This window comes from Microbacterium sp. 2MCAF23 (assembly GCF_052115565.1).
Taxonomy (GTDB): Bacteria; Actinomycetota; Actinomycetes; order Actinomycetales; family Microbacteriaceae; genus Microbacterium.
Genome location: NZ_JBFRGY010000018.1, coordinates 1 through 56524, shown reverse-complemented (window position 1 = coordinate 56524; position 56524 = coordinate 1). Strand labels below are relative to the sequence as shown.

General features: G+C 68.6%; 55 protein-coding genes, 3 tRNA genes and 1 pseudogene (1 of these 59 cut by a window edge). 25 read left to right on the top strand and 34 right to left on the bottom strand.

The genetic code is table 11. The features are described from left to right. The 3 genes in view from AB4078_RS18050 to AB4078_RS18040 are tightly spaced (at most 56 nt apart) and all read right to left on the bottom strand, a layout consistent with a single transcriptional unit that may run on beyond the window. On the bottom strand, positions 1-1606 hold the 5' portion of the coding sequence (locus tag AB4078_RS18050; RefSeq protein WP_441978268.1) for a glycoside hydrolase family 3 N-terminal domain-containing protein. Its footprint begins 605 nt before the window's first position; the window shows 1606 of its 2211 coding nt (coding positions 1-1606); it begins with the start codon at positions 1604-1606; the stop codon falls past the left edge of the window. Between the two features lie 56 nt (positions 1607-1662). Further along, positions 1663-4143: a glycoside hydrolase family 2 TIM barrel-domain containing protein gene (locus tag AB4078_RS18045; RefSeq protein ID WP_441978267.1), complete on the bottom strand. Its 2481-nt coding sequence runs from the start codon at positions 4141-4143 to the stop codon at positions 1663-1665. A 44-nt stretch (positions 4144-4187) separates the two neighbouring features. Further along, the gene (locus tag AB4078_RS18040) at positions 4188-5540 is read right to left on the bottom strand and encodes an MFS transporter (RefSeq protein ID WP_441978266.1); all 1353 of its coding nucleotides are present in this window, start codon (positions 5538-5540) and stop codon (positions 4188-4190) included. A 161-nt stretch (positions 5541-5701) separates the two neighbouring features. Here AB4078_RS18040 and AB4078_RS18035 point away from each other — a divergent pair, with 161 nt between their 5' ends. Further along, a complete protein-coding gene (locus tag AB4078_RS18035; protein WP_441978265.1) occupies positions 5702-6652 on the top strand; it encodes a LacI family DNA-binding transcriptional regulator in 951 nt (316 codons plus the stop codon). Between the two features lie 1159 nt (positions 6653-7811). On the opposite strand, the gene AB4078_RS18030 is transcribed toward AB4078_RS18035, so the two are convergent. From AB4078_RS18030 to AB4078_RS18015, 4 genes are all read right to left on the bottom strand, one after another. Further along, entirely contained in the window at positions 7812-7991 is a 180-nt protein-coding gene (locus AB4078_RS18030) for a helix-turn-helix transcriptional regulator (protein ID WP_441978272.1), read from the bottom strand. Positions 7992-8214: 223 nt separating this feature from the next. Continuing rightward, positions 8215-8288, bottom strand: a tRNA-Ile gene (locus AB4078_RS18025). A gap of 47 nt (positions 8289-8335) precedes the next feature. After that, on the bottom strand, positions 8336-8866 hold the full coding sequence (locus AB4078_RS18020) for a gamma carbonic anhydrase family protein (protein WP_441978264.1): 531 nt from the start codon (positions 8864-8866) through the stop codon (positions 8336-8338). Between the two features lie 40 nt (positions 8867-8906). After that, on the bottom strand, positions 8907-11030 hold the full coding sequence (locus tag AB4078_RS18015) for an acyltransferase family protein (RefSeq protein ID WP_441978263.1): 2124 nt from the start codon (positions 11028-11030) through the stop codon (positions 8907-8909). Between the two features lie 204 nt (positions 11031-11234). Between AB4078_RS18015 and AB4078_RS18010 the strand changes: the two genes are divergently transcribed. Further along, positions 11235-11720: a Dps family protein gene (locus tag AB4078_RS18010; protein WP_440731933.1), complete on the top strand. Its 486-nt coding sequence runs from the start codon at positions 11235-11237 to the stop codon at positions 11718-11720. 36 nt (positions 11721-11756) lie between these two features. Here the strand turns inward: AB4078_RS18010 and AB4078_RS18005 are convergent, their stop codons facing one another. From AB4078_RS18005 to AB4078_RS17975, 7 genes are all read right to left on the bottom strand, one after another. Next, complete coding sequence (locus AB4078_RS18005; protein ID WP_441978262.1) at positions 11757-12428, bottom strand: response regulator; 672 nt, start codon at positions 12426-12428, stop codon at positions 11757-11759. A gap of 76 nt (positions 12429-12504) precedes the next feature. Further along, positions 12505-13869 carry a sensor histidine kinase gene (locus AB4078_RS18000; protein WP_441978261.1) on the bottom strand — a complete coding sequence of 455 codons (1365 nt, stop codon included), beginning with the start codon at positions 13867-13869 and terminating at the stop codon, positions 12505-12507. A 109-nt stretch (positions 13870-13978) separates the two neighbouring features. Further along, the gene (locus tag AB4078_RS17995; RefSeq protein WP_441978260.1) at positions 13979-15487 is read right to left on the bottom strand and encodes an amidohydrolase; all 1509 of its coding nucleotides are present in this window, start codon (positions 15485-15487) and stop codon (positions 13979-13981) included. After that, positions 15484-16137, bottom strand: coding sequence for an FMN-binding negative transcriptional regulator (locus AB4078_RS17990; protein ID WP_441978259.1), 654 nt, complete (start codon positions 16135-16137; stop codon positions 15484-15486). The genes AB4078_RS17995 and AB4078_RS17990 overlap by 4 nt, the downstream gene beginning before the upstream one ends. A gap of 52 nt (positions 16138-16189) precedes the next feature. Continuing rightward, on the bottom strand, positions 16190-17209 hold the full coding sequence (locus AB4078_RS17985; RefSeq protein WP_441978258.1) for an Fpg/Nei family DNA glycosylase: 1020 nt from the start codon (positions 17207-17209) through the stop codon (positions 16190-16192). Next, the gene (locus AB4078_RS17980) at positions 17209-17694 is read right to left on the bottom strand and encodes a ribose-5-phosphate isomerase (protein ID WP_440731939.1); all 486 of its coding nucleotides are present in this window, start codon (positions 17692-17694) and stop codon (positions 17209-17211) included. Before AB4078_RS17980 ends, AB4078_RS17985 begins: the two co-directional genes overlap by 1 nt. Positions 17695-17756: 62 nt before the next feature. Next, positions 17757-18932 (bottom strand): ferrochelatase, encoded by a 1176-nt coding sequence (locus AB4078_RS17975; protein WP_441978257.1) that lies wholly within the window; start codon positions 18930-18932, stop codon positions 17757-17759. Positions 18933-19127: 195 nt separating this feature from the next. On the opposite strand from AB4078_RS17975, the gene pepN reads away from it, so the two are divergent. The 4 genes from pepN to AB4078_RS17955 all read left to right on the top strand — a co-directional run bounded on the left by pepN (position 19128) and on the right by AB4078_RS17955 (position 25239). Further along, positions 19128-21734 carry an aminopeptidase N gene (gene pepN / locus AB4078_RS17970; protein ID WP_441978256.1) on the top strand — a complete coding sequence of 869 codons (2607 nt, stop codon included), beginning with the start codon at positions 19128-19130 and terminating at the stop codon, positions 21732-21734. Between the two features lie 139 nt (positions 21735-21873). Then, complete coding sequence (locus AB4078_RS17965; RefSeq protein ID WP_441978255.1) at positions 21874-23094, top strand: mechanosensitive ion channel domain-containing protein; 1221 nt, start codon at positions 21874-21876, stop codon at positions 23092-23094. Next, positions 23091-23528 carry a globin gene (locus AB4078_RS17960; RefSeq protein ID WP_441978254.1) on the top strand — a complete coding sequence of 146 codons (438 nt, stop codon included), beginning with the start codon at positions 23091-23093 and terminating at the stop codon, positions 23526-23528. The genes AB4078_RS17965 and AB4078_RS17960 overlap by 4 nt, the downstream gene beginning before the upstream one ends. 40 nt (positions 23529-23568) lie before the next feature. Then, positions 23569-25239: an FAD-binding dehydrogenase gene (locus tag AB4078_RS17955; RefSeq protein WP_441978253.1), complete on the top strand. Its 1671-nt coding sequence runs from the start codon at positions 23569-23571 to the stop codon at positions 25237-25239. 41 nt (positions 25240-25280) lie between these two features. Here the strand turns inward: AB4078_RS17955 and AB4078_RS17950 are convergent, their stop codons facing one another. After that, a complete protein-coding gene (locus AB4078_RS17950; protein WP_441978252.1) occupies positions 25281-25751 on the bottom strand; it encodes a hypothetical protein in 471 nt (156 codons plus the stop codon). Between the two features lie 47 nt (positions 25752-25798). Next, positions 25799-26590 (bottom strand): hypothetical protein, encoded by a 792-nt coding sequence (locus AB4078_RS17945; RefSeq protein WP_441978251.1) that lies wholly within the window; start codon positions 26588-26590, stop codon positions 25799-25801. 218 nt (positions 26591-26808) lie between these two features. On the opposite strand from AB4078_RS17945, the gene AB4078_RS17940 reads away from it, so the two are divergent. Beyond that, positions 26809-26988, top strand: a complete 180-nt coding sequence (locus AB4078_RS17940) for a helix-turn-helix transcriptional regulator (RefSeq protein ID WP_441978250.1) — start codon at positions 26809-26811, stop codon at positions 26986-26988. Positions 26989-27143: 155 nt separating this feature from the next. On the opposite strand, the gene AB4078_RS17935 is transcribed toward AB4078_RS17940, so the two are convergent. After that, positions 27144-27809, bottom strand: a complete 666-nt coding sequence (locus AB4078_RS17935) for a hypothetical protein (protein WP_441978249.1) — start codon at positions 27807-27809, stop codon at positions 27144-27146. 64 nt (positions 27810-27873) lie between these two features. Here AB4078_RS17935 and AB4078_RS17930 point away from each other — a divergent pair, with 64 nt between their 5' ends. Next, positions 27874-28758 carry an acyl-CoA thioesterase gene (locus AB4078_RS17930; protein ID WP_441978248.1) on the top strand — a complete coding sequence of 295 codons (885 nt, stop codon included), beginning with the start codon at positions 27874-27876 and terminating at the stop codon, positions 28756-28758. A 45-nt stretch (positions 28759-28803) separates the two neighbouring features. On the opposite strand, the gene AB4078_RS17925 is transcribed toward AB4078_RS17930, so the two are convergent. The 5 genes from AB4078_RS17925 to AB4078_RS17905 all read right to left on the bottom strand — a co-directional run bounded on the left by AB4078_RS17925 (position 28804) and on the right by AB4078_RS17905 (position 32993). After that, entirely contained in the window at positions 28804-29304 is a 501-nt protein-coding gene (locus AB4078_RS17925) for an acyl-CoA thioesterase (protein ID WP_441978271.1), read from the bottom strand. A 37-nt stretch (positions 29305-29341) separates the two neighbouring features. Beyond that, positions 29342-31021 carry an energy-dependent translational throttle protein EttA gene (gene ettA, locus AB4078_RS17920; RefSeq protein ID WP_440731948.1) on the bottom strand — a complete coding sequence of 560 codons (1680 nt, stop codon included), beginning with the start codon at positions 31019-31021 and terminating at the stop codon, positions 29342-29344. A 124-nt stretch (positions 31022-31145) separates the two neighbouring features. Next, on the bottom strand, positions 31146-31625 hold the full coding sequence (locus tag AB4078_RS17915) for a DUF6993 domain-containing protein (RefSeq protein ID WP_441978247.1): 480 nt from the start codon (positions 31623-31625) through the stop codon (positions 31146-31148). Between the two features lie 100 nt (positions 31626-31725). Beyond that, a complete protein-coding gene (locus tag AB4078_RS17910; protein ID WP_441978246.1) occupies positions 31726-32214 on the bottom strand; it encodes a single-stranded DNA-binding protein in 489 nt (162 codons plus the stop codon). Between the two features lie 152 nt (positions 32215-32366). Further along, a complete protein-coding gene (locus AB4078_RS17905) occupies positions 32367-32993 on the bottom strand; it encodes a LysE family translocator (RefSeq protein ID WP_440731951.1) in 627 nt (208 codons plus the stop codon). A gap of 95 nt (positions 32994-33088) precedes the next feature. Between AB4078_RS17905 and AB4078_RS17900 the strand changes: the two genes are divergently transcribed. After that, entirely contained in the window at positions 33089-33352 is a 264-nt protein-coding gene (locus tag AB4078_RS17900) for a hypothetical protein (RefSeq protein WP_441978245.1), read from the top strand. A gap of 145 nt (positions 33353-33497) precedes the next feature. Then, entirely contained in the window at positions 33498-34193 is a 696-nt protein-coding gene (locus tag AB4078_RS17895; RefSeq protein WP_441978244.1) for a phosphatase PAP2 family protein, read from the top strand. 14 nt (positions 34194-34207) lie between these two features. On the opposite strand, the gene AB4078_RS17890 is transcribed toward AB4078_RS17895, so the two are convergent. Beyond that, a tRNA-Arg gene (locus tag AB4078_RS17890) sits at positions 34208-34280 on the bottom strand. Between the two features lie 45 nt (positions 34281-34325). Here AB4078_RS17890 and orn point away from each other — a divergent pair. The 6 genes and pseudogenes from orn to AB4078_RS17860 all read left to right on the top strand — a co-directional run bounded on the left by orn (position 34326) and on the right by AB4078_RS17860 (position 36792). Beyond that, the gene (gene orn / locus AB4078_RS17885) at positions 34326-34952 is read left to right on the top strand and encodes an oligoribonuclease (protein WP_440731955.1); all 627 of its coding nucleotides are present in this window, start codon (positions 34326-34328) and stop codon (positions 34950-34952) included. A gap of 36 nt (positions 34953-34988) precedes the next feature. Next, positions 34989-35064: transfer RNA gene (locus AB4078_RS17880), tRNA-His, on the top strand. 92 nt (positions 35065-35156) lie between these two features. Further along, positions 35157-35558 (top strand): annotated as a pseudogene (locus tag AB4078_RS17875) (GNAT family N-acetyltransferase); the annotation flags it as partial. Between the two features lie 111 nt (positions 35559-35669). Further along, positions 35670-36017 (top strand): metallopeptidase family protein, encoded by a 348-nt coding sequence (locus AB4078_RS17870; RefSeq protein ID WP_441978270.1) that lies wholly within the window; start codon positions 35670-35672, stop codon positions 36015-36017. Beyond that, complete coding sequence (gene clpS / locus AB4078_RS17865; protein ID WP_441978243.1) at positions 36014-36310, top strand: ATP-dependent Clp protease adapter ClpS; 297 nt, start codon at positions 36014-36016, stop codon at positions 36308-36310. The genes AB4078_RS17870 and clpS overlap by 4 nt, the downstream gene beginning before the upstream one ends. Before the next feature lie 5 nt (positions 36311-36315). Continuing rightward, on the top strand, positions 36316-36792 hold the full coding sequence (locus tag AB4078_RS17860) for a DUF2017 family protein (protein WP_441978242.1): 477 nt from the start codon (positions 36316-36318) through the stop codon (positions 36790-36792). Between the two features lie 4 nt (positions 36793-36796). On the opposite strand, the gene AB4078_RS17855 is transcribed toward AB4078_RS17860, so the two are convergent. From AB4078_RS17855 to dinB, 3 genes are all read right to left on the bottom strand, one after another. After that, positions 36797-37378 (bottom strand): hypothetical protein, encoded by a 582-nt coding sequence (locus tag AB4078_RS17855; protein ID WP_440731958.1) that lies wholly within the window; start codon positions 37376-37378, stop codon positions 36797-36799. Continuing rightward, positions 37362-37694 carry a hypothetical protein gene (locus AB4078_RS17850; protein ID WP_440731959.1) on the bottom strand — a complete coding sequence of 111 codons (333 nt, stop codon included), beginning with the start codon at positions 37692-37694 and terminating at the stop codon, positions 37362-37364. The genes AB4078_RS17855 and AB4078_RS17850 overlap by 17 nt, the downstream gene beginning before the upstream one ends. Positions 37695-37773: 79 nt before the next feature. Beyond that, entirely contained in the window at positions 37774-39027 is a 1254-nt protein-coding gene (gene dinB, locus AB4078_RS17845; protein ID WP_440731960.1) for a DNA polymerase IV, read from the bottom strand. Positions 39028-39153: 126 nt separating this feature from the next. On the opposite strand from dinB, the gene AB4078_RS17840 reads away from it, so the two are divergent. Further along, positions 39154-39528, top strand: coding sequence for an SPW repeat protein (locus AB4078_RS17840; RefSeq protein ID WP_440731961.1), 375 nt, complete (start codon positions 39154-39156; stop codon positions 39526-39528). Positions 39529-39595: 67 nt separating this feature from the next. After that, on the top strand, positions 39596-40216 hold the full coding sequence (locus AB4078_RS17835; protein WP_440731962.1) for a TetR/AcrR family transcriptional regulator: 621 nt from the start codon (positions 39596-39598) through the stop codon (positions 40214-40216). Between the two features lie 36 nt (positions 40217-40252). Here the strand turns inward: AB4078_RS17835 and gatB are convergent, their stop codons facing one another. The 5 genes from gatB to AB4078_RS17810 all read right to left on the bottom strand — a co-directional run bounded on the left by gatB (position 40253) and on the right by AB4078_RS17810 (position 45259). After that, on the bottom strand, positions 40253-41767 hold the full coding sequence (gatB, locus tag AB4078_RS17830) for an Asp-tRNA(Asn)/Glu-tRNA(Gln) amidotransferase subunit GatB (RefSeq protein ID WP_440731963.1): 1515 nt from the start codon (positions 41765-41767) through the stop codon (positions 40253-40255). Next, the gene (gene gatA / locus AB4078_RS17825) at positions 41767-43302 is read right to left on the bottom strand and encodes an Asp-tRNA(Asn)/Glu-tRNA(Gln) amidotransferase subunit GatA (RefSeq protein WP_441978241.1); all 1536 of its coding nucleotides are present in this window, start codon (positions 43300-43302) and stop codon (positions 41767-41769) included. The genes gatB and gatA overlap by 1 nt, the downstream gene beginning before the upstream one ends. Beyond that, on the bottom strand, positions 43299-43598 hold the full coding sequence (gene gatC, locus AB4078_RS17820; protein ID WP_440731965.1) for an Asp-tRNA(Asn)/Glu-tRNA(Gln) amidotransferase subunit GatC: 300 nt from the start codon (positions 43596-43598) through the stop codon (positions 43299-43301). Before gatC ends, gatA begins: the two co-directional genes overlap by 4 nt. Before the next feature lie 66 nt (positions 43599-43664). Further along, positions 43665-44453: a cache domain-containing protein gene (locus AB4078_RS17815; RefSeq protein ID WP_441978240.1), complete on the bottom strand. Its 789-nt coding sequence runs from the start codon at positions 44451-44453 to the stop codon at positions 43665-43667. A gap of 29 nt (positions 44454-44482) precedes the next feature. Further along, positions 44483-45259: a FadR/GntR family transcriptional regulator gene (locus AB4078_RS17810; RefSeq protein ID WP_440731967.1), complete on the bottom strand. Its 777-nt coding sequence runs from the start codon at positions 45257-45259 to the stop codon at positions 44483-44485. Between the two features lie 120 nt (positions 45260-45379). Here AB4078_RS17810 and AB4078_RS17805 point away from each other — a divergent pair, with 120 nt between their 5' ends. The 6 genes from AB4078_RS17805 to AB4078_RS17780 all read left to right on the top strand — a co-directional run bounded on the left by AB4078_RS17805 (position 45380) and on the right by AB4078_RS17780 (position 52052). Beyond that, positions 45380-46462, top strand: coding sequence for an ABC transporter ATP-binding protein (locus tag AB4078_RS17805; RefSeq protein WP_441978239.1), 1083 nt, complete (start codon positions 45380-45382; stop codon positions 46460-46462). 46 nt (positions 46463-46508) lie between these two features. Next, positions 46509-47684 (top strand): ABC transporter substrate-binding protein, encoded by a 1176-nt coding sequence (locus AB4078_RS17800; RefSeq protein ID WP_441978238.1) that lies wholly within the window; start codon positions 46509-46511, stop codon positions 47682-47684. 62 nt (positions 47685-47746) lie between these two features. After that, entirely contained in the window at positions 47747-48673 is a 927-nt protein-coding gene (locus AB4078_RS17795; protein ID WP_440731970.1) for an ABC transporter permease, read from the top strand. Between the two features lie 8 nt (positions 48674-48681). Then, entirely contained in the window at positions 48682-49482 is an 801-nt protein-coding gene (locus AB4078_RS17790) for an ABC transporter permease (RefSeq protein ID WP_441978237.1), read from the top strand. 75 nt (positions 49483-49557) lie between these two features. Further along, entirely contained in the window at positions 49558-51258 is a 1701-nt protein-coding gene (locus tag AB4078_RS17785; protein WP_441978236.1) for a long-chain-fatty-acid--CoA ligase, read from the top strand. Continuing rightward, positions 51255-52052, top strand: a complete 798-nt coding sequence (locus AB4078_RS17780; RefSeq protein WP_441978235.1) for a glycosyltransferase — start codon at positions 51255-51257, stop codon at positions 52050-52052. Before AB4078_RS17785 ends, AB4078_RS17780 begins: the two co-directional genes overlap by 4 nt. On the opposite strand, the gene AB4078_RS17775 is transcribed toward AB4078_RS17780, so the two are convergent. Further along, on the bottom strand, positions 52031-52924 hold the full coding sequence (locus AB4078_RS17775) for an alpha/beta fold hydrolase (RefSeq protein WP_441978234.1): 894 nt from the start codon (positions 52922-52924) through the stop codon (positions 52031-52033). The two genes, AB4078_RS17780 and AB4078_RS17775, sit on opposite strands and share 22 nt — an antisense overlap. Positions 52925-53015: 91 nt before the next feature. Here AB4078_RS17775 and AB4078_RS17770 point away from each other — a divergent pair, with 91 nt between their 5' ends. Next, a complete protein-coding gene (locus AB4078_RS17770; protein WP_441978233.1) occupies positions 53016-54944 on the top strand; it encodes a DEAD/DEAH box helicase in 1929 nt (642 codons plus the stop codon). Between the two features lie 211 nt (positions 54945-55155). Here AB4078_RS17770 and AB4078_RS17765 read toward each other — a convergent pair whose 3' ends face one another. Together AB4078_RS17765 and AB4078_RS17760 are read right to left on the bottom strand one after the other, a co-directional pair. Then, the gene (locus AB4078_RS17765) at positions 55156-55905 is read right to left on the bottom strand and encodes an ABC transporter permease (RefSeq protein WP_441978232.1); all 750 of its coding nucleotides are present in this window, start codon (positions 55903-55905) and stop codon (positions 55156-55158) included. Positions 55906-55948: 43 nt separating this feature from the next. Beyond that, positions 55949-56524, bottom strand: a 576-nt coding sequence (locus tag AB4078_RS17760) for an HNH endonuclease signature motif containing protein (RefSeq protein ID WP_441978231.1), incomplete at its 5' end; no start/stop codon positions are given.

The following is a 56524-nucleotide window of genomic DNA, read 5'->3' as shown; positions in this document are numbered from 1 at the left end:
CCGCCCACTGCAGATCCACGGGCCGACCAGAGATGACGACGACGACGACGGGCGTACCGGTCGCGGCGATGCGCCGCAGTTGTTCCAACTGTCGCCCGGGGAGATCGAGGGTGGAGCTGGACGCTTTCTCGCCCGACTGGTTCTGCCGCTGACCCACGACGACGACGGCGACATCCGCAGCCGCTGCCGTTTCGACGGCACGAGTGATCTCTGCCTCATCATCCCAGTCGTTGGGGGTAGCCGTGATCGTTGGATCGGCACGGTCGAACTGCGAGGGGAACAGCCGCTCCCGGATGCCGGCGCCGGGCGCGTACGTGATCTCGGTATCCGGTAGGCGGTTTCTCAGCCCCTCCAGCACGGTGACGGTTTCAGCGGTGTCGTGGTCGAACACCCAGGCGCCGAGCAGATCACGCTTACTGTCGGCGAGTTGGCCGATCACCGCGATCGACTCCAGCTGATCCGGTGTGAGCGGCAGAAGGCCGCCTGAGTTCTTGAGGAGCACGATGGATCGTTCCGCCGCCGTCTGAGCGGTGGCACGGTGGTTCGCATCGTCGAGGACAGTAGTTGTCGCCGGCTCATCGGCGTAGGGATTCTCGAACAGTCCGAGGCGGAACTTCGCTCGCAGCACTCGTCGGACGGCCTCATCCAGAGCGCTCTCCGCGAGAGTCCCGTCGGCGACTGCTTGGGGAAGGTGCGCGAACGCGGCCTCGGACGTGGCCATCTCCATGTCGAGGCCTGCGGTCACCGCACGAGCCGCAGCATCGGATGGGTCCTTGGCCAGGTGCTGCGTCTCAAGCGACTTCACGGCGTTCGCATCGGAGACCACGAATCCGTCGAAGCCGAGCGCGTCGCGCAGGACATCGGTGAGCAGCCATCGGTTCGCAGCGGCAGGGACGCCGTTGAGATCCATGTACGCGCTCATCACGTTCGCGGCGCCCGCTTCGATCGCCGCACGGAACGGCGGGAAGTATACGTTCCAGAGTTCGGAGTCCGACACCTCAGCGTCTTCGTAGTCGCGGCCGCCTCGTGCGGCGCCGTAGCCGGCGAAGTGCTTGGGGCCCGCCAGGACACGGTCGGCACCGAAGTCGCCTTGGAATCCACGGATCTGCGCTGTGGCCATCGCGGCACCGAGGACCGGGTCCTCACCTACGCTTTCGAAGATGCGCCCCCAACGGGGGTCTCGGGCGATGTCGATCATGGGCGCGAAAGTCCAGTGGATGCCGGCCGCTCGGGCCTCGCGTGCTGCAACGGCCTGCGCACGTTCGACGATGTCGATGTCCCAACTGGCGGCGAGGCCGATAGGGGCGGGCATGATCGTACGGAGCCCGTGTACGACGTCGAACCCGAACAGTAGTGGGATGCCGAGCCGGGTCTGCTCTATGGCGATGCGTTGCAGCCGGTTGATCGTCACCGGGTCGCTGACGAAGAGAGCGGATCCGACGCGCCCGGCCGCCATCTCCCGTTCGACGAACTTGGGCATCTCGACGAAGACGCGGTGCTCTGGCGGGAGCGACTCAATATCGAAGTCCTCCGGGAGCTCGGGTACTCCGAGGTAAAAGTACTGAGTCAGCTGCCCTGCCTTCTCCTCCAGGGAAAGCTGGAGCATTAGGTCATCGATGCGAGCTTCAATGTCGAGGTTCGAGTCACGGAAAGCGGGAGTGGTCATAGTGGGAAACGCTCCTGGGATCGTCGGTGGGTCTTTCGGGTGCCTGCGAAGGCAAGAGGGAGATCATTGAGGTTCTCGCTGAGCGTTGTGAGCGTGAGGGTGGCTTCCCCGTGTGTCACGGAGCGCGCGTGGATCGTCACCGGACCCTCGCTGTTCGAGCCGCGAATGATCGCGATCGCTCGACCGCGGTAGGTGCGGGTGTGATCATCGGTATATGTTCCGGTCGTCGTGGGCGCAGCGCTGCCTAGGGCTACGAGCTCGCCCGCACCGGTGACAGTGACGACGAGGTCATCTTCGGATCCGGCGTCGACGATGCTGTCGGCATCTGCGAGTTCGACCCATACATAGGCGAGGTCGTCTGGCCCGTGAATCTCCGTCGACTCGGCTCGCAACCGTAGTGCCGTCGGCCCGGCGGTCCGTAGCGTGGTGCGCCCGACTTCAGTTCCCGCGCGATAGGCGACCGCAGTGAGCTCCCCTGGCTCGTACCGGGCTCGAAAGCGTGCGACGTAGTGCTTGCGGAGGCCGGCGGCGCGACGGCCGAGCGAGCGCCCGTTGAGGAGCAGCTCGACCTGATCGTGCGGCGAGTACACCTCGATCTCGGCGACACCTTCGTGGCCTCGCCAGGACCAGGACGACACGCCGTCGGATGCCAGCCACGGGGTCTTGTTCGGGCGCTGGCCGGCACGGTCCATCGGACGAACGGCGATGCCTGGGTCCTCGGCGATCTCCCACACTGCCTGCGCGAGGTGCAGGGCGGCGCCGGGTGTCCCTGTGACATCGAAGACGCCACAGCCTGCGAGGATGCCGGGGTAGGGTTTCGCGATTCCACCGACCTCGTCACCATAACTCCAGTACCCGAGCCCGACTTCGCCGAGGTAGTCCCAGCCAGTCCAGCCGAAGTCGCCGATCACGCCCGGGATGGACCTGACCCGCTTCCAGATGGCGGGGAGGTCTCCGGGCATGGATTCAGTGCCGACGATGACCCGGTCGGGGTACCGCTTCCGGGCCCGGCCGTAGCTTGCATAGCCGTAGTTGTACCCGGCGATGTCGACCGTTTCGAAGATGTCTCGCGAAGCCCGATGCGCGGCGGGCAATGTGGAGGCCAGGACCATGAGTCGCCCCATCTTCGCGGCCATCTGATTGGCCGCCGTGCTGGTGGCGGGCCTACGCTCCGGGGGCCCGTCTTCGCCGTGTTCCGCAGACTTCGCCGCCATCATGGCCAGCAGCGGGTTGACTGCGATGGTCGTCGGTCGTGTCGGGTCAGATGTCCGGAAGAAGTCGTGGATCTCGCGGGCGACCTCGACGCCGCCCGCGGTCGCCGATTCGGCGATCTCGTTGCCGATCGAGTACATGATCACCGAAGGACGATTGCGGTCTTTCGCGATCAGCGCGGCAGCGTCGTCGCGCCACTGCGCGCGGAACAGGGGGGACTCATCATGGGGCGTCTTGGGCTTGAACCAGACGTCGGTCAGCTCGTCCATGACATACAGGCCGAGGCGATCGCAGGCATCGAGGAACGCCCGCGAGAGCGGGTTGTGCGCGCTTCGTATGGCGTTGTAACCGGCCTCCTTGAGCAACCGGGCGCGGCGCCACTCCGCTGCGGCGAAGGTCGCCGCGCCGAGGGGGCCGTTGTCGTGGTGGATCGCTGTACCGCGCAGCAGCACTGCTTCCCCGTTGATACGGAGACCGTGTTGAGGGTCGACGTCGATGGTGCGGAGACCGACCCGCTCCGTCCGCCTGTCGACGACGACGTCGTCGATCGTGAGCTGCGCGGTGAGATCATAGAGTTGCGGGCGATCTGCGGACCACAGACGCGCTCCCGTCACTGAGAGCTCGAGCGATTCGACATTCTCCTTCACCGCTGTCTCACGACGGGCCACGATCTCACCGTCGTGACTCAGCACAACAGTCAGTGTCGATCCGGCTGGGATGTCACCGTCGAAGTGCACAATCGCGTCGACGACGGCGTTCGTTCTCATCGGCCCGGCCTCGATGGATCGGGTGATGAGGTGAACGCCGTCGCGGGCAATCCGGGACTTGCGGTGCGATTCCAGCCACACCGGGCGGTAGATGCCGGATCCGGTGTACCAGCGGCTGTTGGGGACGGCGTAGTTGTCGACCTGCACTTCGATCGCAACGCTCTGGCCTGGACGCACATCCGGAAGAGGTGCGCTGAACTCTCGATACGGGCTTTCATTGCGCGCGATCTCTTCGCCGGCGGCCAGCACGACTGCGCGCCCGTAAACACCCTCGAAGAAGAGGCTGTGCTCGCCATCCGATAGATCCTGGGGCGCCGTCCATGTCCGTCGGTATATGTACGAGCCCCCGGGGAAGAATCCCCCGTGATTCCCGGTAGTGGGACCGTCCGCAGATCGCGGCTCGGCGATCATGGCGTCATGCGGCAAGCGCACATCGGTCGCTTCTCCGTCCGGACTGCGGTAAAACGTCCAGTCGTCCGTGAACAGGGTGCGGGTCATGGGCTCATCTCCCCAGGGGCTCGTTGCGGTGTCGGACTCGGGCACTATCGGACGCTCTTCACGCCCCACTGCACGATGATTCCGGCGACGATCGTGAGTGCTGCGGCGACCAGGAACAGGAGTCCGTAGTTCTTGTCGTTACCGGCCACGCCGATCAGAATCAGGGGCGTCGCGAGAAGAGGGGCGACGGCCTGAGCGATAGAGGTGGAGTACCCGTTGATACCAAGGAATCGGCCGGCGTCGGTGTCCTTCTCCGGGAGCACGTTGAGCACGAGCGCCTGGTCGACCGAAGAGAAGATTCCCAGTGCGAGGCCAGTGAGGCAGGACCCGATGATGAGAACACCGAAGTTGCTGCCGCCGAACGCCAGGGTCACCGCACCGATCGTGTAGAGGATGCCGGAGGACAAGACGAAGACTCTACGACGATTGAGCTTGTCTGACAGGAAGCCACCGAACAGCGCACCCACACCAGTGACGACGACGCTGATCAGTGAGAGCACAGCGATCAGGGGGCCGATGTCGGCGACCTGTCCGCTCGTTGTCAGACGCGACGCGAAAAACAGCGACGTATACGTCGAGGAGAAAGTAACACCTGTCATGAACAAGAGGCGAGCCAACCAGTTCCAAGCGAAGTCCGGGTAGCGACGCGGATTGAACACGAGACCAGACAGCGTCTTGCCGAGGCTCATCGGTTCCGCGAATCGGATATCACGTGTATCCCGCTCCTTGACGAACAGAACCCAGCACAGAATGGCGATCAATCCGACGCTGCCAGGAACGAGGAAGACGAGATAGTTGTTCCCGATGAAGGCGCTGGCCAGGCCGACACCGGCGACTGGGGCGACCATCTGCACGAAGCCGGTCATGCCCGCGACGCGACCGTACTGGGACTCCGGCAGCCGATCAGCCTGCGACTGGATCAGCGAGTTCATGGTCATGCTCCACCCGGCCGAGGTGAGGATCCACCCCAGCAGCACAACCGGAACGTTGGCGGCCGCTGCGACCACGGCGAGTCCGATGATGCCAGCCACCGCCCCCGCGAGTGCGAACGGGCGGCGGCGGCCGAAGCGGGATCTGGCGCGATCGCTCCAGATGCCCACCAGCGGTCCGGTGATCGTCGTCACAATGGCAGCGATTCCGATCACCAGTCCGAGGAGCTCCACGTTCGATGGCGCGAGCTCCTGAATGCGCAACGACAGGGAGAGGCCGATGGGGGCGACCAGAGCGACGTACGCGCCGAACATCGCCCACAGAAGAAAGCCGATGTACTTCGCTTTCACCGGCGTGCGCAGCGTTCCGGTGGCAGTCGTTTCGGCTTGTGTCTCGGCAGCGAGAGCCTGCTGAGCGGGAGAGGTCGCCGATCCTAGCGCTGCCGGCGCGTTCGGGTTATCCGACATGAGGACTCCTTCGTCGTGTGACCGGATGCCCGGCCCCCACATGTGTGTGTCGCGGCAATCGTTACCACGTGATAACGAGTGTCACACAAGCGTTTATCACGTGTCAAGCAGGAGTATCACGAGACAATGCCGGTACGCTGAACAACGGCGGAGGGGGAAGGATGTCGACGACAAGCGCGGATGTGGCACTGCACGCTGGAGTGTCACGAGCGACCGTTAGCCAGGTTCTCAATGGGCACTCGAACCGCTTCACCCCGGAGACTGCAGCGCGCGTTCTCCGTGCCGCGGAGGAACTCGGATATCAACCCTCGACCGCCGGGCGAATGCTCCGCTCAGGCCTGAGCGACTTCGTCATCGCCCTTGTACCCAACACGACTTTCGGCAGTAACCTCCAAGACATTTTCGGAACGGTGACCGACATGCTCTCGCTCCAAGGCCTCACCTTGGTGCTCCGACTGTCGACCGACTCGCCATCCTCCCTGGATGCGGTCCTCGGCGGCATGCGGCCTCGAGCTGTGCTCTCACTGCAGCCGTTCACCGATGTTGAGCGGCAAGTCCTCGCCGACCGCGGGGTCCCCGGTTTCGACGGCTCCGTGGAGGGAGCCGTGAATCTCAACTTCGTTGTCGGTCGGCTGCAAGCGGAGCATCTCATCGAACGAGGGTTTCGTCAGCTCGCTTTTGCTCACCTCCGCGATGCGCGACAAGACCCCTTCGGCGACGACCGCGAAGCGGGCGTGATCGCCGCCAGCACAGATGCCGGCCTCCAGCCACCGGCCGTAATCGGTTTCGGCGTGGACCTCGACAGCGCCGGCGATGCGCTCTCGTCGTTACAGGCAGGTGTGGGCGTGGCCTGTTACAACGACGACCTCGCGATCACCCTGCTCAACGCTGCGACAGCTCGGCACTGGCGGGTGCCTAACGATCTGGGAATCATCGGCATGGATAACACACCGCTCGCTCATGTCACCGCGCCACGACTAACCACCGTGTCGTACGATCTGGCCGCTGTCGCTCGAGCCACCACTACCGCTGCCCTCAGCGCGCTGGGACAGGAACTCCCACCCGAGAATGCTGACATCAACCTCCGAGTCATTCCTGGCGGGTCGACCTGACGTACAACGAGCGCAGCGGCCCCCATCCAGCGAGAACGCAAGAGTACTTGTCGAAAGAGAAGATCAGGATCTTCCTGATCCCCGATCCATCGCCGGGAATCAATGGACACCTAGCATCCGTCTGACCATTCTCGAGGATGCTGGCTGGGAGGGTGAAGCCAGAACCGGGACTATGCGATCCTGGCGGCAACAATGCTGCGGTCGAGCACTCCACGCCACCCCGCCGGATCTGCAGAGTCGTGGCTCGCGGTTCCCGCCATCCACAGCGCAGCCATCAGGTCGTCGTTGAAGTCTGTGGAAAGGACGCGTATCCGTGGGCTTTGTCGACTAGCTCATGCCCGGGCGCAGTCGAGCAATCGCACGTGCTAACGAGCACGGTCGGGTCAGGGACCCAATCCAGTCCAGCCATACGCGAGTGGAGCGAGACACGGCTCAGATCGTTTCGCTCTCGGTTGCTGACCGGCGCCGGGGAGCACCCGGAGAGCCGCGCCGGAACCGCCTTCCTGGTGATCGCTTGTGGGGCACCTCGCGAGGCACGCGAAAGATCTGCCGGAAACGATCGCTTCGGAGAAGCTACGGCATCAAGGACGAGCCCTCTTGCCTTGTAGTCGGGTCGAAAACTCGCAGGGGTCTACAAAGTCGATGCCAACCGATCCGAGACGCGTTGTCAATTTGGCCACAGCGTAGGTGATTCACTCGTGCACCATGGCCATTCCCGGTGACTATTGGCGCTTCCCACTCCGTTTTCTCGCTGGGGGCCGGCCCACGAAGCCGTCTGGGTGGCGGCAGCGACACTCGTAGTCGCGAGCTGGCCCCAATTTCATCCTCTGGACAGTGTTCAGACAGCTCAGCCAGCTCACCGTGTCCTTGTATATGCGAAGCGATTGCGGACGTACTGCGCCCGCCCGGTCAGAGATCCACATGCTGAACAGTGTCGACATGATGGTGCCCTCAGTCACCGATTCGACCTTCAACGCGAGCTTGCTCGCCTGAGCGCTCAGGCGCTCGCGGACTTCGTCCTCGGTATCAGCTGTAGCGGCGATCCGGACAAGGGTCCCTCCTGCGTTCCGGGTTCGCGCCCTTCCCGTGAGCCGCCCTCGGGTAACTGTGAAGCTGACAGCCCCAAGCTCACCGATCGCCAGCGGACGCCGACCAGCTACTAGGCCGCATCCGTTTCAGCTTCTAGGCTCTCCAGCCATTCATTCACCGTCGAGAGCCGATAGCGGACTCGATTCCCCAGGTGGATGGCTTTCGGTCCTCGCCTGGACCGCGGCGCACGCCAGTCCTCGAGAGTCCGTACCGGGATCTGCAGATACTCCGACAGCTGCTGGGTGGTCATGAGCTGAGTCACGGTGATCTCTGTCATGCCCACCACATGCGCGGCCAAGGTCCGCATGTGTACGCGTTCGTTCCGTACCTGAACGTAGGACGCCTTCAGAGGCCCCTTTGATGGGGCCAGAACTGGCCATTTACTGGCCAGTTCGACAGGCTTTCGAGCAGTGGAGAGCATCAATGAACCTTCCTTCTCCGCGTAAATTCGCGGATGGAAGGGCCTTCTAGAGTGGGGCGGGTCGGACTTGAACCGACGATCGTTGGGTTATGAGCCCACTGCCTTCACCAGCTTGGCCACCGCCCCGGATCTTCGAGACTACCGGGCCAGGGCGACCCTCCGGTGCACTCGGCTCAGAGCGGGCTCGCCTGGCGGTGCAGCGCCGAATGCTCGCGGTAGACCCGGGCGTTCTGGCGCAGCCCTTCCCTCTCCTCGGCAGAGAGTTCGCGGCGGACCTTGGCCGGCACTCCCGCGACGAGCGATCCGTCCGGCACTTCCATGCCGCTCAGCACCAGCGCGCCGCCGGCGATGAGACATTCGGATCCGATCACGGCCCCGTTCAGCACGACGGCTCCCATGCCGATCAGCGATCCGTCCCCGATCGTGCAGCCGTGCACGACCGCGTTGTGCCCTATCGAGACATCGTCGCCGATGATGACGCCGTGGCCGGGGTCGACGTGCACCGAGACGCTGTCCTGCGCGTTGCTGCCGGCGCCGATCCGGATCTCCGCCGAATCCGCGCGCAGCACGGCGTTGTACCAGACGCTGGAGCCCTCGCCGATCGTCACCGCCCCGATCACTTTCGCGCCCGCGGCGAGGAACGCCGTGGAATCGATGACGGGGATTCGGCCGGGCAGGGACAGGACGGTGGCATCGTCGCTCATACTGCGACCCTATCCGCCCCGTCCCCGCGCGCGTCCCCGATCAACCGATCCCCATCGCGCTCTTCAGCGCCGCCGTGTACTGCGGAGCGAGGGAGTTCGCGAACGTGACGGTGATGTGGTCCTGGTCGCGGTAGATGTTGGCTCCGCCGACCACCGCACGGCAGTTCTCGTCGTCGCAGAAGACCTTTGTGAAGTCGAGCAGCGTGACATCCTTCTGACCATGCGCGGCCGCGCGCAGCGGGTCCTTCTCGGTCAGCAGGTCGGAGCGCGAGCCGTCGCAGGCGCTCGGGGCGCGGGTGCGCAGACACTTGTTCGGGTCGGTCTCCCAGACGGGGTTGTCGACGACGGTGACCACGGGCGTTCCCTTGGACGTCTGCGTGGCCCAGGCCTCGCGGTATCCGGCGACCGCCGCCTCGTAGGAGGAGGCATGATCCCCCGCGGCGTACGGCGTCGTGGAGAGCGCGGCGGTGAAGATCGCGTCGAAGTGCCGCTTCTCGAGCTGCTTCGCCACCGCGGCGCGATACTGCGTGCACGCGTCGCCGAACGCCCCGCCGGTGGACAGTGGCGTGGTGTTCCACGGACAGGCGCCCTTGAAGTACGTGGTGAGGTGCCACCCTTCCTTCTCCGCGATGCCCTGGAACGTAGTGAGCAGCTGATACGCGTGGCTGTCGCCGATCAGAGCGATCTGCTTCGCGTTCGGGTCCTTTGAGCCGAACTCGCACGAGACCGGCCGTGCGTCGTTGAGCTGCACGAAGCACTGCGACGCCTCCGGACGGTCGACGCCCGCGAAGCCTGGGGCGGGAAGGATCTCATCGGACTTGGTCCCCGCACAAGACTCATCGAGGATGGCCGCCGCACCGAAGCACGCCGGGGGATTCGCACGAAGTTCGGCGATGGCCTGCACGCCCTGCTGGTAGGTGCCCGCGTTCGCGGCCCAGCCGACGCCCGCGGCACCCGCGACGATCACCATCGCAGCGAGTGACGCCCACAGCGAGAGCCGCGGCTTGCGCGAGGTCACAGGCTTCCAGGTGCGGGTCGGATCCTCCACGAACTTCTTGGTGAGCCAGGCCAGCAGGAAGCAGATGCCGACCAGCGCGACGCGGTGGTAGATCGTGAGGCCCCAGAACGGCACGGACGGCGCGATGATGATGAGCGGCCAGTGCCACAGATACAGGCTGTACGAGATGTCGCCGGTGAAGCGCATCGGCCGGATCGCCAGGATGCGGGTCGGATACCACCAGCGCTCGGTGTTGGAGGCGGCGATGACCGCCGCCGCCGCAAGCGTGGGGATCGCAGCCATGTAGCCGGGGAACGGCGTCTGCGCGTCGAAGCGGTAGATCACGACGAGCAGCACGATGATGCCGCCCCAGCCCAGGATGAAGCTGCCGATCGCGTTGCTCACGCGGAGGCGGGGCACCAGGGCGAGCACGGCGCCCACACCGAACTGCCACATCCGGCCGAAGGTGACGAAGTATGCGGGCGCCGGATTCGTCGCCGTGAACCAGACGCAGAACGCGAAGGAGACCACCGAGACGATGCCGATCGCGATCGCCGCCGCGCGGAGGCGGGAGCCGCGGAAGTGCTTCACCGCGATCCATGCCGCGAGCAGCATGATCAGCGGCCAGAGCACGTAGAACTGCTCCTCGAGGGACAGCGACCAGTAGTGCTGCACCATCGTCGGATCGCCGGCGTGCGCGAGGTAGTCGGCCGAGTTCAGCGCGAGGAACCAGTTCTCGACGTAGAAAGTGGACGCCACGATCTCCTGCAGCTCCGCGGGAAGCTGGGACAACGGCGACAGCACCGGGATCGCCGCGACGATCGCGCAGAACAGCAGCACGAGCAGCGACGCAGGAAGCAGGCGTCGCGCACGGCGAGCCCAGAACTGGCCGAGGTTCACCCGCCCCGTGGCGTTCAGCTCACGCGCAAGGTGCGCGGTGATCAGGAACCCGGAGATGACGAAGAAGATGTCGACGCCGACGTAGCCGCCGCTCAGCCGTCCCGGCCAGAAGTGGTACAGCACGACGGCCAGCACCGCGATCGCGCGCAGACCCTGCACATGAGGGATGAAGTTCGATCCGACCTTCTGCGCGGCGGAGGTGCCCCGCGTTTCGGATGTACGGAGTCGGCGCAGGGCCGCACGGGAGGAGGTACCAGCTGTTGCCACCTGACGAAGGTATCCCGGATCGCTGAGTCCTCCCGTCGTCCACGCGGTGCGCTCGTGGATCCCAGGGAAGGCCAGCCTTGCCGAAATAGCATGTGACCTGCGAGTTAGCGTTGCCTCAGCTTGCTTGCGGAACAAACTGAGCCGAGTAGCGTTGCTCTCAAGACATCAGCACGCACGGATCCGAATGATCACCGAGGAGTCATCATGAGCAACGCCGAGACCATCACCCAGGCCACCGTCGACCCGACCGTCGCGGCCGGCGCCGCCCAGTTCCTGACCCCGGTCGTGCTGGGCCTCCAGGCGCTCACCGTGAACGGCAAGCAGGCGCACTGGCACGTGCGCGGCGCGAACTTCGTCGGCGTGCACGAGCTGCTCGACGTGATCGTCGACCACGCAGGAGACTTCGCCGACACCGCCGCAGAGCGCATCGTCGCTCTGGGCCTGCCGATCGACGCCCGCGTCACGGTTGTCGCCGAGAAGGCCGGCGCGACGCAGGTCCCCGCCGGATTCACCCGTTCGGACGACCTCGTGCGCGCCGTGATCGCCGACATCGACGCGATCCTCGTCAACGTGAAGGCCGCTGTCGAAGGCCTCGACGAGATCGACCTCACCAGCCAGGACGTGGCGATCGAGATCCAGCGCGGCCTCGAGAAGGACCGCTGGTTCCTCGTCTCGCACATCGCCGCCTGACCCACGGCGCACAGCTCGGAAGGACCTCCGCCCCGCTCAGGGACGGGGGTCCTTCTGCAAGTAGGCGAGCACGGCCAGCACGCGACGATGGTCGGTGCCGGAATCCTCGAGGCCGAGCTTGGCGAAGATGGCGGACACGTTCTTCTCCACCGCGCCCACCCCGATGCTCATGCCGGCTGCGATCGACGCGTTGCTGCGCCCCTCCGCCATCGCCTCGAGGACTTCGCGCTCCCGAGGGGTGAGACGACCGACCGGATCGGGTCCGGTACGCATCAGCTGCTGCACGACCCGAGGATCCAGCACCGTCCCGCCCTGGCTGACCTGCCGGACGGCTCCGGAGAGCTCTTCGAGTGAGGTGACCCTGTCCTTGAGGAGATAGCCGACTCCCCCGTCGCCGGCCCCGAGCAGTTCCCTCGCATAAACGCCTTCGACGTACTGGCTGAGCACGAGGATGCCCACCCCGGGGAGAGCCGCCCGCAGCGCCAGAGCTGCGCGGATCCCTTCGTCCCGGAACGACGGAGGCATCCGCACGTCCAGCACGGCCACCGTCGCGGCCGCAGCACGGGTGCGCGCCACCACGTCCTCGGCGTCGGCATACGCGCCGACGGTCTCGAATCCGGCCTCGGCGAGCAGACGCACGAGACCTTCGCGCAGCAGGATCGAGTCCTCGAAGAGGATCACCCGCAGCGGAGTCTGCTGATCGGTCACGCCCTTCAGACTAGGGCGCGGCAGGCCAGAGCGCGGGCGCTCACCGCGCCGTCGGTGCGGCCCGCGGCGGCGCAGCTCACGCGGAGATGGGCACCGTCACCGTCACGATGGTCGGGCCGCCGGCCGGGCTGTCGATGTGCATCGCGCCGCTCAGGCCCTGCACCCGCCGGGCAAGGCCTTCGAGTCCGCCTCCGGGGCGCGGGGCGGCACCGCCGTGACCGTCGTCCAGCACGGTGACGCGGACCACGGGTCCTTCCCGGACCGCGGTCACCGATGCGCCGTCCGCTCCCCCGTGCTTCACGGCGTTGGTCAGCAGCTCCGCGACCACGAAGTACAGGTTGCGCGCGGCTTCGGGGCTCAGTGCCGCCGTGATGGAAGGGGCGACCTCGACCCGAACCGGAAGCGCACTGGCGGCCGCGAGCCCGGCGATCGCCTCGGCGATCCCCCGGTCCTGCAGCAGCGGCGGCGCGACACCGCCGGCCAGCGCCCTCAGCTCGTCCAGCGCGGCCTGGGCGTGCCCGCGAGACTCCTGTGCGAGCGCCGCCACCGCCGCGGCATCGCCGTCCGCCGCGCGCCGCTCGAGCGCGGCGAGATCCATCTGCAGGCGCACCAGACGCTGCTGCGGGCCGTCGTGCAGGTCCCGCTCGAGCCGGCGCAGCCCGGCGTCCTCGGCCTGCACGGCCGCACCGCGGGAGGCGTCCAGACCCTGGACCTGCGCCACCAGGTCGTCGGACTCCCATCGCCCGGTCAATGCGGCGGCGACCGTGCCGTGCAGGCGTGCGAGGCCGCTGAGCACGAGCGGCAGCGTTCCCAGGAAGACCAGCCCGACGACCAGGTACAGCATCGAGGCCCACAGATGCGGATCCGGAGACGGGTCGAACCCGCCGAAGATGTGCTGCACCGCCCAGGGGACCCAGACGCTCTCGGCGTTGCCGTCGGGGATGAACGACGACCAGAACCAGTACGTCGGGCCGCCGAGCGCCATCGAGACCCAGATCGTGGCGATGGCGAACGTGACGATCGCCACGATCGGGCGCACGAGCAGGCTCGACAGCAGCGCCATCCAGTAGTGCGCGTTCCGCAGCGGTTGCGTCAGACGGGCCCAGGACCCGGTGCCCTTCGTGCCGCGGCGCCAGTCGGGCGCGGCGATGGCGGGGTGGTCGGTCATCCGCAGCAGCGCCCGCTCCGCCTCGGCGAAGCCGCGGGCGACGTAGAGAGACCCGACCAGCACCGGCACTCCGATCACCAGCACGAGGGAGCCGATGCCGACGCCGAAGACGGTCCAGGTCACTCCCATCGCCAGGATCGCGAGCGGTACCGACAGCAGCACGAGGAAGAGCGCGTTGCCGGGCGCCGCAGCCCATGCCCGCCCATATCCGCGCCGGGGCGCGGCCGGCGGCGCCGGGAGGCGCGAGTCGAGGGAGCGGGTCGCGGTTGTCATCGGGAGATCTCCTGGTCCATGCCTCTGGTGCGCTGATTCGCACCGGCTTCCACGATGCCCGTCCCGCGGGCGTCGGACCAGGGCGCCTGCTGCCGGATCCGCACGGGGGTTAACCCCCGTGCGTCACCCGTCCGCCGACCAGCGTCGCCGCCACGGGCATCGTGCGGAGCCCGTGCGCGTCGGCGGTCGCCGGATCGGCGCCGAGCAGCGCCAGATCCGCGGCAGCACCAGGGCGGATGCCGGCGTCACCGCCGGTCCCGCCGCGGGCGCTCGCGGCGAGGGCGGTCTGCAGGTCAACCCGCTCCTCGGGATGCCAGGGTGCGCGGTCATCGTCGGTGCGGAAGACGGCCGCCGAGATCGCGTGCCACGGATCCAGCGCAGCCACCGGCGCATCCGATCCGAAGCGCAGCGTCGCCCCCGCCCGGTGCAGCGAGGCCAGCGGATAGCCGATCGCGGTCTGCCCGGCCCAGAGCGCGTCCGCCGCGTCCCTGTCGTCGAGGGCGTGCTGCGGCTGCACGCTCGCGGCGACGCCGAGTCGCCCGAACCGCGCGAGATCGCCGTGGCGCACGAGCTGGGCATGCTCGATCGTGCCCTGGGCCCCGGTGGCGGCGAAGGCGTCCAGAGCTGCGGTGACCGCGAGGTCCCCGATCGCATGCAGGGCGATCTCGAGGCCCGCCCCGGTGGCTCGCAGCAGCAGCTCCTGCAGCTCGGCGGGCGGCACGGTGAGCACGCCGTGGTTGTGCGGATCGTCGGCATAGCCCTGGCTGCAGGCGGCGGTGCGCGTGCCCAGCGACCCGTCGGAGATGATCTTCAGCGGCCCTGCGTGCACGAGTCCGAGCGGGTCCTGATCCATCGCCTGACCCGTGTGCAGTCCCTCGGCGATCGCACGGTCGAGGTCGTGCGGATAGACGGCGAACTCGACGCGATGCATGTCGAAGCCGCGCGCGAGTCGTCGAGCCCAGGCCCCGGCGTTCCATGCCATGTCGAAATCCACCAGACCGACGACGCCGCGGCTCGCGGCTCGCCGGGCGGCCGCAGCGACCGCCTCGTCGGCGACCACCGGATCCGCGGCGTTCAGCCGGCGGGAGATCTCGAAGGCGTCCTCTTCGCGCAGCATCCCGTCCGCGGCGACGGGGAAGCCCTCCCGGCGGAAGGCGGCAGTGTTCAGCCACACGCTGTGCACGTCGGCGTTGATGAGGTAGGTCGGGATCTCACCCGTGTGCTCATCGAGCAGGGCCAGGGCAGGCCGGTCTGCCCAGCGCACGTCGCGGAAGCCGGATCCGACCCGGCGACCGTCGCCGAGCACGGACGCGAGCGACATGCGTGCGGCCGCCTCGACGGCGCTCGCGGTGCCGGCGAGGTCCTCCCGCTGCGCGGCGAGTGCCCATTGCACGGTGTGCACGTGGTGATCCCACAGGCCAGGGACGATCCACGCGCCGTCGCCGTCGAGCACCTCGCCCCGTAGCGGAAGGGCTCCGGTGGGGGCGATGTCGGCGATCCGGCCTTCTTCGAGCAGCACGTCCACCGGGCCGTCCACGGCCAGCAGCCGACGGTCCGCCGTGGCGATGCGCACAGCGCGGATCGCGTCGAGGTGCGCTCCGACGTCCGACGCCGTCATCGGGTGCCCGCCCGTGCGGCGAGGCGGGCGTCGTGCGCGCGCTGCATCTCGGCGGCCAGCAGCGGATTCGCGTAAGCGCCGTCGCCCTGCAGCTCGAGGATCACGTTCTCGATCACGTCGTCGGGCTTGTTCTGGCTGAGCTTGCGTTTGGCGGTGATGCGCGTCGGAGTGAGCCGGAAGCCGACGGTGCCCGCCTCGAGCCGGCGCACGAACGCCTCGTCGTTCGGCGGTGTCCAGATGCCGCGCGGGTTGGCGAGTCTGCCCTCGAAGTGGTCCACGAGATGACCGAGGACGCGGAGGTTCTCCTCGGTGTCGAGCAGCTCCGGGACGCCCGACAGATGCACCGCGACATAGTTCCACGTCGGCACGGCGGCCGCCGTGTCGACGTACCAACCGGGCGAGATGTATCCATGCGGACCCTGGAAGATCACCATCAGCTCCTGGGATCGGAGTCCCAGCACGATGTCGTCCGGACGGCCGACGTGCGCGACGATCGTGAGGTCGTCGCGGTCCGGATCGAGCAGCACCGCATAGTGCGACGCGGTCATGCCGTTCTCGTCTCGGCCCACCAGTGTCGCCCAGGGATTGGCGGCGATGATCCGCCGCAGTTCGGCGACATCCGTCATGGCGAAACTGGGGTTCTGGCGCATGGATTCAGCCTACGGTCGCCTGCCCTTCCAGAGCCTCAGCGACCGGGATCCGTCACGCCTGGCAGCGCGGGCACCAGTACAGCTTGCGGGCGCCGATCTCCTCGAGCACGATGTCGGTGCCGCACACACGGCAGGGCAGGCCCGTGCGGTGGTACACCCAGTGCCGGTCGTCTCGATGCGCCATCGCGGCGCGGTACTGGTCGGCCGTGAGGTCGTCCATGGTCATCATCTGGCCGGTCTCGACGCCGATCGCGAGCAGACGGACCCAGTCCCGCCAGAGCGCGCGCACGGTCTCCTCCGGCACGTCGCGGCCCGGAGTGTGCGGGTTCAGCCGGGCCCGGAACAGCAGCTCGGCGCGGTACACGTTGCCGATCCCGCTGACCACGGACTGGTCCATGAGCAGCAGAGCGATCGGCACCGCCCTGCGCCGCACAGCGGCGACGAAGCGCTCCTCGCCCTCGTCCACGTCGCCCACCAGCGGATCCGGTCCGAGCTTCGCGACCGTGGCGAGCATCTCGTCGGGCGTCTGCAGCACGCAGGCGGTGGGCCCGCGCAGATCGGCGCAGGTCGAGTCCGTCATCAGGCGCAGGCGCACCTGTCCGACCACGGGCGGCGGCCATTCGGCGCCCTCATCGGCGAGCCCCTTGGTGGCCTCGGACATGCGCACGTGCACACGCGTCTTCCGCGGGGCACCGATGGAGGCCAGCGAGTTCTCGCCCGCGTCGTCCAGGATCGGCGCCTCGTCCGCGATCGACGATGCGTCCAGATCGGTGCCGCGTTGATTCGTCTGGCCCATCCGCCCGTTTGCCGACGCGATCGTCGGATCCACGAGGATCTCGCCGGAGAAGTCCCAGGCCCCGTAGAGCCCCAGGTGCACGCGCAGCCACAGATCCCCCTCGGTCTCGAGGAACATCTGCTTGCCGACCGCCTGTACGCTCTCCACCGCACGACCGTCGAGCAGAGCGGCACCCTCCGCGAAACGGCCCTGCGGGCTCGATGCGAAGACGGGCTTGCCGACGAAGTTGCGGGCGAACTGCCGCGCGATCCGGTGGACGGAATGGCCCTCGGGCATCAGGCGCGCGGGTCCGGGAGCAGCGATCCGTCGCGCTCGAAGTCCGCGATCTGCGCGATCCGGCGCACGTGCCGCTCCTCGTTCGAGAACGGCGTGGCGATGAAGCGGTCGATGAAGCCGGCGACCTCGTCGAAGGTGTGCTGGCGCGCGCCGATCGCGATCACGTTCGCATCGTTGTGCTCGCGGGCGAGCTCCGCCGTCGCGATGCTCCACACCAGGGCCGCGCGGATGCCCTCGACCTTGTTCGCCGCGATCTGCTCGCCGTTGCCGGATCCGCCGAACACGACGCCGAGCGCCTCGACTCCCGCGCGCTGGTCGCGGATCGTCGCCTGCGCCGCGCGGATGCAGAACGCGGGGTAGTCGTCCAGTGCGTCGTACTCGACCGGTCCGTGGTCCACGACCTCATGACCCGCCTCGGCGAGATGGTGCTGCAGCTGCGTGGAGAACTCGAGACCGGCGTGATCGGTGGCGATGTGGATGCGCATGCCTCAATCCTACGGAGCGCCGCGACCACCACGGGGCGGCGTGACACGGCCGCCGGGCGCTGTCAGGGCGCGATGCCGGCCGCAGCCGGCTTGAACCCTGCGCGGATGTTCTCACAGCACCCCGGACGGCACACGTCGAACGCGGGACCGAGCGCGGTGACGTGCGCGCGATCCGCCGCCGAACGCCCCTCCAGGCGCTCCTGGATGAGGTCGACGATGCCGGCGACGAAGGTGTCGGAGACCCCCGGGGTCGGCGTGCGGACGAAAGCGAGGCCCGCCTCGGCGGCCGCGTCCTTCGCCTCGGTGTCGAGATCCCAGAGCACCTCCATGTGGTCGCTCACGAAGCCGAGCGGGACCACGGCGACCGCGGTGCGACCGCGAGCGGGCAGCTCCTCGATCACGTCGCAGATGTCGGGCTCGAGCCACGGCTGCGAGGCGGGGCCGGAGCGCGACTGGTACACGAGCTCCCACCGCACGTCGGCGGCCGCGGGCAGCAGCTCGGCCACGCGGCTCATGACCCAGGCTGCGACCGCCTCGTGCTGGGCGGCGTACGCGCCGTCGGGGCCCCAGTCGACGTCGCGCGGGCCAGAACGCAGCGCATCGTCGGTCGGCACGCTGTGGGTGGTGAACAGGACCTGGATCGCCGAGGCGTCGACGCCGTCGGCCGTGAAGCCGACGATCGCGTTGCGCACGCCCTCCACGAAGGACGCGACGAATCCGGGGTGGTCGTAGAACGGGCGGATCTTGTCGATCGTCACCGTCTCACCGAGCTCCGTCTCCTCCAGCACGCGGGCGAAGTCCTCGCGGTACTGACGGCAGCTGGAGAAGGAGCTGTACGCGCTCGTGGCGAACGCGAGCAGCGTGGTGTCCCCGCTGTCGGCGGCCATGGTCACCGCGTCGGACAGGTACGGAGCCCAGTTGCGGTTGCCCCAGTACACCGGGAGGTCGATCCCGCGGCGGGTGAGCTCGGTCTCGAGCGCGGCCTTGAGCGCGCGGTTCTGCGCGTTGATCGGGCTCACGCCACCGAAGTGCCGGTAGTGATGCGCCACCTCTTCGAGCCGCTCATCCGGGATGCCGCGGCCTCGAGTGACGTTGCGCAGGAACGGGATCACGTCGTCCTGCCCCTCCGGGCCGCCGAATCCTGCGAGCAGGATGCCGTCATAGGCGACGGGCGTCTCCACGAACTCCGGCCCGCTCGCGGCGGGCGCGGAGGCGAAGGGAACGGTTGCTGCGGTCACGTTTCGAGCACTCACCCTTCCATCTTCCCCTGAGTTTCCTTTGCCACGGCCGTGCGCCGACTCGATGCCCTCCTGGAGGCGGCGGCACCCGCGAAAAACCGCAACACGCGCTCTGGCGTAGGCTGGGACGGTTGCCGCCGGCGCCAGCAGCGCGAATCTTGCGGCCGAACCCCTCACCCCCTGGGAGTCTGAGCAGTGCCTGGAGAGAACCTCACCCGCATCGAGGCGCAGGAGCGCCGCGCGATCGTCGACACCGAGTCGTACGAGATCGCGCTCGACCTGACCAAGGGCGCGGAGGTGTTCGGATCCCGCAGCGTCGTGCGCTTCACCGCCACCGAGGGGTCCTCGACCTTCATCGACCTCATCGCGCGCGAGGTGCGCGAGATCACCTTGAACGGCGAGCTGATCGACCCGACGACGGCCTACGCCGACTCGCGCATCGCGCTGGACGGCCTGGCGGGCTCGAACGTGCTCGTCGTCGACGCCGACTGCGAATACACCAACACCGGTGAGGGCCTGCACCGCTTCGTCGATCCTGTCGACGGCGAGGTCTACCTCTACTCGCAGTTCGAGGTGCCCGACTCCCGCCGCGTCTTCGCCGTGTTCGAGCAGCCCGACCTGAAGGCGACGTTCCAGTTCACCATCACCGCGCCCGCTGCGTGGAAGGTCGTCTCGAACTCCCCCACCCCCGAACCGATCCACCACGACGCGTCGAACGGATCCGGGTCCGACCAGAACGGCGCGGTCGCGACGTGGGGCTTCGAGCCCACCCCGCGGATCTCCTCGTACATCACGGCGATCATCGCGGGCCCGTACGAGGAGACCTTCTCCGAGCTGACCAGCGCCTCCGGCCGCGTGATCCCCCTCGGCGTCTACGGGCGCAAGAGCCTGTGGGAGCACCTCGACGCGGACTACATCTTCGACAAGACCCGCGAGGGCTTCGCCTACTACGAGGAGAAGTTCGGCGTCCCGTATCCGTTCGCGAAGTACGACCAGCTCTTCGTGCCGGAGTTCAACGCCGGCGCCATGGAGAACGCGGGCGCGGTGACCTTCACCGAGACCTACGTGTTCCGGAGCAAGGTGACCGACGCCGTCAAGGAGCGCCGCGTCGTCACGATCCTGCATGAACTCGCGCACATGTGGTTCGGCGACCTCGTCACCATGAAGTGGTGGAACGACCTCTGGCTGAACGAGTCGTTCGCCGAGTGGGCGTCGACCATCGCGACCGCCGAGGCCACCGAGTGGACCGAGGCGTGGACGACGTTCAACGCCATGGAGAAGACCTGGGCCTACCGTCAGGACCAGCTCCCCTCCACGCACCCGGTCGTCGCCGAGATCAACGACCTCGACGACGTGCAGGTGAACTTCGACGGCATCACGTACGCGAAGGGCGGATCCGTCCTCAAGCAGCTCGCCGCGTGGGTGGGCATCGAGGCGTTCTTCGCCGGCGTCTCCGAGTACTTCAAGAAGCACTCCTGGCAGAACACCGAGCTCAGCGACCTGCTCGTCGAGCTGGAGCGCACCAGCGGCCGCGACCTCACCGTCTGGTCGAAGAAGTGGCTGGAGACCGCGGGAGTGAACACGCTCGCGCCCGTCATCGCCGAGGCCGGGGACGGCACCATCTCGCGCTTCGCCGTGACGCAGACGGCTCCCGCCGACTACCCGACGATCCGCCCGCACCGCCTGGGCATCGGCTTCTACAACCTCGACGCGACGGGCGCTCTCGTGCGCACCCACCACGTCGAGGTGGACGTCGACGGTGACCGCACGGAGCTTCCCGAACTGCAGGGCCTGAAGCGCCCGGATCTGGTGCTGCTGAACGACGAAGACCTCGCCTACGCGAAGATCCGTCTCGACGAGCGCTCCCTCGCGACCGCCGTCGCACACCTCGCCGACATCAGCGACCCTCTCGCCCGCTCGCTCGTGTGGGGTGCCGCCTGGGACCAGACCCGCGACGCCGAGAGCGCCGCGAGCGACTACATCGACCTCGTGCTGGGCAACATCGGCCGCGAGACCGAGTCGACCACGGTGCGCACCACGCTCAGCCAGCTGCAGACCGCCGCCGCGCTGTACGTCACCCCGGAGCACCGTGAGGCCGCCCGCACCCGGGTCGCCGACGGCCTGTGGGCGCTCGCGCAGAGCGCGGAAGCCGCCTCCGACAGCCAGCTGCAGTTCGTGACGGCGTTCGCGAACTCGCTCACCACGCCCGAGCACGCCGACGTCGTGCGCCGCCTGCGCGACGGCGCACTCACCCTCGACGGCCTCACGATCGACACCGACCTGTCGTGGCAGCTGCTCGTCGGCCTCGCCACGGTCGGCGCCGTCGACGGGGCCGCGATCGATGCCGCGCTCGAGGGCGACAACACCGCCAAGGGCGCGGAGTTCGCCGCGCAGGCCCGCGCCGCGCTGCCCACGCCCGAGGACAAGCAGGCCGCGTGGTCCTCGCTCGTCGAGCACGACGACCTGTCCAACACGATCGTCCGCTCCGCCGCCCTCGGCTTCACCCACCCGGCCGGTGTCGCACTGCTCGAGCCGTTCGTCGCGCAGTACTTCGACGCCCTACTCCCGATCTGGGAAGGCCGCACGTTCCAGGTCGCGAACTACCTGATCGTGGGACTGTACCCGAAGGCGCTCGCGAACACCGCCCTGCGCGACGCGACCCGCGTCTGGCTCTCCGCCCACCAGGACGCCGCGCCCGCGCTGCGCCGCCTCGTGTTCGAAAACCTCGCGGACGTGGAGCGGGCGCTCGCCGCTCAGGCGCGCGATGAGGAGACCTTCGAATCGGCGGCCGCGCAGAGCTGACGCACGACCCGGAAGGGCCCGGAGGAGACTGCTCTCCTCCGGCCCCTTCGTCGCGTCCCGAGCGGACAACACCGGCTCGCGGCGCAGCGCCGCCGACGCTCAGAGCCCGCCAAGGGGCGCAGCCATAGGATCGTGAACGATGAATATCGTCTCCTTCGAGGATCAGGCCGCCAAGATCGCAGACCTGTGGACCCAGACGCTCGACGTCCTCGGCAAGATCGGCATGAAGGCGCTCTGGAGCGTCGTCACGATCGTCGTCTGCGTCCTCATCGCCTATGCGCTCCGCTTCGTGATCCGCCGCGTCGTCCGCCGGATCGTCGCCGGCGCCAAGTCCAAGGCCGAGGTCACCGACACAAGGGCGCTGGAGCGCTCCCCGCTCGCGGACATGCGGCTCGTACAGCGCACCAGGACCCTCGGCACCATCCTGCAGAACATCGTCAACGTGATCCTCGTGGTGGTCGCTGTCGTCCTGATCGTGAACATCATCGAGCCCACGCTGCTCGGGTCTCTGACGCTGCTCACCGCCGCCGTCGGCGCAGGCCTCGGTTTCGGTGCCCAGAACATCGTCAAAGATGTGCTGAACGGCATGTTCCTCGTCGCCGAGGACCAGGTCGGCATCGGAGATGTGGTCGACCTGGGCCTCGCGTCGGGTGTCGTCGAATACGTCAGCGTGCGGATCACCCAGGTGCGTGACGCGAACGGCACGCTCTGGTACGTCCGCAATGGCGAGATCACCCGGATCGGCAACATGTCGCAGGGATGGGCGCGCGCGATCATCGACCTCGGGGTGCCGGCGGATGCGGACGTCCCCGCGGTCGAGGACGCTCTGCTCGCCGCCGCCCAGGGGCTCGCGAAGGATCCGAAGTGGCGCACCCGCATCGTCGAGAAGCCCGAGATCTGGGGACTGGAGTCGATCGAGGGCGATGCTCTCGTGATCCGGGTCGTCATGAAGACCCGCACGAATGCGATGGACGACGTCGCCCGCGAGCTGCGGATGCGGCTGCGCGACGCCATGCTCGGCATGGAGCTGACCGTCCCCAGCATGGCCACGGTGCAGCTCGCCGGCCCCGAGGGTGCCCGCCGGGTGCACGGCGCGAACCCGCCGCGCACCCGCCCGAACCCGGTCGCGACGGCGCCCACGGTGCCGGAACGCGGATTCTGGCGCAAGAAGAAGACCGAGGGCGAGAAGCCCGCCACGGCCACGCCCCCGCCGCGCACCAAACCGGCGCCGACCGCACCTGCGCCGACGAAGACCGAGAAGCCGAAGACGCCGCCTTCCGCCCCGCAGAGCCTGCCGCTCCCTCCGCTCCCCGATCCGCAGAGCCCGCAGGATCCGCAAACCCCCGGAGACGAACGATGAGTGAACCGGTGTCCTTCTACAACGAGGTCGGCGGCCACGCGACGTTCCAGCGCCTCGTCGAGGTGTTCTACCGCGAGGTCGCGCTCGACCCGGTCCTGAAGCCGATGTACCCGGAAGAGGATCTCGGCCCTGCGGCGGATCGCCTGCGCATGTTCCTGGAGCAGTATTGGGGCGGCCCCACGACCTACGGTGAGCAGCGTGGGCACCCGAGGCTGCGCATGCGTCACATGCCGTTCCACGTCGACCCGGACGCCCGCGACCGCTGGCTGCGCTGCATGCGCGCCGCCGTGGACGACGCCCGCCTCTCGCCGATCCACGAGGCGACGCTGTGGGACTATCTCGAGCGCGCCGCGCATGCGATGGTGAATACATTCGAGCCGAGCCGCACGACCACGACGGGCGCCCCGACCCCTGACGGGCGCCCCGTCCTCTAGCGGCGCCCACCGCACGTACACCGAGTTCGACGGAGATCTCATGACCGCGACCACGACCACTCACTCCACCGACGTCCTCGTCATCGGCTGGGGGCTGTCCGGCCTCGTCGCCGCCGCGGAGGCCACCGCCGCAGGCAGACGCGTGATCGTGGTGGATCAGGAGCCGCGGACGAACCTGGGCGGACAGGCGTGGTGGTCCTTCGGCGGGCTGTTCCTCGTCGACTCCCCCGAACAGCGCCGCATGGGCATCACGGACTCCTACGAGCTCGCCCGACAGGACTGGTTCGGCAACGCGGGCTTCGACCGCGACGAGGACGCCTGGCCGCGGCGCTGGGCAGAGGCGTATCTCCAGTTCGCGAGCGGCGAGAAGCGCGCATGGCTCCGGGAGCGCGGCGTGGGCTTCTTCCCGGTCGTGGGCTGGGCCGAGCGCGGAGGTTACGGCGCTCTCGGACCCGGCAACTCGGTCCCCCGCTTCCACATCACCTGGGGCACGGGCCCCGGCATCGTGGCGCCCTTCCAGGCCGCGCTCGAGCAGGCGGAGCGGACCGGGAGCCTGGTCGTGCTCCCACGGCACCGGGTCACCGCGCTCACCGCCCGCGACGGCGTCGTCACGGGCGCACAGGGCGAGATCCTCGCATCGTCCGCCGCCGCCCGCGGCGTGCAGAGCGATCGTGAGCCGATCGGTGCCTTCGAGATCACCGCGAGCGCGACGATCGTGACTTCGGGCGGCATCGGCGGCAACCACGACCTCGTGCGCGCCGCATGGCCCGAACGGCTGGGCGCACCGCCGACCGACATGCTCACCGGCGTGCCCGCCTATGTGGACGGGTCCATACAGGCCGTATCGGCGGCGGCCGGGGCACGGCTCATCAACGGCGATCGGATGTGGCACTACGTCGAGGGCATCCGCAACTGGGATCCGGTCTGGCCCGGTCACGGCATCCGGATCCTCCCCGGCCCGTCTTCGCTGTGGCTGGACGCCACCGGCAGGCGCCTGCCCGTGCCGCTGTACCCCGGCTTCGACACGCTCGGGACCCTCGCGCACCTGCGCACCACCGGGTACGACCACTCCTGGTTCGTGACGACGCGGCAGATCGTGGAGAAGGAGTTCGCTCTCTCCGGCAGCGAGCAGAACCCCGACCTCACCGGCAAGGACATACCGCTGCTCGTGCGCTCCCGGCTCGCCAAGGGCCCCACGGACCCGGTGCAGGCGTTCCTCGAGCGGGGCGAGGACTTCGTCGTCGAGGACGACCTCGGCCGACTCATCGCACGCATGCAGGAGCTCCCGGGCGGAGACGCCCTGGACCCGGCGCGGGTTCGCGAGGAGGTCGTCGCGCGCGACCGCGAGATCGGCAACGACTTCACCAAGGACGCGCAGATCGCGATGCTGCGCTCAGCTCGTGCCTATCGCGGAGATCGGTTGATCCGCACGGCCTCGCCGCATCGCCTGCAGGATCCGTCGGCTGGTCCGCTGATCGCCGTGCGGTTGCGGGTCATCACCCGCAAGTCTCTCGGCGGCATCGAGACGGACCTGGATGGCCGCGCACTGGACGCCCACGGCACGACCGTGCCCGGACTTTATGCGGCCGGCGAGGCGAGCGGCTTCGGCGGCGGCGGCGTGCACGGCTATCGGGCGCTGGAGGGAACGTTCCTCGGCGGCTGCCTGTTCTCGGGACGCCAGGCGGGCCGCGCCGCGGCGCAGGCGGTCTGAGCACCGCCGAGCGCCCGGACCTCGCGCGGCCGCGTCCGGCGCTACTTGCGGATGAGTGTGACGGTCTTGGTCACACCCATCGCCGTGACCTTGTACGAGATCTTGCCGCCGGCGTACTCGAAGTCCTTGGTCGGGTCCGTCGATGCGAGCAGAGCGCCGTCTGTCGCGGCTTCGTCGCGCGTGGACGTCCAGGTGAAATCGCCTGCCGCTGACGGAGCAGCGTACGAACCGACCCAGTAGACGGCCGTCGTTCCGTCCTTCGCGTTGACCCAGTTGATCGAGATGCTCTGGCCGGTGATCGTCGCCGACTGTGTGGAGTCTCCACCGTTCTCCTCGACCCACTCGCCGACGAGATCCGCGGGCGTGGGCTTCGGCGACGGGACCGACGAGTCCGGCGACGCGGTAGGTGCTGCTCCTGTGGAGGCCGTCGTTCCCGTGACCGGCGCTGAGCACCCGGCGAGTGCTAGGAAACCGATGAGCGCGGCAACGGCAAGGACGTTCTTAGAAGTCATTGGATGCAAGTACTTTCGTGTGATCGAGAACGTGGGTCTGCTGCTGCTCAGCTGAAGTAGCCGGAGACTCCGAGCACGAACGAATCACACTTCCTGTCGTAAAGATCGATGCTGAATGTGACCTCACCACCGGGCGTAAGAACAGCGTCCGGCTTCGCAAAGCTCTCGACATACGATGCGATGCTGTCGCCCTCGAAACAGTAGGCGTAGACGCCGAACGGGTTCTGCAAGGTCTTGTCGGTGGGATTCGAGGCCACTCCGATGATCGCCGAGCCGTTGTTGTCGGCCTGAGTGACCTTGAGCGCGGCGGTGTTGTACGGCGAGGTATCTGCAGGCGACGTCTGCGCCTGGAACTCGTATGTCACACCGGCATCAGGGATGGATGCCACGTTGGAGAAGTAGATGTAGTCGAGCGCGACCTCCCCCGGCTGCACCTGGGCAGGAATAGATCCGGTCTGGCTGTTTCCGCTTGCGACGACCTTGCCGCCGGCCTTCGCCGCGACAGTGAAGTCGACGTGCGCGACCGCCTTGCTGGTGTTGTTGCGGTAGGCGATGAGGAGAATGCCTGAATCCATGCCTTCAGTCTTCGAGAGCTGCCCCTGAGCGACGACAGAGACCTTGCCCGCCTCGCCGGCGGGGAACGACGGCTTTGCATTGCCCCCGAGGAGCTGGCTGCTATTGAGCTCCTTCGGCGTCACGGCATCTGCGCTGGGAGCCGTCGGAGCAGTTGTTCCCGCAGGCACTGCCGTGCTGTGCGTGTCAGGCGATACACGTGCGCTGCACCCGCTCAGCGTCAGAACGAGCATGCCCGCGGCGAGCAAGACTGAGGGCTTCTTCATGTGGTTCTCTCCGTGTTCCGCGAGCGCCGAGCGGCTTCAATACAGCTTCTTGTACCGATAGTACAGTTTTCTGTGCTGACTCATTGCAACTGCACAGGTCGACTGGAGGTGTGCCCTATACGCCACCCGAGCCCGATCTGGATCAGCTTCGCGTGGCGTTCAATAGGGCTCGCCACGCGTCCAGCCTGACGTTCGATCAACTTTCGGAACGCTCGGGCGTGAGCCGCCAGACGCTGATCAACCTCTCGCAGGGACGGCACTACGGTGACCTCAAGACCTGGCTGAAGCTCTCGGCGGCTTTCGGCGTAGGGCTCGACGAACTCGTCGGCCCGGTATGGGAGGACAGCTCGTCTGGCGAGACGAGAGCAACTGCCACGGCACGCCGCGCGCACGACTGAGTGCGCACTGCAGACCAAGGCCTCGCCGACCACGGAGCTCCTCATCCAGGCGTTGCTGGGCAGCGTCGGTGTGACGTTCCGCGCCGTCACTACGGTCGTCCGGCGCTGACCGCCGCGGCGTGAACCCGGACGCGCCGCCCGACTCGTGCTGCGCCTCAGCCGGCGGCGCCGGTCGAGCGCACCGGCGTCAGCCCCACCGCGGCGGGCCCGCGGCTGAGCACGTGACCGCGCGCGAACGCGAGGCGCGTCCAGCGGCCGGAGGTGGTGATCGGCACCTGCTCGGCACCGGAGATGAAGCCGAAGGCATGCGCGGCGAACGCGACGCCGCGGGGCAGCCCGAGGAGGTCCTCGTCGGGCTCGCCCCAGATGGCGGCACGCAGCGCGCGGACCGCGTCCTCCCCTGCGCCGACCGGTGATCCGTGCGCGACGGCGGAGATGCCCCACTGCGCACGCTGCGCGATGACGTCGGCGCCGAGCGTCCCCGCCGTCGCCCAGCCGCTCCGGGGCGGTGCGACGCCGGCCCAGGAGGGGCTGCGGCCTGTGTCGGGAAGCGCGAGGGCGCGTGGATCCTGGGTGGTGGTGAGCTCGTCGATCACGATGTCGCACCGCAACTCGGGGTCGGCCCGGACGATCCGCATCGCGAGGATCGTCGGCGTCGCGTCGAACAGGGTCTGCGGCACGAGTGCCGCCGCCGTCATCGCGAGCACCCCTCCGTCGGCCTGTAGCCGGACCCCTTCATCGCCGGCGCGCGCGGCCCGGGAGACGAAGGTGAGCGCATCACGCGCAGTGTCGGCATCGGCGAGGATCAGCGGCGTGGGCACGCCCTCTAAACTAGCAACCGGCCGCGACCGGTCCCCCGGTGTGTCGCGGCGCGGAGAGGATCCCATGACGCCCGACGAGCACGCCCGCCGATCTGTCGAGATGCTGCTGGGGATCCTCGATCTCGACTCCTCGGACGCCCGCACCACCGAGGACATCTTCACCGGCGTCTCGCACCCGATGCCCACGGGGCGGATCTACGGCGGGCAAGTGCTCGGCCAGTCCCTCATCGCGGCGGAGCGGACGATGCCGGATGGCCGCGTCCCGCACTCTATGCACGGCTATTTCCTGCGCGCCGGGGACGCCTCCCAAGGCCTCACTTTCGCCGTGGACCGGATCCACGACGGCCGTTCCTTCTCGACGCGGCGGGCGCAGGCCTATCAGAACGGGGTGCCGATCTTCTCGATGATCGCATCGTTCCAGGACGAGAACCCGGGCATCGAGCACGCAGCGCCGATGCCCGACGGCATCCCGGATCCCGAAGACCTCGTCCCCGACGAGGAGCTGTCCGACGGGATCCATCCCCTGTCCAAGCGCATGCTCACCGATCGGCCGGTGGACATGCGTCATGTGGAGGGCCCGCTGTTCGGTGCGGCGGGCGCCGAGAAGTCCGCGCACCAGGCGGTGTGGATGCGCATGCGCGCGCCGTTCCCGGACGATCCTGCCCTGCACCGCGCGGCGCTGGCGTACCTCAGCGACATGTCGATCCAGGAATCGATCCTGCGCGCCCACGGGCTCAGCTGGAATGTGCCTGGCCTGAAGGTCGCGAGCCTGGACCACGCCATGTGGTGGCACCGCCCGGGGCGCGTCGACGACTGGCTGCTGTACGTGCAGGAGTCGCCGAACGCCCGCGGAGGCCGGGGCCTCGCCACAGGGCGGATCTACGATCGCGGTGGCGCCTTGGTGGCCAGCGTCGCCCAGGAGATCACGATCCGGGTGCCGGAGGCCTGATCAGCCGGGCCCGTCGACGACGGCCCGGCCAGTCCGCGACCGCACTCAGCGGTGCGCGTAGACGATCGACGGTCCGGAGAACGGCGACCATGCCTCGCGCATCTCCGGGCCGATCCGAGTGGGACGACCGGTCGCTGCGTCCACGAGCACGATGATCGCCGTCGAGCGCGCGTACAGCACCCGCTCCTCGAACGCCGCGTCGTTGTACACCTCGTAGCAGACCTCGATGCTGGATCCGCCGAGCTTTCCGAACCACATCTGCACCTCGAGGGGATGACGCTGGTACGGCACGGGCGCGAGATACTCGATCTCCTGCCGGGCGACGAGCGTGATCACACCGGCGTCGAGCCCCGAGCTCAGTACGGCCGTGCTCGGGCCGTGCTCGCCCTCCCCCGGGCGCCAGAAAGCCCGCACCCGAGCTTCCTCGAGCAGCTTCAGCATCGAGGTGTTGTTGACGTGGTTGAAGGCGTCCAGGTCGCCCCAGCGCAGGTGGATCGGGATGTGCAGACGCTCCCCCGCCGCGGCCCCCTCGGGAGCCGCGGTCAGGGGAGCCTCCGCAGCGGTCCCTGAGGCCGTCGAAGGGTCAGTCACGCGTAAGCCTGCGGTGCGTGGAGCGGTGCGGGTTGGCCGCGTCGGCGCCGAGCCGCTCGATCTTGTTCGCCTCGTAGGACTCGAAGTTGCCCTCGAACCAGTACCACTGGTCGGGGTTCTCGTCGGTGCCCTCGTAGGCGAGGATGTGCGTCGCGATCCGGTCGAGGAACCACCGGTCGTGCGTGATCACCACGGCGCAGCCGGGGAACTCCAGCAGGGCGTTCTCCAGCGAGCCGAGGGTCTCGACGTCGAGATCGTTGGTCGGCTCGTCGAGCAGCAGCAGGTTGCCGCCCTCCTTGAGCGTGAGGGCGAGGTTCAGCCGGTTGCGCTCGCCACCGGAGAGCACGCCCGCCTTCTTCTGCTGGTCCGGGCCCTTGAAGCCGAACTTGGAGACATAGGCGCGCGACGGGATCTCGATCTTGCCGACCATCATGATGTCGAGGCCGTCGGAGACGACCTCCCACAGGGTCTTGTCGGGATCGATGTTCGCGCGGGACTGATCGACGTAGCTGATCTTCACCGTCTCGCCGACCTTGAGATCGCCGCCGTCCAGCGGCTCCAGGCCCACGATCGTCTTGAACAGCGTGGTCTTGCCGACGCCGTTCGGGCCGATCACGCCGACGATGCCGTTCGGCGGCAGGCTGAAGCTCAGACCGTCGATGAGCGAGCGATCGCCGAAGCCCTTCTGCAGCTTCTTCGCCTCGATCACGACGTTGCCCAGACGGGGACCCGCTGGGATCTGGATCTCCTCGAAATCGAGCTTCCTGGTCCGCTCGGCCTCCGTGGCCATCTCCTCGTACCGGGCCAGGCGTGCCTTCGACTTGGTCTGGCGGCCCTTGGCGCTCGACCGCACCCACTCCAGCTCGTCCTTGAGGCGCTTGGCGAGCTTGGCATCCTTCTTGCCCTGGATGTCGAGACGCTCCGCCTTCTTCTCCAGGTAGGTCGAGTAGTTGCCCTCGTAGCCGATCAGGCGGCCCCGGTCGACCTCCGCGATCCACTCGGCCATGTTGTCGAGGAAGTACCGGTCGTGGGTGATCGCGATCACGGCTCCCTTGTAGGCCTGCAGGTGCTTCTCCAGCCACAGCACGCTCTCCGCGTCGAGGTGGTTGGTGGGCTCGTCGAGCAGCAGCAGATCCGGCTTCTGCAGCAGCAGCTTCGCGAGCGCGACGCGGCGCTTCTCGCCGCCGGAGAGCTTGGTGACCGGCTCATCGGCCGGTGGGGTGCGCAGCGCATCCATGGCCTGCTCGAGCTGGGAGTCGAGGTCCCAGCCGTCCGCCGCGTCGATCTCCTCCTGCAGCACGCCCATCTCGGCGAGCAGAGTGTCGAAGTCGGCGTCGGGGTCCGCCATCTGCGCGGAGATCTCGTTGAAACGGTCGAGCTTGGCCTTGATCGCAACCCCCTCCTGGATGTTCTCCAGGACGGTCTTCGACTCGTCGAGCTCGGGCTCCTGCATCAGGATGCCGACGCTGAAGCCGGGGCTCAGTTTGGCCTCGCCGTTGGAGGGCGTGTCGAGCCCGGCCATGATCTTCAGGATGGTGGACTTTCCGGCGCCGTTGGGGCCGACCATGCCGATCTTCGCCCCGGGCAGGAACGCCATCGTGACGTCATCGAGGATGAGCTTGTCGCCGACCGCCTTGCGGGCGCGGACCATGGAGTAGATGTATTCGGCCACGAGGGCACTCCTTCTGTCGTGGTGACGACGATTGCGAAAGGCTGCGGGTCGCTCCCCGGGCCGTGCACCGCGGGATCGACACTCCAGCCTACCCGGGGCGGGTGCCCTTCCTCCCCGAGGAGATCTACGGTGCGACGGGCACGGTCCTGCCGATCAGGCAGCGACCGCCGTCCACCTGCGGCAGCACCGCAGTGACCGGATCCCCCGTGGACGGCCCGACCTGTCCGACCAGGCACCGATCCTTCCCCCACCGCACCGAGAACTGGATGCTCTCCGCCGGGTTGCCCACGGTCGACTCGTCCGCTGTGACCTCCATGTCGGCTCGGGCGAACCCCGCGGCGCCGAGCGCGTCGATGTACGCCGAGCCCGAGGCGCGGCGCTCCCCGGCCCAGACCTGCGCGACGACGGCGGCGAACACCGGAAGGTTGTCCTCGGCGGAACCGTCCGGGTGCAGCGCAGGCGGGGTGGAGGGCGACGCGGTCGTGCCGCTCGGGGTCGCGGTCGGCGTCGAGACAGGCGATGAGGACGGGACGGGGGAACCGTCCGAGCAGCCGCTCAGGATGAGCGTCGCGGCCATGGCCAAGAGCGCGAGGGGGCGGGTCACGGGAGTTCGAACGACCACAGCCCGGGATCCACGCACGCTCAGAGTCTATGCGGCACGCGTCGTTGACGATCCTGCCGACCCGACCCCCCGCTCGGTCCGATCAGTACGGCGTCTCCTGGCTTCCTGCACTCCCCCACGCGTCGGACGCCGTCGACTCCTGCGCGCCGGCACCGACGACCGCCAACGCCGATCCGTCGCGATCAGCCGCACCGTCCTCGCTGGCGGGCGTCGTCTGATGCGACATCCGGTGATAGACGCTGCGGCCGCGTCGCAGATCCGGTCCGATGCAATCGGCCTCGATCTCCACGCTGATCCGCTTGCCGTCCTTGCCCTCCCACTCACGCAGCTTCAGGCGCCCGACGACCACGACCGCGTCACCCTTGGTGAGCGAGGCCTCCGCGTTCTCCGCCAGGGCCCGGTACGCCCTGACCTCGAACCAGTTCGTCCCGGCGTCGATCCAACCGCCGGCGCCGTCCGGGCGGCGGTGGTTGGTGGCCATCCGGAAGGTCAGGGTGGGGATGCCGGTCGCGGTGGCCCCTCGTTCCGGGTCCGTCGCGACGTTTCCCAGCACCGTGATGGTGTCGGCCATGATGTTCTCCTCTGCTCTCGCGGAACCCGTTCGGGCCCCGATCCTGCAGGAAAGCGTGGCGCGCCGATCGTCCCTGTGGAGGCGGCTTCGCGCATCCGGTGAGCAACTGGTCGACGTGGCGTCCTGTGGAGGAGGATCGAGCGCGGTTCGGGTCAGTGCACGAACAGGAGCAGCGTCGCCACCGCGATGAACAACGCTCCGAAGACGATGTTGAGCGTGCGCTGGCCCCGCGCACTGGAGGTGAGCCGGCGGAAGCTCTGCGCCGTCGCGGCGAAGACGAACCACATCACGACCACGTCGATCACCACGGTCGTCCCGATGAGGATCAGATACTGCGGCCACGGATCGCGGTCGAGCCGGATGAACTGCGGCACGAACGCGAGGAAGAACACGATGGCCTTGGGGTTGAGCAGGTTCACCCAGAACCCACGGCGGAGCATGGGCCACCGCCCCTCGGGCGGTCGCAGTTGCTCGGGATCCGCGGCAGCCTCGGGAACGCGGGCGAGGATGAGCCGGATGCCCAGGTACACGAGGTACGCCGCGCCGAGGTAGCGGATCGTCTCGAACAGCCACGGCACGCGCGCGACCAGAAGGCCCACGCCCGCGGCGACGATCGCCACGTGCACCACCAGCGCGAGCTGCTGCCCGATGATCCCCCAGATCGAGCGCCGCCATCCCTCGTTGAGCGAGTTGGTCATGGTGTTGATCGCGCCCGCGCCCGGCGTGAGGCTGATCACCACGCACGCCACCACCAGCGAGAGCCACACAGTCACGGTCACCAGCACAGTGTAGGGACTGTGCGCGCGGCCCGGATCCCGGCCCTTTGCGCGAATGTCGGAGGCCGTCCTTATGTTCGAAAACAGAAGGAGGAACCATGACCACGAACATCACGCCGGTACCGACCATCCGCTGGGCGACGCCTGTTCTCACCCGCTCCGTGGAGACGCTGCAGCCCGCCGGAGAGCGTCTCTGGCGCGTACTGGACGGCCGCGGGGCGATCCGCGGACACCTGCGGATCATGCCGCACGACCTCGGCCTGCGCTACCGCGCCGAGCGCCTGCACCTCCCGTCGGGCACGTTCCGCGTCGTCGGAGACTTCTGGAGCGCCGACGACGCCGTCGCCGCGCTGCGCTTCTGACCTCCGCCACCCGGCGGGAGCGGTGCCTCGCTCGTTTCTTGGCCAATCCTTAGGCCAGGCATCGGAACATGGATCCGGCGCACGCGAACGCGGATGCCGCCTCCGGTGTCGTCATCGCGAGGGACGCGACGAGAGAGATCCCACCATGACCGAGCTTCGACGCTCCCGTACCCGCCCGCTCACCGGTATCGAGCGCGCAGCGCGGCGGCCGCTGGTCGCGCTGATCGTCGCCGTGGTAGGCGCGGTGGCGGTCGTGGCACTCGGCTTCGCGATGAAGGCGACTCAGGCGGATCAGGGCCTGGTCGCGGCCTTGAACACGACGCACACCGGTGCGTGGGGCGCCTTCTCGAGCTTCGTGTACAAGGCGATCGAACCGCTGCCCGCCGTGGCGATCACGCTGGTGATCGCCGGAATCGTCTGGGCGGTGTCGCGCTCGCTGCGCATCGCGATCCTGTTCGGGCTCACCGTCGCGTTCACCTGGCTGCCCGTCGCGGCCGTCAAGATCCTCGTCGATCGCCCGCGGCCGGATGCGTCGCTCCTGGCTCACCCGTTCTCGCCTCTGCAGACCGACGGATCGTTCCCGAGCGGCCACACCGCCTACATCGTCGCCCTGGCGATCGCCTTCTGGTTCCTGCTCCGTGACACCCGGTACGCGTGGCTGCCGATCGTCCTGGGCATCATCGCGACGGTCGTGATCGGCCTCGCCGTGGTCAGCGACGGCCTGCACTTCCCCACCGACGTGCTCGGCTCGATCGCGTGGGCGCTGACCACGGCCGCTGCGGTGCGCTGGCTCATCGTCGACGTGATCGCGTCAAGAGTGCACCGCCGCGCCGTCCGCTGAGCACCGGGAAGAAGTGCCCCCGGCAGGATTCGAACCTGCGACCGACGGATTAGAAGGCCGTTGCTCTATCCACTGAGCTACGGAGGCGCCCGTCAAGGCTAGCGCGTCGGCGGCGCTCAGTAGGATGGCCGCATGGTTTCTTCGTCCGAGAACGATCGTCTGGTCTGGATCGACTGCGAGATGACGGGGCTCGATCTCGCCATCGATGAACTCGTGGAGATCGCGGTCGTGATCACCGACTTCGAGCTGCGCCTGGTGGATCCGGGGTTCCAGGTGGTCATCCGCGCGAGCGACGCCGCCCTGGCGCAGATGAACGACTTCGTGACGAACATGCATCGCACCTCCGGCCTGTACGAGGAGATCCCTGGCGGCGTCTCCCTCGCCGAGGCGCAGGCACAGACACTCGCCTACATCCGGCGGTTCGTGCCGCAGGAGCGCAAGGCTCCGCTGGCCGGGAACACGATCGGCACCGATCGCATGTTCCTCGCGAAGTACATGCCCGACGTCGACCAGTACCTGCATTACCGCAACGTCGACGTGTCGAGCATCAAGGAACTGTCGCGCCGCTGGTACCCGCGGGTCTTCTTCCACGCCCCGGCGAAGGACGGCGGGCACCGCGCCCTCGCCGACATCCTGGAGTCCATCCGGGAGCTGGAGTACTACCGCCGAGCGGTGTTCATCGACCAGCCCGGACCGACCACCGAAGAGGTGCAGGCGACATCCGATGCCGTCGTGTCAGAGTTTGCCTCAAACCTGTAATACACTGGTCAGGTTGCCCGCTCAGGCAGGCACATGGTGGGTATAGCTCAGCTGGTAGAGCGCTGGCTTGTGGTGCCGGATGTCGCGGGTTCGAGTCCCGTTACTCACCCCATCGAAGAGGCCCGGATCCTTATGGATCCGGGCCTCTTCCGTTTCCATGGACCCCCGCGTCTTCGGCAGCTGCGTCACGGCTAGCATCGAACCATGGCCTCCTTCGTGCGCACCGCGACAGATGCGGACCTCGCAGAACTCGCCCGGATCGAGGACGAGGCCGACACCGTGTTCACCGCCCTGTTCGGCGCCGCGCTGGGCGGCGTCGCACCTTCTGGTGCAGCCCGCGCGTCCGAACCGGGTTTCGTCCTCGTCGTCACGGAACAGGAGGGCGGCGCGCCCGTGGGCTTCGTGCACGTGCTCGCGGAAGACGACCACGCGCACCTCGAGCAGCTCTCCGTGCTTCCGGCGCACGCGCGCCGCGGCCACGGACGCGAACTGGTCGAGGCTGCTCTCGACGAGGCCGCCGACCGCGGCTACCGCACCGTCACGCTGCGCACCTTCGCCGACGTGCCGTGGAACGCGCCGTTCTACGCGTCGCTCGGCTTCACGGAGACCGTCTCTCCTGACCAGCCGTTCTACCGCGCTCTGCTCGACACGGAACAGCGGATCGGCCTGAACGACCTCGGACGCCGTGTGCACATGACGATCGACCTCGCCGGTGGCATGGAGATGGATCCGGAGGCGTTCGAGGAGCTCGTCGCGGATGAGCTCGACCGCCTGCCCGACGAGATGGTCGAGGGCCTGGAGAACCTGGTCTTCGTCGTCGAGGATCGTCCGGAGGACGGCTCGCTCGACCTGCTCGGAATATACGACGGCCTGGCTGTCACCGAGCGTGGGAACTACGGCATGGGCGAGCTCCCCGACCGCATCGTCGTGTACCGCGAACCCCATCTGGCCCAGTGCGGCGACGAGCAGGAGCTGCGCCACGAGGTGCACACGACGCTGGTGCACGAGATCGCGCACTATTACGGGATCGACGATGCTCAGCTGCACGAGATGGGGTGGGCATGAGCGCGCCTCTCCTCACTCCCGCCGTCGATGAGCAACTCGACCTGCAGGCTGCACCTGCCGTGCCGTGGGAGCTCGTCGTCTGGGACGATCCGGTCAATCTCATGAGCTACGTGGTGCGGGTGTTCCGCACCTACTTCGGATATCCGAAGGACTACGCGACCCGCCTCATGCTCGCGGTGCACAACGAGGGACACGCCGTGGTCGCCGTCGGTCCGCGCGAGACCATGGAGGTGCACGCGCAGGCCATGCACGACTACGGGCTGTGGGCGACCGTGCGCCGGTCGGGAGAGTGAGCGGGATGACCGGATCCGGGATCCACCTGCCGATGCAGTCGATCGAGGCGCAGCATCTCGCTGAACTCGTCGAGCAGTTCCTCGAGCTGCTTCGCGACACCGAGATCGGCGAGGACGCGGCCTTGAACCGACTGACACCTGTCGTGTACCCGGAAGACGCGGACGCGTCGGCCGAGTTCGCCGATGCGACCAGTGCTGATCTGCTGGACCGCCGCGCCGCCGACGCACGCGTGGTGCAGGCAGGGCTGGTCGCACTCGGAGAAGGACCCGACGCGCCGCAGCAAGAGCTGTCGCTGGCCGGTTCCGAAGTCGACCCCTGGCTGCGCACGCTCGCGTCCCTGCGTCTCGTCATCGCCTCGCGGCTCGGCATCGAGGCCGACCCCTCCCCCGACCCGGACGATCCCCGGCTCGGGGTGTACGAATGGCTGGGCTACCGGCTCGACCTGCTGGTGGACGCCGCGGACGAGCTCGACGGCGTCTGACCGGCTACGGAATCGAGACCACCAGCGTGGCGTACCCGATCGGGTCGTCTCGGCGGATGTGCGCGACCTCCTGCTTCGCCCAGCGTTCCCAGTGCGGGCGGAACAGCTCGCCATCCCGATCCAATGCCCGGCGCTTGCGGCTCGCCTCGGGAGATTCGACCCACACCCGTACGTCAGCGATCCGCGCGGCTCGCGGAGTGAGGGATCCGCAGCCCTCCAGGATCACTCCGCGCGAGGGGTCGACCGCATAACTCTCCGCATACTCTCCGGCCTCCCAGTCGTAGCGCTGCCACGTGCCGACGAGATCACGTCCGTGCGGACGCAGGATCTGCTCGTAAGCCCGCTCGGCGCCGGCGTCCATTCCGTCCCAGCCGGGATAGATCGAGTCCAGGGCGATCAGCTGCGGAGCGGTGCGCAGCGGCCAGTGCTCGGCCAGGAGGCGCGCGAGAGTGGACTTGCCTGCTCCGCTGCGCCCATCCACGAGCACCACTGGGTTGGAGGCCTGCACGGCACGGACGGCGTCGGCGATGCGGGCGACCGCGACGCTCAGCGCGCGTGCGACCGGATCGTCACTTCTTGAGGGCACGGACGATGCGGGAGATCGCGCGTCCCGCAACCCAGACGAAGGGCACGGCGACGGCCAGTAGCGAGACCAGGTTCGGCTCGAATCGCAGCCCCTCCTCGCGGCGCACGTACACGCCGAGCGGGATCGCGATCCCGCCACCACCACCGCCCTCGCCCTCGGCGCTGCCTTCAGCGCCGCCGGAGCCTCCGCCGAAGCCGGAGAAGGTGAGCGCGACCGGGGTGAACTGGGCGCCGTCCACCTCCTGGGGCTCGCCGTAGGCGCTCTTGACGCCGAAGGACGCGGAGTTCTTGCCAAGCTCGAGTGCGATGTGCGGCATGCGTCCACGCTAGCCCACGCCGGCGGCCTCGACCACCGGTCGCGTCCGCGTCGCGCTTGCGCACCGGCGCCTCGCCGGATCAGTCCAGACCGTGCGCGCGCGGATGCGGCGCAGACCCCCGTCCCGCACGCGCACCCAGGTGCCGCGCGCGGGTGACCATGCCGGATCCGAACTTCGCTTGCGCGCTGTCCAGCGCGTCCTCGATACGCCGCCACTCGGCATCGTCGTCCCACAGTCCGAGTGCACCGCCGGCGTCCGTGAGGCGCTCCGCTCGCACGCCGACCAGTCGCACCGGATCGCGCCTGTCGATCGCCTCGAACAGCGTGCGCGCGACCTCGCCGATGCGCTGACCCACGGACGTCGGCTCGGGAAGAGTCTGGGAGCGGCTCACCGTGGTGAAGTCGGAGAAGCGGATCTTGATCGCCACCGTGCCGGCCTCCCAGCCGGCTCGGCGCAGCCTCGCGGCGACCCGGTCTGCCAGCCGCAGCAGCTCGGAGCGCAGCGCCTCGCGATCGGAGACGTCGATGTCGAACGTCTCCTCATGCCCGACGCTCTTCTCCACGCGGTTCGTCTCGATGCTCCGCGGGTCCCGACCCTCGGCCAGTTCGCGCAGGCGCTGCGCGAGTGCGGGGCCGACCACCCGCTCGAGCGCCGACGCCGGAGTGGCGCGGATATCGCGGATGAGTCGGATGCCGCGCGACTCCAGTGATTCCGCCGTCTTCGGTCCGACGCCCCACATCGCGCGCACCGGTTTGGTGGCGAGGAAGTCGAGGGTGTCGGCGGCGGCGACGACGAGCAGGCCGTCGGGCTTGGCCATGGTCGAAGCCATCTTTGCGACGTGCTTGGTGGCGGCGACCCCCACGCTGCAGCTGATGCCGACTTCGTCCTGCACACGCTCGCGGATCATCGCGCCGATCCGCCCCGGGCTCCCCCAGAGGCGCCGCACACCGCGCACGTCGAGGAAGGCCTCGTCGATCGAGAGCGGTTCCACGAGCGGCGTGACCTGCTCGAAGATCGTCATGACCTGCTTCGACGCGTCACGGTACCTGGTGAAGTCCGGCGGCACGATCCGCGCAGCGGGGCAGAGCCGGATCGCCTGCGAGACCGGCATCGCCGAGCGCACGCCGTAGCGGCGCGCCTCGTAGGACGCGCTGGACACCACGGAGCGCCCGTCCGGGGATCCGATGATCAGCGGCAGCCCGCGCAGGGTGGGGTCGTGCAGCACCTCGACCGCCGCGTAGAACGCGTCCATGTCGACATGCAGGATCCCGGTGCCGGTGTCGTCGGCGTCGGGCGCGGAGACGATGCGCCCCGATCCGTCACCTCGTCCCATGGATCCATTCTCGCGGAGACCGCCGACATCGGATCCGCCCTCTTTGACCGGGCGGTCAATCAACGCGGTAGAATCGTGAGCGACCCCCTTTTCGGGAGCCATCTGACTGCAAGGAGGATGAGTTCGATGAAGAAGTGGACACGCTGGCAGGACTGGGTGGCGGTCGCCGCCGGTCTAGTCGCCGCTGTCGCGGGCATCTGGATGACACCCGCCATGGGCATGTCGATGACCATGATGCTCGTTCTGGGTGCGTTGATGATCGCTGCCGGGGTATGGAGCCTCGCAGCGCCCGGTCTCGTGTCGATGGAGTGGATCCTCGCCGCGATCGGAGCGCTGCTCTTCATCTCCCCATGGATCGGCTCCTACGCCGGAGATACAGGTCCCGCCTGGACCTCGTGGATCTGCGGAGCCGTCTGCGCGGTCGCGGGGCTCTGGGCGCTCGTGCCCGCCGAGAAGGCGCACCGTGCTTCGCACGGCGGCCCCACGGCGGCTCACGCGTGACCTGCGCGGCCGCACAGGGTGCGGGACGCTGGGAGGCCCCCGTCCCGCACCGTTCTGAGGAAGCATCATGACCGAGAGTCCCGATGCCGGCGACGCGCGCACCAGGATCCTCGACGCCGCCGAGACGCTTTTCGCGCGCCACGGCTTCGACGGCACATCCACCGCCCGGATCGCGCACGCCGCCGCGGTGCCCAAGGGCCTGCTCTTCTACTATTTCCCGACCAAGCCCGACATCCTCGCGGTGCTCATCGATGAGCGACTGCGCACCACCGCCCTCGATGCGGCGCCGCTCGCGGTGCGGGGCGACCCCGTGCAGACGCTCATGAACGTGGGCGAGCGCGTTCTGCGCGACCGGGAGGCGTCGGATGTGCTGCGCGAGATCCTCTGGCACGAGTCCCACGTGCGCCCCGAGGTCGCCACCGCACTCTCCCGCTACCGCCGAGCGCTGCACGATACGGTCGAGCGCGCGCTGGCCGCCTGCCTCCCCGCCGGTACGGATCACGGCGCGGTACGGGCCGCCGCCGACGCCTGGTCGGCGACGATCACAGCCCGGCCCCTCGAGGCCGGTGCCGAGGAGAGCCCCGAGGAGCAGCGCCGCAGGCTGCACGAACCGGCCAGCCTGCGGGCGATCGCCCGCATCCTCGGCGCCGGTCTTCAGGCGGCGACGCTCAAGGGCGCCGCACTCTGAGTGCGGCGCCCTTGAGCCTGTACTGAGCGGTCGTCGCTATTGCGCGGCGCGCTCCAGGATGAGCTCGCGGACGCGTGCGGCGTCGGCCTGACCCTTCATTGCCTTCATGACGGCGCCGATGACGGCACCGGCGGCCTGGACCTTGCCGTCCTTGATCTTCGCCATCACGTCAGGCTGCGCGGCGAGGGCCTCATCGATCGCGGCGATGAGTGCGCCGTCATCCGAGACCACGGCGAGCCCGCGCGCATCGACGACCTGCTGCGGGGTGCCTTCGCCGGCGATGACACCCTCGAGCACCTGCCGGGCCAGCTTGTCGGTCAGCGTGCCCGCGTCGACGAGCTGCTGCAGGGCGGCGACCGACGCCGGGTCGATCAGCGTTGCGGCGTCCACCTCGCGCTCGTTGGCGATGCGGCTGATCTCACCGGTCCACCACTTGCGCGCGGTGTCGGCGGTCGTGCCGGCGGCGATGGTCGCCTCGACCTCGTCGAGCAGCCCGGCGTTCACGACGCCCTGGAACTCGATGTCGCCGAAGCCCCAGTCCGCCTTGAGCCGGCGACGACGGGTGACGGGCTGTTCGGGCAGCGCCGCGCGCAGCTCCTCGACCAGATCGCGAGCCGGCCGGACGGGCAGCAGATCGGGCTCCGGGAAGTACCGGTAGTCGTCGGCATCCGACTTCGGACGACCGGGCGATGTCGTGCCGGTGTCCTCGTGCCAGTGCCGGGTCTCCTGCGTGATCGTTCCGCCGTCCGCGAGGATCGCGGCCTGACGCTGGATCTCGTAGCGCACGGCGCGCTCTACGGAACGCATCGAGTTGACGTTCTTCGTCTCGGTGCGGGTGCCGAGCTTCTCCTGGCCACGGGGGCGCAGGGAGACGTTCGCATCGCAGCGCAGGTTGCCGCGCTCGAGGCGAGCCTCGGAGATGCCCAGGCCGCGCACGATGTCGCGGATCGTGGCCACGTACGCCTTGGCGATCTCGGGAGCGCGGTGCTCGGCGCCGAAGATCGGCTTGGTGACGATCTCGACGAGCGGAACGCCGGCGCGGTTGTAATCCACGAGGGAGTACTCCGCACCCTGGATGCGACCGGTCGCGCCGCCCATGTGGGTGAGCTTGCCGGCGTCCTCCTCCATGTGCGCGCGCTCGATCGGGATCGTCACGAGCGTCCCGTCTTCGAGCTCGACCTCGACCGATCCCTCGAACGCGATCGGCTCGTCGTACTGCGAGATCTGGTAGTTCTTGCCGAGGTCCGGGTAGAAGTAGTTCTTGCGCGCGAACCGGCAGGACTCGGCGATCGAGCAGCCGAGCGCGAGGCCCAGACTGATCGAGGAGCGCACAGCCGTCTCGTTCACGACCGGGAGCGATCCCGGGAGGCCCAGATCCACCGGTGCGATGAGCGTGTTCGGCCCGGCGTCGTGGTTGCGCTCGTTCGCCGGGTTGGGCGCGTCGGAGAACATCTTGGTCTCGGTGTTGAGCTCGACGTGCACCTCGAAGCCGAGCACCGGCTCGAACAGTTCGAGCGCCTTGTCGAAGTCCATGAGCTTCACGGCGGCCATCAGCGGGTTCCTCCCTGCGGTCCCTGAGCTTGTCGAAGGGTCGGTGCGCGGTCGAGCAGCGGCCCGCCCCACGCGTCGACGAGCAGCGACTCCAGCGCGGCGCCGACCCGGTACAGGCGTGCGTCCTCGCGGGCGGGGGCGAGGAACTGGATGCCGACGGGCAGTCCGTCCTCCTCGGCCAGGCCCGACGGGATCGAGATGCCCGGGACGCCGGCAAGGTTCGCCGGGATCGTGGTGAGGTCGTTGAGGTACATCTGCAGCGGATCGCCGATCTTCTCGCCGAGCTTGAACGCCGTGGTGGGCGCGGAGGGCGTGGCGATAATGTCGACCTGCGCGAACGCCGCGTCGAAATCCTGCTGGATGAGGGTGCGCACCTTCTGCGCGCTGCCGTAGTACGCGTCGTAGTACCCGGCCGACAGCGCATAGGTGCCGAGGATGATGCGACGCTTGACCTCCGGGCCGAAGCCGACCTCGCGAGTGAGCGACATGACGTCCTCGACCGTGCCGCCGCCCTCGGGCGTGACACGCAGGCCGAAGCGGACCGAGTCGAACTTGGCCAGGTTGCTCGAGGCCTCAGCGGGGAGAATCAGGTAGTACGCGGCGACGCCGTACTCGAAGTGCGGGGCGGAGATCTCCACGATCTCCGCGCCCTGGGCCTCCATCAGCTTCAGCGCGGCGTGGAAGGATCCCGCGACGCCGGACTGGAAGCCGGAGTCGGGCAGCTCCTTCACGACGCCGACCTTCAAGCCCTTGAGCACCTGTCCGGTCGCGCCCTCGCGCGCGGCCGCGGCGAACGACGGCCAGGCGTCGGGGAGCGACGTGGAGTCCTTCGGGTCGTGACCGCCAATCACGTCATGCAGCAGGCCCGCATCGAGAACGGTTCGAGCCACGGGACCGACCTGGTCCAGGCTCGAGGCGAGGGCGATCGCGCCGTAACGGCTGACGCCGCCGTAGGTCGGCTTGATGCCGACCGTTCCGGTGACGTGCGCGGGCTGGCGGATCGAGCCCCCGGTGTCGGACCCGAGCGCGATCGGCGCCTCGAACGCGGCCACGGCGGCAGCCGAGCCACCGCCCGAGCCGCCCGGGATCCGGTCGAGGTCCCACGGGTTGTGCGTGGCCCCGTAGGCGGAGAACTCCGTGGAGGAGCCCATCGCGAACTCGTCCATGTTGGTCTTCCCGATGCCGATGAGCCCGGCCGCCCGCGCACGGGCGACGACCGTCGCATCGAACGGCGACCGGTATCCCTCGAGGATCCGGGATCCGCTCGTGGACGGCTGGTCGGTCGTGACGAGCACGTCCTTGATGGCGAGCGGCACTCCGGCGAGTTCGCCCAGGTCCTCCCCCGCGGCGCGGCGGCGGTCGACGTCGGCCGCCGCGTCCAGCGCGTGCTCGTTGACGTGCAGGAAGGCGTGCACATCGCCGTCGACGGCAGCGATGCGGTCGAGGTGGGCCTGCGTCGCCTCGACGCTCGACACCTCTCCGGCGGCGAGCTTGGCACCGAGCTCGGCGGCGGTCCAGCGGATGATCTCGCTCACTGCTCCTCCCCCAGGATCGCGGTGACCCGGAAGCGGTCCCCGTCGGCGTCGGGCGCATTCTGCAGCGCCTGCGCGGTGGTGAGGGTCTGGCCCACGACGTCCTCGCGGAAGACGTTGTGCATCGCGATCGGGTGGCTCGTGGGCTCGACGTCGGGCGTCGCCACCTCCGACACCTTCGCGATGTTGTCGACGATGGCGTCCAGCTGACCGGTCAGCTGCGTCACCTCGTCGTCGGAGAGCTGGATGCGCGCGAGCACGCCGAGATGGCGTACGAGATCAGGGGTGATTTCAGACACCAGGACAGTCTAGCCAGCGGGCGTCGCCCGCCCCGCCGCGGCGGCGGGCCCCTGACGCACCCGGCCTCAGTCCTGCAGCACGAGGAAGAGTGCGGTGTCCCCGCACCGCACGACCCGCGTTCCCTCGCCGCCACCCGCCGACAGAGCGCCCTCGCGCAGGGCGGTGAGCGCACTTTGCACGTCCTGCCCCCGCAGCAGGGTCCCGGTCACACGGTGCGAGTCGCTCGAGGCGACCACCCGGCCCGATCCGTTCACGACTGTGCCGGTGCCGGCCGCCTCCCGCAGGATCGGCAGGATCACGCGCTCCAGCCGCGACACGTGCACGTCGATGCCGACCACACCGACCATCCGCCCGTCGTGCATGACGGGGGTCGTCACCGTGACCGTGTAGTCGTCGGTGCACAGGTAGTCGACGTACGGGCCGGTGACGTGGCGCTCGCCGGTGCGCTCCGGCACCCGCCACCACTCCAGCTGGCGGTAGTCGCGGAACTGATCCGACTCCGGGTCGTTCACCGCTTCCAGACGTCGCACGCCGCCGCGATCGCCGCGATCGAGGCCGTGGATCTCGCGCAGCCACCATGCCAGATGCCAGGGCGCATCGGCGAGGAGCCCTGGGGTCGCGACGAAACCGGCCCCGGTGACGAGTCCTCCCGGCGCCTCCAGAGCTGGTCGTGCCAAGGCATCCATGAAGGGATCCAGCGCCGCGGCGGCGAGGGCAGTGCCCTGCACCGCGAAACCGTGGAACTCGTCCTGAACGGCGGTGCGCCATCCTTCCACGAGCGCGAACAGGGGCGCGAACGTGCCTTCGATGCGCTCTGCGATGCGTGCGTCATGCTCGGCGACAGTGCCGGTCATCTCGCGCTCCTTCTTCGTGTGTTCCGGTGTCACGCCCGCGCGGGCGTGGTGGTCTCTGCCGCGGCTTCCAGCCGAGACTTCTCGTCCAGCAGCCATTCGACGCCACTGGCGATGCGACGCACGGCGATCGCCCTGGCCCCCTCGGTGTCGGCGGCGCCGATGGCATCGAGTTCAGCACGTCGGGCGGCGCGGCTGCGGATCCGATTGTCCTCCTCGCGCAGGCCCAACCAGATCAGCGAACCGATCTCGGCCTGCAGACGGAGCTCTTCACGCACGAGTCTCGGCGATTGACTGAGGGCCGCGACCTCGAGCTGGAACCGGGCGACGGCGCGGCGCGCGGCGCCCATCGTGGAGAGGTCCTCGTGCTCCTCGAGCTCGCGCAGTCCCTGCACGTCGTCGTCACCGGCACGGTCGGCGGCGAGTTCCGCGGCCATGCCCGCGATCGCGGCATAGTGCGTGGACGCGTCCCGCAGCTCGACTCGACTGATCGCCCTGATGCGCTCATCGGTGAAGCGACGCGCGGTGTCCGGGTCGAAGGTGACGAAGCTCCCGCCGTCGCGACCGCGCCTGGTCTCGATCAAGCCGGCATCGCGCAGCGCTTCCAGTGCCTCACGGGCGGTGACGACGGCGACGCCGAGCCGGCGCCCCAGCTGCGACTCGCTCGGCAGCCGCTCTCCGTCGTGCAGCACGCCCGACGTGATCGCGTCCTGCAGGCGGCGCTCCACGATCTCGGCCCGACCGATGTCCGACAGCGGCGCGAAGACGGCCGACCGCGCGGGGTCCACACCTGCCGACACCTGTGCCACGCCGCTCTCCTTCCAGGCTCCTGACACGACGGTAACACGGGTGTTGACAAAATCCTCTGTTCCCATATGATTCCATTCATCTACTAACAGAGGATTAGTCCTCGCATCGAAGGAGATGTGATGGCGGACAAGCCCGTCGCGATCAGACTCACCGGACTCACCCGTTCATTCGGATCCGTCCCTGCCGTCGACGGCGTGGATCTGGAGATCGCCGAAGGAGAGTTCTTCTCCATGCTCGGACCGTCCGGATCCGGCAAGACCACCGTGCTGCGCCTCATCGCCGGTTTCGAGCAGCCCACGGAGGGAACCGTGGAGTTGTTCGGGGAGGACGTGACGGCCAAGGCGCCGTTCGACCGGGACGTGAACACGGTGTTCCAGGACTACGCGCTGTTCCCGCACATGACCGTGCTCGACAACGTCGCCTATGGCCTGCGGGTGCGCGGCATGCGCACCAAGGAACGTCGCGAGCGCGCGCGAAAAGCGCTCGCCAGCGTGCGCCTCGAGCACGTCGCGGATCGCAAGCCCAGCCAGCTCTCCGGCGGACAACGGCAGCGCGTCGCGCTCGCCCGCGCCACGGTCGTCGAGCCGAAGGTGCTGCTGCTGGACGAGCCGCTGGGCGCGCTGGATCTGAAGCTGCGCGAGCAGATGCAGGTCGAGCTGAAGCAGATCCAGCGCGATCTCGGCATCACGTTCATCTTCGTCACCCATGACCAGGAGGAGGCGCTGACGCTGTCGGACCGCATCGCGGTCTTCAGCGCGGGGCGGATCGAGCAGCTGGGCACGCCGTTCGAGCTCTACGAGAAGCCCGTCTCGCGATTCGTCGCCGACTTCGTGGGCACCTCGAATCTGTTCGACGACGTGACGAGCGAGCTCGTGCTCGGCCGCACCGGTCACCATTCGCTGCGCCCCGAGAAGCTCGCGGTCTCCCCTGCCCCTTCTGTCGAGCCCGGCTACCGCTCCGCTCCGGGCGTCCTCGCGGAGGCCATCTATCTCGGCTCCGGCGTGCGCCTCGTGGTCGACCTCGATCAGGGCCCCCGGGTCACGGTCCTGGAGCAGAACGTCGGCGGGCGCGCGCACGGCGCCCACGGCGACCGGGTCTTCGTCTCCTGGCGCGACGTGGATCTCGTCGCTCTCGACAACGCCCCGGCCGCGGAGCAGAACGAGACTCCCTCCCGCACCATCCGCACGGCCGGCGCCCGCTGACCGGCATCTCTCGCACCCCGCACGCAGAAGAACGAAGGAGTATCCCATGCGAAAGAACACGCTCAAAGCCCTCGTGGCCATCGGCCTCTCCACGGCCGTCATCGCCGCCCTGTCGGGCTGCGGCACGGCTGGGTCCGGTGGCGGTGCCGCCGCCGGGCCGGTCGACAAGCTCGGCAAGACCGAAGGCGCGGTCAAGATCCTGGCGTGGCCGGGCTACGTGGAGGACGGCTCGAACGATCCGAACGTCGACTGGGTCTCCGATTTCACCAAGGCCACCGGCTGCAAGGTCGAGGCGAAGACCTTCGGTACGTCCGACGAGGCGCTGAACCTCATGAAGACCGGCGACTACGACGTGGTGTCCGCATCCGGTGATGCCTCGCTGCGTCTCATCGCCTCGGGCGACGTGGCAGAGGTCAACACGAAGCTGCTGAAGAACTACGACGGCATCTTCCCGTTCCTCAAGGATCGCGCCTGGAACACCGTCGACGGAAAGCACTACGGCGTCCCGCACGGCTACGGCGCCAACCTGCTGCTGTACAACACCGACACGTTCCCGACCGCACCCACCTCCTGGGATGTCGTCTTCGACAAGGCCTCGGAGCACAAGGGCAAGATCACCGCCTACGACTCCCCGATCTACATCGCCGACGCCGCGGTCTACCTCATGGCGCACAAGCCCGAGCTCAAGATCACGAACCCCTACGCGCTGGACCAGAAGCAGTTCGATGCGGCGGTCTCCCTGCTCAAGGAGCAGCGGCCGAACATCAGCGAGTACTGGGGCGACTACCTCAAGGAGGTCCAGTCGTTCCAGTCCGGCGACAGCGTCGCCGGCACCACCTGGCAGGTGATCCAGAACACGCTCGAGGGCGAGGGCGCCAAGACCGCCGTCGTGCTGCCCGAGGAGGGCGCGACCGGCTGGAGCGATACCTGGATGATCTCCTCCAAGGCGAAGAACCCGAACTGCGCGTACGCCTGGCTGGACTACATCTCCAGCCCGAAGGCGAACGCGGCGGCCACCGCCTACTTCGGCGAGGCCCCCTCGAGCGACAAGGCCTGCGACTTCCGCGACGACTGCGCGTCGTATCACGCGGGCGACGCGGACTACGCCAAGAAGATCTGGTACTGGACCACCCCCATCGCGAAGTGCCTGGACGGCCGCACCGACGTGAAGTGCATCGACTACGCCGGCTGGACCACAGCCTGGCAGCAGATCCGGAACTGATCGGATCCGGTCGCCCGGGGCATTGCGCTCCGGGCGACCGGGCCGGGATTCGAAAGGCCGTCATGAGCACCATCGCACCGGCGAAGACACCGCCGCGCACACCGATCCCGTTCCCGCGCCGCACTGCGGCGCGACGTGGATCCGTCTACCTCTCCGCGCATCCGCGCGCTCGGCTCGCCCTCCTGCTGTCCGCCCCGCTGTTCTGGCTGGGAGCGGTGTACGTCGTCGCATTGGCGCTGCTGCTGGTCACCGCGTTCTGGACCACCGACACGTACACGGGGCAGATCCGCACCGAGTTCACCCTCGACAACGTGGTGACGGTCGTCACCGACGCGTTCTACCAGGGCATCACGCTGCGCACAGTGGGGATCGCCCTCGCCGTCACCGCGATCGACGTGGCCCTCGCGCTGCCGATCGCCTACTTCATGGCGATGGTCGCCTCCCCGGCCTTGCAGCGCACCCTCGTGGTGCTGGTGCTGACCCCGCTGTGGGCGTCATATCTCGTGAAGGCGTTCGCCTGGCGCTCCGTGCTCTCCAGCGACGGCATCCTGGACTGGCTGCTGCGACCGCTCGGCGGGCATACGCCCGGATACGGCATCGCCGCGACGATCATCACGCTGTCGTACCTGTGGTTGCCGTACGTGATCCTCCCGATCTACGCCGGACTGGAGCGGGTGCCGAGCTCTCTGCTCGAGGCCTCCGGCGACCTGGGCGGACGGAGCTGGGCGACCCTGCGTCTGGTCGTGTGGCCGATGGCGCTGCCCGCGATCATCGCCGGCACCATCTTCAGCTTCTCGCTGTCGCTGGGCGACTACATCACGATCGGCATCGTCGGCGGGGGCGCCCAGATGCTCGGCACGCTCGTCTACCAGGACATCGGCGCGGCGAACAACCTGCCGCTCGCGAGCGCGATCGCACTCATCCCGATCGTCATCATCTTCGGCTACCTGTTCCTCGTGCGCCGCACCGGCGCCCTGGACAACCTGTAGGAGTCACCGTGCGCATCTCCCTCGGAACCAGGGTCACCCTCGGCATCATCACCGCCGTGATCCTCGCGGTCGTGTACGTGCCGCTGGTGGTCGTGCTGATCAACTCGTTCTCCACGTCGTCCTCGCTCACCTGGCCGCCACCCGGCCTCACGCTGGAGTGGTGGGGCCGGGCGTTCCGCAGCGACGGCGCGCTCGAAGCCGTCGGCACCAGCGCGCTCGTCGCGCTGATCTCCTCGGCCCTCGCGCTCGTCCTCGGTACGATGCTGTCGTTCGCGCTGCAGCGGTTCTCGTTCTTCGGCCGCACGACGGTGAACCTCCTCGTGATCCTGCCGATCGCACTGCCGGGCATCATCACCGGCATCGCGCTGAACAACCTGTTCCGCACGATCCTCGGGGTGCCGCTGTCGATCTGGACCGTGATCATCGCGCACACCACGTTCTGCATCGTCACCGTGTTCAACAACGCCGTGGCCAGACTGCGGCGCATGGGCACCTCGTTCGAGGAGGCCTCGGCCGATCTCGGCGCCGGAATCTGGACGACGTTCCGCCTGGTCACCTTCCCGCAGCTGCGCTCCGCCCTGCTCACCGGCGGCCTGCTCGCCTTCGCGCTATCGTTCGACGAGATCGTGGTGACCACGTTCACCGCCGGATCCGGGGTGCGCACCCTGCCGATGTTCATCATCGACAACGTCGCCCGCCCCAACCAGGCTCCGATCGTGTCCGTGATCGCGGTGGTGCTGATCGTCGTCTCGATCGTGCCGATCGCCCTGGCACAGAAACTCTCCGGCAGCGAGCAGCAACGCCGGTGAGACGTCCCGGGCGGCGCGGAGGGGGTTGCGCCGCCCGGGATCGTGCATCCTCCAGGGGCGGCATAGGCTGAGCGCGTGACGACGTTCGTTCCTCCGCGCCCATGGACCGCCAGCTACGCCGAGGGGGTGCCGGAGGACCTCGCGGAGGTATCCGGATCCCTCGTCGACATCGTGGAGGCATCCGCGCGCGACTACCCGGATGCACCCGCGCTGCAGTTCTTCGGCCGCACCACCTCCTATCGCGACCTGCAGTCCTCCATCGAGCGCGCGGCGTCGGGCCTGAAGGCGCTCGGCGTCAAGGCCGGAGATCCGGTCGCGATCGTGCTGCCGAACTGCCCGCAGCACATCGTCGCGTTCTATGCGGTGCTGCGCCTGGGCGCCGTCGTCGTCGAGCACAACCCGCTGTACACGCCCCGCGAGCTGCGCAAGCAGTTCGAGGACCATGGCGCGAAGCACGCGATCGTCTGGAACAAGGTCGTCGGGTCCGTCCAGGAGTTCCCCTCGGACCTCGCCATGACGAACCTCATCTCGGTCGATGTGACGCGCGCGATGCCTGCCCTCACCCGCTTCGCACTGCGGCTGCCGATCGCCAAGGCTCGCGAGTCTCGCGACGCCCTCACATCCAAGGTTCGCGGCACGGTGACGTGGGAGTCGGTGGTCGGGTACGCCCCGCTCCCCACCACGCATGCGCGCCCTGCGACCGACGACCTCGCCATCATCCAGTACACGTCGGGTACCACCGGGACGCCGAAGGGCGCCTCCCTGACGCACCGCAACCTGCTCGCCAACGCCGCACAGGCGCAGGCCTGGGTGCCGTCGATCACGCGCGGCGACGGCTGCGTCGTCTACGCGGTCCTGCCGATGTTCCACGCCTACGGGCTGACGCTGTGCCTCACGTTCGCGATGTCGATGGGCGCGCGGCTGGTCCTGTTCCCGAAGTTCGATCCGGATCTGGTGCTCGACGTGGTGAAGAAGCACCCGGCGACGTTCCTTCCGCTCGTGCCGCCCATTGCGGACCGCCTGTTGAAGGCGGCCACCGAGAAAGGCGTGTCGCTCGCGGGCATCGAGGTCGCGATCTCGGGTGCGATGGCGCTGCCGCACGAGCTCGTCGTGCCGTTCGAACAGGCCACGGACGGCTACCTCGTCGAGGGCTACGGCCTCAGCGAGTGCTCCCCCGTGCTGATGGCGAACCCCGTCGCGGACAACCGCGTGCCCGGCACCGTGGGGCTTCCCCTGCCCGGCACCGAGTGCCGCGTGGTCGATCCCGATCAGCCGTCGAACGATGTCGAGCCGGGGCAGCCCGGGGAGCTGATCGTCCGCGGGCCGCAGGTATTCTCCGGCTACTACGGAAAGCCGGAGGAGACCGAGGCCGTGTTCGTCGATGGCTGGTTCCGCACCGGCGACATCGTCACGATCGACGAGGGCGGGTTCGTGCGCATCGTCGATCGGATCAAGGAGCTCATCATCACCGGCGGCTTCAACGTCGCCCCCACCGAGGTGGAGGGCGCGCTGCGCCAGCACCCCGATGTCGTGGATGCCGCGGTGGTGGGACTTCCCAACGAGCACTCCGGCGAGGAGGTCGTCGCGGCGATCGTCGTGGATCCGGGCACGGACGTCGACGTGGAGGCGGTCCGCGAGTTCGCCCGCGGGATCCTCACGCCGTACAAGGTGCCGCGCCGCATCTTCGTGGTCGACGAACTGCCGAAGTCACTGATCGGCAAGGTGCTGCGGCGCCAGGTCAAGGAGCGGCTGATCGCGCTGAGCACCGGCGTGTGAGCGTGCCGGACGCCGCGCTTCCGGGGGAGGATACGCGCACGACGATCAGTGTGGTGATCCCCTGCCGTGATGACGCGCCCTTCCTCGCACGCTGTCTCCGCGCTCTGACCGCGCAGACACGGCCCGCGGACGAGATCATCGTGGTCGACAACGGCAGCTCCGACGATTCGGGCCGCATCGCCGCCGCCGCCGCCGGCGCCACGGTCATCTCCGAGCCCGTCATCGGGATCCCGCGTGCCGCGGCGGCCGGCTACGACGCGGCTCGCCACGAGGTGATCGCCCGGCTGGACGCGGACTCGGTGCCGGGCCAGGACTGGCTGGCCCGCATCGAACGGGGCATGGCGAGCCACGACGTCGACTTCATCACCGGCACGGCGCACTTCTACGGCGGCAACCCGGCCATCCGCTGGATCGGCCGCCACCTCTACATCGGCGCCATGTACGTCGTGCTCACCCCGCTTCTCGGGCATGCACCGCTGTTCGGCTCCAATATGGCGATGCGTGCGACGGCCTGGCACGAGCTGTCCGCAGGATTCCACCGCTCGGAAGACCGGATCCACGACGACCTCGACCTCTCGCTGCACATCCGGCCCGGCATGAGAGTGCTGCACGACACGGACCTTGTGGTGCTGGTCTCCGCGCGCCCCTTCGAGAACTGGCGCTCCCTGCGTCGGCGCCTGGACCGGGTGCTGCCGACCATGCGCCTGCATTGGCCACAAGAGGCGCCCTGGCATCGCCTTCCCGCCCGGCGCCGGGCGCGGAAGGCCGACGTTCACTCCTCGATACGGGAGTAGAGCGAGAGCAGGTCGGCGCACAGCTGGTGCGGCGTGGTCTCGCACGGGCTGTGCCCGGTGTCGTAGACGTGAAGCTCGGCGCCGATATCGCTCGCATAACGCTCATGCGCCGCGACCGGCCACAGGTCGTGGGTGCCGGTGGCCACGAGCTTCGGCATCGGCAGGGCGCGGACCGCGGCGCGCAGGTCGAGTGCCCGCATCATCAGCCCCACCATGTCGTCCACGCTGCTGCGCCGGGTGAAGGCGAACCGGGAGCGCACGAAGGCGAGCCGGCCGGGACGAACCCGGTTCAGATTCCACCGCACCCCCCAGATCAGCAGCGCCGCCCCGGTCCGAGGGCCGGCCAGCCCCGCGATCGGCCCCAGCACCTTCATGCTGCGGAAGACGTTCCCGGTGGCCGGCGGCGTGGTCAGCAGCGCCAGGGATCGCACCAATTCGGGGTGACGCACCGCGACGCGCTGCGCGAGCATGCCGCCGAAGGAATAGCCCAGCAGGTGCGCAGGTCCGCCGTCTCGGAGGAAGGCCACCAGGTCGCGGTCGAACAGCTCGTCGGTGTAGGGCTCCCCCGCCGGCGGGCCCGCCGCAGCGGACCCGTATTGTCCCGCCAGATCGAAGGACTCCACCCGGTAGCCCGCGGCGGCGAGATCGGGGAGCATGAGGGCGAAGTCCTCCTTCGAGCCCGTGGCACCGGGCACCAATACGATGCGCCCGCGCGCCGGCTCACCGAAGGCGACCGCGGCCAGCGAACCGCTCGGCGCAGCGAAGGATGAGACTACGGCGCCCGGGGGCGGCACTGACCAGTCGATGTCCTCCAGGCGGGCGTCGCGCTCGATCGCCTCGGCACGGTCGGCGGGGGCAGCGGACGCGGTCATGATCCGACGGTATCGCCCCATTCGTGGTTCCGATGGAGCCGGCATCGCACGACGCCAGGCGCTGCCCAGGCGCAGGGACTATCGTTGGCGGGTGACTGCTGACGATATCGCCGCTACCGAGCCCGCCCCCGAGACGCCGTCCGAGGCTCCTGAGACTCCCGGCTTCGAGGAGCTGGGGGTCACCGGACCCGTCCTCGCCGCCGTCAAGGCGCTCGGCTACGAGACGCCGTCGGCCATCCAGCGCGAGACGATTCCGCTGCTGCTCGGCGGCCGCGACGTGCTGGGCACGGCGCAGACGGGAACGGGCAAGACCGCAGCGTTCGCTCTGCCGATCCTGGAGAACCTGGACCTGCAGCAGAAGAAGCCTCAGGCGCTGGTGCTCGCCCCGACCCGCGAGCTCGCTCTGCAGGTTGCCGAGGCGTTCGAGTCCTACGCCGCGAAGATCCCCGGCGTGCACCTGCTGCCCGTTTACGGCGGTCAGGGCTATGGCGTGCAGCTGTCGGCGCTGCGCCGAGGCGTGCACATCGTCGTGGGTACGCCAGGACGCATCATGGACCACCTCGCCAAGGGCACCCTCGACCTGTCGGAGCTGAAGAACCTGGTGCTCGATGAGGCCGACGAGATGCTGAAGATGGGCTTCGCCGAGGATGTCGAGCAGATCCTCGCGCAGACGCCCGACACCAAGCAGGTGGCACTGTTCTCGGCGACCATGCCCGCCACGATCCGCCGCCTCGCGCAGCAGTACCTGCACGATCCGGCGGAGATCTCGGTCAAGGGCAAGACCACGACCAACGCGAACATCACGCAGCGCTATCTCGTCGTGTCGTATGCGCAGAAGGTCGACGCGCTCACCCGGATCCTCGAGGTGGAGAACTTCGAGGGCATGATCGTCTTCGTCCGCACCAAGAACGAGACCGAGACGCTCGCAGAGAAGCTCCGCGCACGCGGATACTCCGCCGCCGCGATCAACGGCGACATCCCGCAGCCTCAGCGCGAGCGCACCGTCGGCCAGCTCAAGGACGGCAAGCTCGACATCCTCGTCGCCACCGACGTCGCCGCCCGAGGTCTCGACGTCGAGCGGATCAGCCACGTCGTGAACTTCGACATCCCGACCGACACCGAGTCCTACGTGCACCGCATCGGCCGCACGGGTCGCGCGGGCCGCTCCGGCGACGCGATCAGCTTCATCACGCCGCGCGAGCGCTACCTGCTCAAGCACATCGAGCGCGCCACGCGCCAGCAGCCCACGCAGATGCAGCTGCCCACGACGGAGGACGTGAACAGCACGCGTCTCGCGCGCTTCGACGACGCGATCACCGCGGCACTCGAGGAGACGAGCCGCATCGAGGGCTTCCGCGACATCATCGCCCATTACGTGCGCAACCACGACGTGCCGGAGGCCGATGTGGCCGCGGCGCTCGCGGTCGTCGCGCAGGGCGCGACCCCGCTGCTGCTGGACCCGGCGACCGACGCGCTGTCGGCCGCAGTGGCTGCCGACAACCGTCCGCAGCGCGAGCGCACGGAGCGCACGGGTGGACGCGACTCCCGGGAACGTGACGATCGCGGCGCCCGTCCGGAACGGCGAAGCCGTGGCGACTACACGCCGTACCGGATCGAGGTCGGCCGCCGTCACCGTGTCGAGCCCCGACAGATCGTCGGCGCCCTCGCGAACGAGGGCGGCCTCGGCCGCGACGACTTCGGCGCGATCACGATCCGTCCGGACTTCTCCATCGTCGAGCTCCCGTCCACCCTGGACTCCTCAGTGCTGGACCGCCTGCGCGACACTCGCATCTCGGGCCGGCTCATCGAGATCCAGCGCGATTCGGGCCGCCCGAACCGGGGCCCGCGCCGTGACGACCGTGGCCGGGACGACCGTGCCTACGGCGACCGTCCGCGCCGTTCATACGAGAGCGGTTCCGGGGACCGTGGCTATGGGGACCGTGCGCGCCGCGACGACGCCCCGCAGGATGGCGGCCGCACGGACGACCGGCCGCCGCGCAAGCCGCGCCACAAGGACTGAGTCCCACTCGTATGCCCGGCCTCGCGCCGGGCATACGGCTTTCTGCCGTGCGCACGGAGACGCGCCGCGTGCGCGAGTGCACGGTCTGTTGCCGACTGCACGAGAAGTCGACGCGTAGAACTCGTGCATTCGACGCGATCCCGTGCACTCGACGAAATCCGCTGTGAGCGGCACGAGCGCGGGCACTCAGCAGGATCCACCGGACTCGTCGTCAGGCCGCGACCACTGGCTTGGTGCGCACCGGGCCCAGCCAGGTCGCGACGAGGACAGCAGTGACGGATCCGGCCGCCATGATGGCCGCCAGCACGATGATCTGGAACCGACCGGCCTCGAGGGGCGAGAGACCGCCGAAGATCGCGCCGACGAATGCGCCCGGGAGCACGACGAGACCGGTCGTCTTGGTCTGATCGACCGAGGGGATCAGGGCATCGCGCACGGCGCCGCGCGCGAGGTCCAGCGTCGAGCGCCGCGGCGTGGCTCCCAGAGCGAGCCACCCCTCGACCTCTTCCCAGTGGTCGAGGACCGTCCTCCGGAACAACCTGCCCGTGAGCGTGGCGATGTTCATCGTGTTCCCGATGATGATCGCGCCGATCGCCAGCGCGTACCGAGGGGTGGGGGCCAGCGCGCCGGATCCGAAGACCGCTGCCGCTGCCACGGCGATGCCCGCCGCGATCGAGGTCGACATCACGAGCGCCCCGTGCCCGCTCCACCCGATCCGCTGCGTCGCGACGGAGACCGCCACGCCGAACATCACCAGAAGCGCGACCGCGATCAGCGCGGGCTGCGTGATGATCCCGCCGAGGATCAGGCTGATGATCGCCAGCTGGACCACACCGCGCGCGATGGCCGCAGCAGGCGCCCAGGATCCTCGCACCCGGAACAGCAGGAGGGCGGCGGTCGCCACGGCGACGAGGATGCCGACGCCGATCAGGGTCGGGATCAGGTCGACGGAAGCGCTCACGGTCGCGAGCCTATCCTCCACCGCTTAGGACGGACGGGGGGCATCAGAAGGGCGGTGGGTCGTTCGTTCGGAAACCGGTCGGGGTGATGACTTGGACGGTGTGGTTCTCGCGGTTCCGGTAGATCATCCTGGTGCGATGTCGTCGCACATGATCGGCGGGGCACAGTGGTCGCAGGTTGCCGGTGTCGGTGGGGCCACCTTGGGACCACATCTGTGCATGGTCGAGGTCGGCGTCGAGGGCGAGCCGGTCGCAGCCGTCCCTCGCACAGGTCCCATGCTGCAGGACCAGCCAGTCACGTTGCGCCTTCGTCGGCCGATACGTGCGCCGATCCAAATCCAAGACCACCCCGCAGACCGGATCCGTGATCACCCGCCGGAACCCGGTCGCATCCAGGAACGCCTGCCGTGCGGTGGCCGGGTCGATCGGACCGTGCCCGACCAGCTGCGCCTCCGTGCCCGAGGCGACCGGATTGCCCGCCGGACTCAGCGAAGAGCCAGCGCTCGCCGTGGTGGCGGCGACGCCCGCGATGGCGGCGACACCGAACGCGGATCCGGGATTGACACCGGCGAGCAACCCGATCGGGACGGTCACGAACACCGTCGTCTTCACCGCCTTGTC

Coding starts and splice junctions, on each gene's coding strand:
- AB4078_RS18045 (WP_441978267.1), bottom strand. CDS start 4,143: ATGACCCGCACCCTGTTCACGGACGACTGGACGTTTTACCGCAGTCCG.
- AB4078_RS18040 (WP_441978266.1), bottom strand. CDS start 5,540: ATGTCGGATAACCCGAACGCGCCGGCAGCGCTAGGATCGGCGACCTCT.
- AB4078_RS18035 (WP_441978265.1), top strand. CDS start 5,702: ATGTCGACGACAAGCGCGGATGTGGCACTGCACGCTGGAGTGTCACGA.
- AB4078_RS18030 (WP_441978272.1), bottom strand. CDS start 7,991: ATGACCACCCAGCAGCTGTCGGAGTATCTGCAGATCCCGGTACGGACT.
- AB4078_RS18020 (WP_441978264.1), bottom strand. CDS start 8,866: ATGAGCGACGATGCCACCGTCCTGTCCCTGCCCGGCCGAATCCCCGTC.
- AB4078_RS18010 (WP_440731933.1), top strand. CDS start 11,235: ATGAGCAACGCCGAGACCATCACCCAGGCCACCGTCGACCCGACCGTC.
- AB4078_RS18000 (WP_441978261.1), bottom strand. CDS start 13,869: ATGACAACCGCGACCCGCTCCCTCGACTCGCGCCTCCCGGCGCCGCCG.
- AB4078_RS17995 (WP_441978260.1), bottom strand. CDS start 15,487: ATGACGGCGTCGGACGTCGGAGCGCACCTCGACGCGATCCGCGCTGTG.
- AB4078_RS17990 (WP_441978259.1), bottom strand. CDS start 16,137: ATGCGCCAGAACCCCAGTTTCGCCATGACGGATGTCGCCGAACTGCGG.
- AB4078_RS17985 (WP_441978258.1), bottom strand. CDS start 17,209: ATGCCCGAGGGCCATTCCGTCCACCGGATCGCGCGGCAGTTCGCCCGC.
- AB4078_RS17980 (WP_440731939.1), bottom strand. CDS start 17,694: ATGCGCATCCACATCGCCACCGATCACGCCGGTCTCGAGTTCTCCACG.
- AB4078_RS17965 (WP_441978255.1), top strand. CDS start 21,874: ATGAATATCGTCTCCTTCGAGGATCAGGCCGCCAAGATCGCAGACCTG.
- AB4078_RS17960 (WP_441978254.1), top strand. CDS start 23,091: ATGAGTGAACCGGTGTCCTTCTACAACGAGGTCGGCGGCCACGCGACG.
- AB4078_RS17955 (WP_441978253.1), top strand. CDS start 23,569: ATGACCGCGACCACGACCACTCACTCCACCGACGTCCTCGTCATCGGC.
- AB4078_RS17950 (WP_441978252.1), bottom strand. CDS start 25,751: ATGACTTCTAAGAACGTCCTTGCCGTTGCCGCGCTCATCGGTTTCCTA.
- AB4078_RS17945 (WP_441978251.1), bottom strand. CDS start 26,590: ATGAAGAAGCCCTCAGTCTTGCTCGCCGCGGGCATGCTCGTTCTGACG.
- AB4078_RS17930 (WP_441978248.1), top strand. CDS start 27,874: ATGACGCCCGACGAGCACGCCCGCCGATCTGTCGAGATGCTGCTGGGG.
- AB4078_RS17910 (WP_441978246.1), bottom strand. CDS start 32,214: ATGGCCGACACCATCACGGTGCTGGGAAACGTCGCGACGGACCCGGAA.
- AB4078_RS17900 (WP_441978245.1), top strand. CDS start 33,089: ATGACCACGAACATCACGCCGGTACCGACCATCCGCTGGGCGACGCCT.
- AB4078_RS17895 (WP_441978244.1), top strand. CDS start 33,498: ATGACCGAGCTTCGACGCTCCCGTACCCGCCCGCTCACCGGTATCGAG.
- orn (WP_440731955.1), top strand. CDS start 34,326: ATGGTTTCTTCGTCCGAGAACGATCGTCTGGTCTGGATCGACTGCGAG.
- AB4078_RS17870 (WP_441978270.1), top strand. CDS start 35,670: ATGGAGATGGATCCGGAGGCGTTCGAGGAGCTCGTCGCGGATGAGCTC.
- clpS (WP_441978243.1), top strand. CDS start 36,014: ATGAGCGCGCCTCTCCTCACTCCCGCCGTCGATGAGCAACTCGACCTG.
- AB4078_RS17860 (WP_441978242.1), top strand. CDS start 36,316: ATGACCGGATCCGGGATCCACCTGCCGATGCAGTCGATCGAGGCGCAG.
- AB4078_RS17850 (WP_440731959.1), bottom strand. CDS start 37,694: ATGCCGCACATCGCACTCGAGCTTGGCAAGAACTCCGCGTCCTTCGGC.
- dinB (WP_440731960.1), bottom strand. CDS start 39,027: ATGGGACGAGGTGACGGATCGGGGCGCATCGTCTCCGCGCCCGACGCC.
- AB4078_RS17840 (WP_440731961.1), top strand. CDS start 39,154: ATGAAGAAGTGGACACGCTGGCAGGACTGGGTGGCGGTCGCCGCCGGT.
- AB4078_RS17835 (WP_440731962.1), top strand. CDS start 39,596: ATGACCGAGAGTCCCGATGCCGGCGACGCGCGCACCAGGATCCTCGAC.
- gatB (WP_440731963.1), bottom strand. CDS start 41,767: ATGGCCGCCGTGAAGCTCATGGACTTCGACAAGGCGCTCGAACTGTTC.
- AB4078_RS17815 (WP_441978240.1), bottom strand. CDS start 44,453: ATGACCGGCACTGTCGCCGAGCATGACGCACGCATCGCAGAGCGCATC.
- AB4078_RS17805 (WP_441978239.1), top strand. CDS start 45,380: ATGGCGGACAAGCCCGTCGCGATCAGACTCACCGGACTCACCCGTTCA.
- AB4078_RS17800 (WP_441978238.1), top strand. CDS start 46,509: ATGCGAAAGAACACGCTCAAAGCCCTCGTGGCCATCGGCCTCTCCACG.
- AB4078_RS17795 (WP_440731970.1), top strand. CDS start 47,747: ATGAGCACCATCGCACCGGCGAAGACACCGCCGCGCACACCGATCCCG.
- AB4078_RS17775 (WP_441978234.1), bottom strand. CDS start 52,924: ATGACCGCGTCCGCTGCCCCCGCCGACCGTGCCGAGGCGATCGAGCGC.